At 60.1% G+C, this 57,671-nt stretch carries 53 protein-coding genes (2 of these 53 cut by a window edge); 30 read left to right on the top strand and 23 right to left on the bottom strand.

Features of this window, described 5'->3' with window-relative positions; all coding sequences use genetic code 11:
• Positions 1–763: the 5' portion of a hypothetical protein gene (locus FHT28_RS36160; RefSeq protein WP_246704854.1), read on the bottom strand. The gene continues 188 nt to the left of window position 1, outside the view; 763 of the gene's 951 nt are visible here — the first part of the coding sequence; its start codon is at positions 761–763; its stop codon lies beyond the left edge, outside the window.
• Between the two features lie 163 nt (positions 764–926).
• Between FHT28_RS36160 and FHT28_RS12455 the strand changes: the two genes are divergently transcribed.
• Positions 927–1,364, top strand: coding sequence for a metallopeptidase family protein (locus FHT28_RS12455; RefSeq protein ID WP_034510894.1), 438 nt, complete (start codon positions 927–929; stop codon positions 1,362–1,364).
• Positions 1,365–1,417: 53 nt separating this feature from the next.
• On the opposite strand, the gene FHT28_RS12450 is transcribed toward FHT28_RS12455, so the two are convergent.
• Both FHT28_RS12450 and FHT28_RS12445 read right to left on the bottom strand, forming a co-directional pair.
• The gene (locus FHT28_RS12450; protein ID WP_047559437.1) at positions 1,418–1,624 is read right to left on the bottom strand and encodes a DUF1737 domain-containing protein; all 207 of its coding nucleotides are present in this window, start codon (positions 1,622–1,624) and stop codon (positions 1,418–1,420) included.
• A gap of 28 nt (positions 1,625–1,652) precedes the next feature.
• The gene (locus FHT28_RS12445) at positions 1,653–2,573 is read right to left on the bottom strand and encodes a CoA ester lyase (protein ID WP_168596421.1); all 921 of its coding nucleotides are present in this window, start codon (positions 2,571–2,573) and stop codon (positions 1,653–1,655) included.
• A 111-nt stretch (positions 2,574–2,684) separates the two neighbouring features.
• Here FHT28_RS12445 and FHT28_RS12440 point away from each other — a divergent pair, with 111 nt between their 5' ends.
• The 10 genes from FHT28_RS12440 (at position 2,685) to FHT28_RS12395 (ending at position 11,855) form a co-directional block, all read left to right on the top strand.
• Positions 2,685–2,915: a hypothetical protein gene (locus tag FHT28_RS12440; RefSeq protein ID WP_037195680.1), complete on the top strand. Its 231-nt coding sequence runs from the start codon at positions 2,685–2,687 to the stop codon at positions 2,913–2,915.
• A gap of 194 nt (positions 2,916–3,109) precedes the next feature.
• Positions 3,110–3,718: a 3-isopropylmalate dehydratase small subunit gene (gene leuD, locus FHT28_RS12435; protein ID WP_037195677.1), complete on the top strand. Its 609-nt coding sequence runs from the start codon at positions 3,110–3,112 to the stop codon at positions 3,716–3,718.
• Positions 3,719–3,915: 197 nt separating this feature from the next.
• Positions 3,916–4,734 carry a sugar phosphate isomerase/epimerase family protein gene (locus FHT28_RS12430; RefSeq protein WP_168596420.1) on the top strand — a complete coding sequence of 273 codons (819 nt, stop codon included), beginning with the start codon at positions 3,916–3,918 and terminating at the stop codon, positions 4,732–4,734.
• Between the two features lie 344 nt (positions 4,735–5,078).
• Positions 5,079–6,191, top strand: a complete 1,113-nt coding sequence (gene leuB / locus FHT28_RS12425; RefSeq protein ID WP_047559420.1) for a 3-isopropylmalate dehydrogenase — start codon at positions 5,079–5,081, stop codon at positions 6,189–6,191.
• Between the two features lie 174 nt (positions 6,192–6,365).
• Positions 6,366–7,121, top strand: a complete 756-nt coding sequence (gene lpxE, locus FHT28_RS12420) for a lipid A 1-phosphatase LpxE (protein ID WP_168596419.1) — start codon at positions 6,366–6,368, stop codon at positions 7,119–7,121.
• 222 nt (positions 7,122–7,343) lie between these two features.
• Positions 7,344–7,634, top strand: coding sequence for a helix-turn-helix domain-containing protein (locus tag FHT28_RS12415; RefSeq protein ID WP_051963408.1), 291 nt, complete (start codon positions 7,344–7,346; stop codon positions 7,632–7,634).
• A gap of 151 nt (positions 7,635–7,785) precedes the next feature.
• Positions 7,786–8,535 carry a glucose 1-dehydrogenase gene (locus tag FHT28_RS12410; RefSeq protein ID WP_168596418.1) on the top strand — a complete coding sequence of 250 codons (750 nt, stop codon included), beginning with the start codon at positions 7,786–7,788 and terminating at the stop codon, positions 8,533–8,535.
• A 294-nt stretch (positions 8,536–8,829) separates the two neighbouring features.
• Positions 8,830–9,339 (top strand): DNA starvation/stationary phase protection protein, encoded by a 510-nt coding sequence (locus FHT28_RS12405; protein WP_092573247.1) that lies wholly within the window; start codon positions 8,830–8,832, stop codon positions 9,337–9,339.
• Between the two features lie 371 nt (positions 9,340–9,710).
• Complete coding sequence (locus tag FHT28_RS12400; RefSeq protein WP_037195667.1) at positions 9,711–10,745, top strand: aspartate-semialdehyde dehydrogenase; 1,035 nt, start codon at positions 9,711–9,713, stop codon at positions 10,743–10,745.
• A gap of 288 nt (positions 10,746–11,033) precedes the next feature.
• Entirely contained in the window at positions 11,034–11,855 is an 822-nt protein-coding gene (locus tag FHT28_RS12395; RefSeq protein ID WP_037195665.1) for a lytic murein transglycosylase, read from the top strand.
• A 72-nt stretch (positions 11,856–11,927) separates the two neighbouring features.
• Here FHT28_RS12395 and FHT28_RS12390 read toward each other — a convergent pair whose 3' ends face one another.
• Complete coding sequence (locus FHT28_RS12390) at positions 11,928–12,569, bottom strand: carbonic anhydrase (protein WP_047559410.1); 642 nt, start codon at positions 12,567–12,569, stop codon at positions 11,928–11,930.
• 73 nt (positions 12,570–12,642) lie between these two features.
• Positions 12,643–13,518, bottom strand: a complete 876-nt coding sequence (gene pdxY / locus FHT28_RS12385) for a pyridoxal kinase PdxY (RefSeq protein ID WP_037195661.1) — start codon at positions 13,516–13,518, stop codon at positions 12,643–12,645.
• 292 nt (positions 13,519–13,810) lie between these two features.
• Between pdxY and FHT28_RS12380 the strand changes: the two genes are divergently transcribed.
• A complete protein-coding gene (locus FHT28_RS12380) occupies positions 13,811–18,601 on the top strand; it encodes an NAD-glutamate dehydrogenase (protein WP_168596417.1) in 4,791 nt (1,596 codons plus the stop codon).
• A gap of 50 nt (positions 18,602–18,651) precedes the next feature.
• The gene (locus FHT28_RS12375; protein WP_168596416.1) at positions 18,652–20,040 is read left to right on the top strand and encodes an MFS transporter; all 1,389 of its coding nucleotides are present in this window, start codon (positions 18,652–18,654) and stop codon (positions 20,038–20,040) included.
• Between the two features lie 196 nt (positions 20,041–20,236).
• Here the strand turns inward: FHT28_RS12375 and purH are convergent, their stop codons facing one another.
• The 4 genes from purH to htpX all read right to left on the bottom strand — a co-directional run bounded on the left by purH (position 20,237) and on the right by htpX (position 26,209).
• Positions 20,237–21,853: a bifunctional phosphoribosylaminoimidazolecarboxamide formyltransferase/IMP cyclohydrolase gene (gene purH / locus FHT28_RS12370; RefSeq protein WP_168596415.1), complete on the bottom strand. Its 1,617-nt coding sequence runs from the start codon at positions 21,851–21,853 to the stop codon at positions 20,237–20,239.
• Positions 21,854–22,020: 167 nt separating this feature from the next.
• A complete protein-coding gene (locus FHT28_RS12365) occupies positions 22,021–23,667 on the bottom strand; it encodes a heparinase II/III family protein (RefSeq protein WP_168596414.1) in 1,647 nt (548 codons plus the stop codon).
• A 149-nt stretch (positions 23,668–23,816) separates the two neighbouring features.
• On the bottom strand, positions 23,817–25,226 hold the full coding sequence (locus FHT28_RS12360) for an RsmB/NOP family class I SAM-dependent RNA methyltransferase (protein WP_168596413.1): 1,410 nt from the start codon (positions 25,224–25,226) through the stop codon (positions 23,817–23,819).
• Positions 25,223–26,209: a zinc metalloprotease HtpX gene (htpX, locus tag FHT28_RS12355; protein ID WP_168596412.1), complete on the bottom strand. Its 987-nt coding sequence runs from the start codon at positions 26,207–26,209 to the stop codon at positions 25,223–25,225. The genes FHT28_RS12360 and htpX overlap by 4 nt, the downstream gene beginning before the upstream one ends.
• 108 nt (positions 26,210–26,317) lie before the next feature.
• Between htpX and FHT28_RS12350 the strand changes: the two genes are divergently transcribed.
• Together FHT28_RS12350 and FHT28_RS12345 are read left to right on the top strand one after the other, a co-directional pair.
• Positions 26,318–26,545 (top strand): DUF1674 domain-containing protein, encoded by a 228-nt coding sequence (locus FHT28_RS12350; protein ID WP_047559527.1) that lies wholly within the window; start codon positions 26,318–26,320, stop codon positions 26,543–26,545.
• Between the two features lie 84 nt (positions 26,546–26,629).
• Positions 26,630–27,622, top strand: coding sequence for a hypothetical protein (locus tag FHT28_RS12345; protein WP_168596411.1), 993 nt, complete (start codon positions 26,630–26,632; stop codon positions 27,620–27,622).
• An 80-nt stretch (positions 27,623–27,702) separates the two neighbouring features.
• On the opposite strand, the gene acs is transcribed toward FHT28_RS12345, so the two are convergent.
• Complete coding sequence (acs, locus tag FHT28_RS12340) at positions 27,703–29,661, bottom strand: acetate--CoA ligase (protein ID WP_168596410.1); 1,959 nt, start codon at positions 29,659–29,661, stop codon at positions 27,703–27,705.
• Positions 29,662–29,883: 222 nt separating this feature from the next.
• Here acs and FHT28_RS12335 point away from each other — a divergent pair, with 222 nt between their 5' ends.
• Positions 29,884–30,588: a DUF1013 domain-containing protein gene (locus FHT28_RS12335; protein WP_037195643.1), complete on the top strand. Its 705-nt coding sequence runs from the start codon at positions 29,884–29,886 to the stop codon at positions 30,586–30,588.
• Positions 30,589–30,925: 337 nt separating this feature from the next.
• Here FHT28_RS12335 and FHT28_RS12330 read toward each other — a convergent pair whose 3' ends face one another.
• On the bottom strand, positions 30,926–31,585 hold the full coding sequence (locus FHT28_RS12330) for a YggS family pyridoxal phosphate-dependent enzyme (protein WP_168596409.1): 660 nt from the start codon (positions 31,583–31,585) through the stop codon (positions 30,926–30,928).
• Positions 31,586–31,785: 200 nt separating this feature from the next.
• Between FHT28_RS12330 and leuS the strand changes: the two genes are divergently transcribed.
• From leuS to holA, 3 genes are read left to right on the top strand one after another with little or no spacing between them, the layout of a single operon-like run.
• Positions 31,786–34,416 carry a leucine--tRNA ligase gene (leuS, locus tag FHT28_RS12325; protein WP_037195639.1) on the top strand — a complete coding sequence of 877 codons (2,631 nt, stop codon included), beginning with the start codon at positions 31,786–31,788 and terminating at the stop codon, positions 34,414–34,416.
• Positions 34,406–34,927, top strand: a complete 522-nt coding sequence (gene lptE / locus FHT28_RS12320; protein ID WP_047559388.1) for an LPS assembly lipoprotein LptE — start codon at positions 34,406–34,408, stop codon at positions 34,925–34,927. The genes leuS and lptE overlap by 11 nt, the downstream gene beginning before the upstream one ends.
• Before the next feature lie 13 nt (positions 34,928–34,940).
• The gene (gene holA, locus FHT28_RS12315; RefSeq protein ID WP_047559386.1) at positions 34,941–35,978 is read left to right on the top strand and encodes a DNA polymerase III subunit delta; all 1,038 of its coding nucleotides are present in this window, start codon (positions 34,941–34,943) and stop codon (positions 35,976–35,978) included.
• Between the two features lie 122 nt (positions 35,979–36,100).
• On the opposite strand, the gene FHT28_RS12310 is transcribed toward holA, so the two are convergent.
• The 8 genes from FHT28_RS12310 to hemE form a co-directional block, all read right to left on the bottom strand.
• Positions 36,101–36,985: a ParB/RepB/Spo0J family partition protein gene (locus FHT28_RS12310; RefSeq protein ID WP_037195629.1), complete on the bottom strand. Its 885-nt coding sequence runs from the start codon at positions 36,983–36,985 to the stop codon at positions 36,101–36,103.
• 31 nt (positions 36,986–37,016) lie between these two features.
• Positions 37,017–37,814 (bottom strand): ParA family protein, encoded by a 798-nt coding sequence (locus FHT28_RS12305; RefSeq protein WP_037195627.1) that lies wholly within the window; start codon positions 37,812–37,814, stop codon positions 37,017–37,019.
• 22 nt (positions 37,815–37,836) lie between these two features.
• Positions 37,837–38,454: a 16S rRNA (guanine(527)-N(7))-methyltransferase RsmG gene (rsmG, locus tag FHT28_RS12300; RefSeq protein WP_047559383.1), complete on the bottom strand. Its 618-nt coding sequence runs from the start codon at positions 38,452–38,454 to the stop codon at positions 37,837–37,839.
• 25 nt (positions 38,455–38,479) lie between these two features.
• Positions 38,480–40,360: a tRNA uridine-5-carboxymethylaminomethyl(34) synthesis enzyme MnmG gene (mnmG, locus tag FHT28_RS12295; RefSeq protein WP_168596408.1), complete on the bottom strand. Its 1,881-nt coding sequence runs from the start codon at positions 40,358–40,360 to the stop codon at positions 38,480–38,482.
• 108 nt (positions 40,361–40,468) lie between these two features.
• Complete coding sequence (gene mnmE, locus FHT28_RS12290; protein WP_246704853.1) at positions 40,469–41,806, bottom strand: tRNA uridine-5-carboxymethylaminomethyl(34) synthesis GTPase MnmE; 1,338 nt, start codon at positions 41,804–41,806, stop codon at positions 40,469–40,471.
• 138 nt (positions 41,807–41,944) lie between these two features.
• Positions 41,945–43,210 (bottom strand): transcription termination factor Rho, encoded by a 1,266-nt coding sequence (gene rho, locus FHT28_RS12285; protein WP_092573064.1) that lies wholly within the window; start codon positions 43,208–43,210, stop codon positions 41,945–41,947.
• A 199-nt stretch (positions 43,211–43,409) separates the two neighbouring features.
• Positions 43,410–43,955, bottom strand: coding sequence for a protoporphyrinogen oxidase HemJ (gene hemJ, locus FHT28_RS12280; RefSeq protein ID WP_092573063.1), 546 nt, complete (start codon positions 43,953–43,955; stop codon positions 43,410–43,412).
• The gene (gene hemE, locus FHT28_RS12275; protein WP_168596407.1) at positions 43,955–44,989 is read right to left on the bottom strand and encodes a uroporphyrinogen decarboxylase; all 1,035 of its coding nucleotides are present in this window, start codon (positions 44,987–44,989) and stop codon (positions 43,955–43,957) included. The genes hemJ and hemE overlap by 1 nt, the downstream gene beginning before the upstream one ends.
• A gap of 401 nt (positions 44,990–45,390) precedes the next feature.
• Between hemE and FHT28_RS12270 the strand changes: the two genes are divergently transcribed.
• Genes FHT28_RS12270 through dnaQ form a run of 5 tightly spaced genes read left to right on the top strand, consistent with a single transcriptional unit; the run spans position 45,391 to position 49,030 of the window.
• Complete coding sequence (locus tag FHT28_RS12270) at positions 45,391–46,212, top strand: pyruvate, water dikinase regulatory protein (RefSeq protein ID WP_037195616.1); 822 nt, start codon at positions 45,391–45,393, stop codon at positions 46,210–46,212.
• Positions 46,213–46,245: 33 nt separating this feature from the next.
• Positions 46,246–46,845, top strand: coding sequence for a Maf-like protein (locus FHT28_RS12265; RefSeq protein ID WP_168596406.1), 600 nt, complete (start codon positions 46,246–46,248; stop codon positions 46,843–46,845).
• Entirely contained in the window at positions 46,838–47,698 is an 861-nt protein-coding gene (locus FHT28_RS12260) for a shikimate dehydrogenase (RefSeq protein WP_168596405.1), read from the top strand. The genes FHT28_RS12265 and FHT28_RS12260 overlap by 8 nt, the downstream gene beginning before the upstream one ends.
• On the top strand, positions 47,695–48,312 hold the full coding sequence (gene coaE, locus FHT28_RS12255) for a dephospho-CoA kinase (protein WP_037195607.1): 618 nt from the start codon (positions 47,695–47,697) through the stop codon (positions 48,310–48,312). The genes FHT28_RS12260 and coaE overlap by 4 nt, the downstream gene beginning before the upstream one ends.
• A 1-nt stretch (position 48,313) precedes the next feature.
• On the top strand, positions 48,314–49,030 hold the full coding sequence (dnaQ, locus tag FHT28_RS12250) for a DNA polymerase III subunit epsilon (RefSeq protein WP_168596404.1): 717 nt from the start codon (positions 48,314–48,316) through the stop codon (positions 49,028–49,030).
• A gap of 84 nt (positions 49,031–49,114) precedes the next feature.
• Here dnaQ and secB read toward each other — a convergent pair whose 3' ends face one another.
• Positions 49,115–49,597 carry a protein-export chaperone SecB gene (secB, locus tag FHT28_RS12245; RefSeq protein ID WP_037195603.1) on the bottom strand — a complete coding sequence of 161 codons (483 nt, stop codon included), beginning with the start codon at positions 49,595–49,597 and terminating at the stop codon, positions 49,115–49,117.
• Between the two features lie 93 nt (positions 49,598–49,690).
• Positions 49,691–50,209 (bottom strand): FxsA family protein, encoded by a 519-nt coding sequence (locus tag FHT28_RS12240; RefSeq protein WP_168596403.1) that lies wholly within the window; start codon positions 50,207–50,209, stop codon positions 49,691–49,693.
• A 146-nt stretch (positions 50,210–50,355) separates the two neighbouring features.
• On the opposite strand from FHT28_RS12240, the gene FHT28_RS12235 reads away from it, so the two are divergent.
• The 5 genes from FHT28_RS12235 (at position 50,356) to gyrB (ending at position 55,702) form a co-directional block, all read left to right on the top strand.
• On the top strand, positions 50,356–51,057 hold the full coding sequence (locus FHT28_RS12235; RefSeq protein ID WP_037195599.1) for a Tim44/TimA family putative adaptor protein: 702 nt from the start codon (positions 50,356–50,358) through the stop codon (positions 51,055–51,057).
• The gene (locus FHT28_RS12230) at positions 51,054–52,172 is read left to right on the top strand and encodes a murein transglycosylase A (protein ID WP_168596402.1); all 1,119 of its coding nucleotides are present in this window, start codon (positions 51,054–51,056) and stop codon (positions 52,170–52,172) included. Before FHT28_RS12235 ends, FHT28_RS12230 begins: the two co-directional genes overlap by 4 nt.
• Complete coding sequence (locus tag FHT28_RS12225; RefSeq protein ID WP_168596401.1) at positions 52,172–52,756, top strand: Smr/MutS family protein; 585 nt, start codon at positions 52,172–52,174, stop codon at positions 52,754–52,756. The genes FHT28_RS12230 and FHT28_RS12225 overlap by 1 nt, the downstream gene beginning before the upstream one ends.
• Positions 52,753–53,118 (top strand): helix-turn-helix transcriptional regulator, encoded by a 366-nt coding sequence (locus FHT28_RS12220; RefSeq protein WP_047559359.1) that lies wholly within the window; start codon positions 52,753–52,755, stop codon positions 53,116–53,118. The genes FHT28_RS12225 and FHT28_RS12220 overlap by 4 nt, the downstream gene beginning before the upstream one ends.
• Before the next feature lie 148 nt (positions 53,119–53,266).
• Positions 53,267–55,702, top strand: a complete 2,436-nt coding sequence (gyrB, locus tag FHT28_RS12215) for a DNA topoisomerase (ATP-hydrolyzing) subunit B (RefSeq protein WP_168596400.1) — start codon at positions 53,267–53,269, stop codon at positions 55,700–55,702.
• A gap of 64 nt (positions 55,703–55,766) precedes the next feature.
• Here the strand turns inward: gyrB and FHT28_RS12210 are convergent, their stop codons facing one another.
• A complete protein-coding gene (locus tag FHT28_RS12210) occupies positions 55,767–56,366 on the bottom strand; it encodes a nitroreductase family protein (protein ID WP_037195580.1) in 600 nt (199 codons plus the stop codon).
• Between the two features lie 83 nt (positions 56,367–56,449).
• Positions 56,450–56,749 carry a DUF2218 domain-containing protein gene (locus FHT28_RS12205; protein WP_168596399.1) on the bottom strand — a complete coding sequence of 100 codons (300 nt, stop codon included), beginning with the start codon at positions 56,747–56,749 and terminating at the stop codon, positions 56,450–56,452.
• 160 nt (positions 56,750–56,909) lie between these two features.
• Between FHT28_RS12205 and FHT28_RS12200 the strand changes: the two genes are divergently transcribed.
• Positions 56,910–57,671, top strand: the 5' portion of a protein-coding gene (locus tag FHT28_RS12200; RefSeq protein WP_168596398.1) for a glutathione S-transferase family protein. Its footprint extends 192 nt past the window's final position; 762 of the gene's 954 nt are visible here — the first part of the coding sequence; its start codon is at positions 56,910–56,912; its stop codon lies off the right edge, out of view.

Here is a 57,671-nt window from a genome sequence, read left to right as displayed (position 1 = left end):
CCGGGTTACGGCTCTTTTCCAAGGTCAGACGAAAGGCCGGATGACCGATGCTGCCGCCAAGCACCGATCCGTCCGGCAGGGGCCGCGCCTGCGCCGGCGCGGGTTCGACAGAGAAGCGGAAGAGGGCGCTGCTTGCCTCCTCCTCGCCTCCTTGCCGCAACAGAAACAAGGGCCGCTCCGCCGCCTTGGCCCTCAGCGCCAACCGCCGGCTTTCGGTCAGCCCGAAGCGGGCGGGATTGCCGCGCACCTCCAGGATGACGACCGCAAAGGCGGCGCTGGCAAGTGCTGCCTCCGCCAGCCAGAGCGCATCTTCCAGCTTGCGTGGCGAAGCCTGCAGGAATGCCGCCGGCTCCAGTCCGAAATCCCCGATACCGATGGCATAGGGCAGGCCCGCCTCCATCGTGGCGACCGTATCGCCGATCCATAGAACCGGGGATATGGCAGCGCCTGTGCCGGCAGCTTGCGCATGAAGCCGCGCGGCAAGAGCAAGGGTAAAGCCGCTGGCCGCCCCCGCATCGCGCAGGCCCAGCGAGCGGACCTCGGTCAGACCATCAAGGGGAACACCGCCCTGCATCGCCGCATCGAGGTCGTCGACGCCGGTCGCAAGCAATGGCTGGGCAACACCTGCAGAACCGGGTCTCGCCTTCTCCGCCAGCGTTTCGCGCGCCGCCGCGGCCAGCGCCGGTATAGGCCTGCCTTCAAGTCGGGCAATAGTTTCACGCAGGGCAAAAAACGTTTCCCGCGCCACGGCGGCTTCGGCCATGACGTTATCTCCAGATCATTTATGTTCCTGTTATGTTCTTATGGATTCCAGAGGTCGGAAAAAGAGTCAACACCAATTTATAAGAAAATATTCCTTTGCCTTAATCCGCACTCGTAAAAGCGGCGCAAAGGCTCTATATGACCAGCGAAGGAAGGAAGCATTCATGGCTCGCATTGACCAGAGCGAGGATTGGCGGGACCGCCACGCGCCCTCAATCAGCACATTCGAATCTCTGGCCATGGAGGCTTACAGCCACTTGCCGGACGAATTTCGCTCGCTCACCGGCAACCTCATCATCCTCATCGAGGATTTTCCCGATGACGATGTGTTCGAGGACATGGCGCTGGAAACGCCCTTCGACCTGCTCGGCCTTTTCGAGGGTCGCGGCATATCCGAGCGCTTCACCGCCCAGACCGGCGAGATGCCCAACAAGATCCGCCTCTATCGTCGGCCGATCATCGATTACTGGGCGGAAAACGAGGAAACCCTCGGCGACATCATCACCCATGTCCTGATCCACGAGATCGGCCATCATTTCGGCCTGAGCGACGAGGACATGGAGCGCATTGAGGAAAGCGCGGAAGAAGCGACGGATCGATGACCTCAGACCCCGACCGCAGGACGGTCAGGGGAAGGGCACGAGGTACCCGGTACTTACTGCTCGGAAAGCTTCATCTCAGGATCGTAATCCTTTCCCGCGACTTCCTTGACGACACCCTGGCCGCACTGCATCTGGCCGGTGGCCGCATTGAAGGCGTAGGTCGGCGAGCCCGACAGTTCCCAGCCTTTGTTCAGCGCCGCTGATACCTTGTGGCAGAAGGAAGCGTCGTCAGGCCCGGTGAGGAAGCGGTAGAGTTTCATCAAAGCGTCTTTCGTAGGATATCAGCCCTCACCCTGAGCGTGTCGAAGGGTGATGGCGTGCTGCGATCAGGCGAGCTTTATGAACCAGTCTCTCTGCCTGGACAAGATGCAGCCGCTCCACCATCCGCCCGCCGAGGTCCACGACATTGAGATCAGCAGCGTTCGGCGCGGCAAAGGCGCCGATGATGGCCTCAGCCTCGGCAATGGCTGTTGCATCCGGACCGAAATGCCGGTTGGCGGCTTCGATCTGGCTCGGATGGATCAGCATCTTGCCGAAAAAGCCCATGGCGGCGCCCTGGCCGCATTCGGCGTCGAACGCCTCCATATCCTTGAAATCGTTGAAAACGCTGTCGAGGGCCTCAAGCCCGTAGGCGCTCACGGCCAGCACCACCTGCATCAGCCAGGGAACGAGATAGGCGCGGCCCGGCTGCGGCAACACGCCGGTTTCCTTCCTGAGGTCGTTGAGACCGACGACGAAGCAATCGAGCCTGCTGCCCGACGTGCGCCCGGCCTCGGCGATCGAAGCCGCATTCAGGATGCCGCGTGGCGTCTCGATCATCGCCCAGATGCGCAGGCTCTCCGACGCATCCGCCTCGGCCAGCCTGTCGCTGACATCAATCACGTCCTGCGGCTCGTCCACCTTGGGCAACAGCACCGCATCCGGCTCGAGCGCCTGAACCAGGTCCAGATCGTCGGCACCGAAATTGGAGGAAAGCGCATTGATGCGAATGATCCGCTCCTTGCCTGATAGCGGCGTGGCGGCGAAGAATCTCCGTAAATTATCCCGCGCCTCGGCCTTCTTCTCCGGCGAGACGGAATCTTCGAGATCGAAGATGACGGCATCGCAATCGAGGCTATCAAGCTTTTCCAGGGCGCGCCGGTTGATGGCGGGAACGCTCAACACCGAGCGGCGCAGGCGGGCGGGACGAGAGAAGGATGATTGGCTCATAGTGTCGTTTTGCCGCGCTTTTAATCGGCAGGCAAGCCAACAAAAAGCCATGCTCCTCTTGCAGATGGAAAGGAAGAGGACCACATTGCCGTAAGTAGAGAGGTCTCGACCATGCAGAATATCCGTTCCCTGTTCATTGCTCTTGCCGGTATCACCGTGTTTGCAGCCATGGCGCTGTTTACCGTTTCGCTCACGCTTGCCGTCGGCGGTATCCTGACCGTGCTCATGGCAGCCCGTGCGATTTCGCTCCGCATGAAGCCTGCGCCGGTGCGCGCCAAGACGAACAGCCAGCGCGAAATGCGCATCTGGAACGACGGTCGCGGCACGATTATCGATCTCTGAGGTCGGACACAGGGCAGGGGCAGCCTATTGCCCACTGTCGAATGCGCTCGCACCAATCCCAGGCATGTTCCTGAAGGCGGATTGCGACCAAAGCGCCGGTTTTAGAGCATCTCCAAGATTCTCCTTCATTTCGGGCCGGATTTGCTCTATTGGCAGGATAATTCGTGCTTAGACGAAAATGAAGGCAGGACCCCATGGACAAGTTCGTGAAGTTGACCGGTGTCGCAGCACCGCTCCCGGTCGTCAATGTCGACACCGACATGATCATCCCGAAGGATTATTTGAAGACCATCAAGCGCACCGGTCTCGGTACGGGGTTGTTCGCTGAAGCCCGCTACAACGAAGATGGTTCACCGAATCCGGATTTCGTGCTGAACAAGCCGGCCTATCAGAATGCGAAGATCCTCATCGCCGGCGACAATTTCGGCTGCGGCTCCTCGCGCGAGCACGCTCCTTGGGCGCTGCTCGATTTCGGTATCCGCTGCGTCATCTCGACCAGCTTCGCCGACATCTTCTACAACAACTGCTTCAAGAACGGCATCCTGCCGATCAAGGTCAGCCAGGAAGATCTCGACAAGCTGATGGACGACGCTTCGCGCGGCTCCAACGCCATTCTGACGGTCGATCTGGAAAACCTCGAAATCACCGGCCCGGACGGCGGCTCGCTGAAGTTCGAACTCGATGAATTCAAGCGCCACTGCCTGCTGAACGGCCTCGACGATATCGGCCTGACGCTGGAAAAGGCATCTGCGATCGACAAGTTCGAAAAGTCGAACGCCGCCGCTCATCCCTGGGCCGCCTGATCGATTTCATCATCACATTTACGTGTCGAAGCCGGGCTGAAAAGCCCGGCTTTTTTCTTATGCCGTGGCGCATAAAGGTCATGGGATCCGGCCGGCTGTAATATGCCCGACAAAAACGGGGATCATACAGCCTCTGCGGAACCCCTTCGGGCTCCCTCCGCCCCCCTATTTTCCTCCTCCCCACTGGAGCATTCCCCATGACCTCCCTTCCCATTGTCGGCGCCGCCATGACGCTCTCCGACGTCGAAACTCATCGCAACTGGCTGCTCGAAAAGCCGCGCGATCTGGAACTGCAGAGCTTCGTCGAAGCCGAAGTCCTGAACGGCGATTGGCAGCCGCTGGCCGAGCGCGCCCGCAAGCTGCTTGACGGCCATGAAGGCCGCCTCGGCATCCACGGCCCGTTCTGGGGTTTCGTCATCGCCTCGCAGGATCCGGAGATCCGCGCCGTCGTTTCCAAGCGGCTGCTGCAGGCACTCGACGTCTGCGCCAATATCGGCGCCACGCAGATGGTCATCCATAGCCCCTATACGTCCTGGTCCTACAACAACCTCGACAACAACAAGGGCGAGCGCGAGAAAATCATCGAATATACGCATCTGACGCTCAAGGATGCGGTGAAGCGCGCCGAAGACATCGGACTGACCATGGTCATCGAAAACATCGAGGACAAGGATCCCCATATCCGCGTCGGCCTCGCCGACAGCTTCAATTCGCCCGCCGTCGCCGTTTCGATCGATACCGGCCATGCCCATTATGCCCATGGCTACACCGGCGCGCCGCCGGTCGACTACTATGTCCACGCCGCCGGCAACCGCCTGCAGCACGTCCACCTGCAGGATGCCGATGGCTATGCCGATCGCCACTGGAGCCTCGGCGAAGGCAATATTCACTGGCGTGCCGTCTTTGCCGCCCTTGCCAAGCTAGACAGCAACCCACGCCTGATCATCGAGATCAAGGACAAGTCGAAGATCCCGGCATCAGCTGCCTATCTGGCCTCGCTCGGCCTGGCTGAGTGAGCTTCGAACACCCCCTTCTCCCCTCGGGGAGAAGGGGGCACGAAGGGCGGATGAGGGGGCGGCACGAAGGTGCCGCTATTAAGTTTATCTAAAAGGGAAATTCTCGATAACGCCCCCTCACGCCGCGCGTTCCGCGCGACCCTCTCCCCGCTGGGGCGAGGGTAGATTTTCGATCCGTCAGCGGTCTTGTTCCCGGCCACCATACGGATAAGTGTGGCGACGATAATCTATCTAGCCGGCCCCAAACTCCCGAAAACCGTACCGTTTCGCGCCCTTCCTCGCTTGAAAAGCCGCATTTGCAGGTCTAAGAACCCGCAACCTATTTCTTTCGCGGAGGCTTTCCCATGACAGTGCGCAATCTCTTCCTCCTGCCGGGTGACGGCATCGGCCCCGAAGCCATGGGCGAAGTCCGCAAGATCATCGCCTATATGAACGAGGCGAAGGATGCCGGTTTCGTCACCGACGAAGGCCTTGTCGGCGGCAGCGCCTATGATGCGCACGGTGCGGCGATCTCCGATGCCGATATGGCAAAGGCAATGGCCGCCGATGCCGTTCTCTTCGGCGCCGTCGGTGGTCCGAAGTGGGATGCGGTGCCTTACGAAGTGCGCCCGGAAGCCGGCCTGCTGCGCCTGCGCAAGGATCTCCAGCTTTTCGCCAACCTGCGCCCGGCCATCTGCTATCCGGCGCTGGCATCGGCCTCGTCGCTGAAGCCGGAGCTGGTCGAGGGTCTCGACATCCTGATCGTGCGCGAACTCACCGGCGGCGTCTATTTCGGCGAACCGAAGGAGATCATCGATCTCGGCAACGGCCAGAAGCGCGGCATCGACACCCAGGTCTACGACACCTATGAAATCGAGCGCATCGCCGGCGTCGCCTTCGAACTGGCACGCACCCGCAACAATCGCGTCTGCTCGATGGAAAAGCGCAACGTCATGAAATCAGGCGTGCTCTGGAACCAGGTCGTTACCGCCACGCACAAGGAAAAATATGCCGACGTCCAGCTCGAGCACATGCTCGCCGATGCCGGCGGCATGCAACTCGTTCGCCAGCCGAAGCAGTTCGACGTCATCGTCACCGACAACCTATTCGGTGACATGCTGTCCGACGTCGCCGCCATGCTGACCGGCTCGCTCGGCATGCTGCCTTCAGCCTCGCTCGGCGCTCCCGACGCCAAGACCGGCAAGCGCAAAGCGCTTTACGAGCCGGTACATGGTTCGGCGCCCGATATCGCCGGCAAAGGCATCGCCAACCCGATCGCCATGATCGCCTCCTTCGCCATGTGCCTGCGCTACTCCTTCGGCCTCGTGGCTGATGCCGATGCGCTGGAAAAGGCGATCGCCAACGTGCTTGACAGCGGCATCCGCACCGGCGACATCATGTCGGCAGGCAGCCGCCAGGTCGGCACCGCCGAGATGGGCGACGCCATCCTCGCCGAATTCAAGGCCCTGTCCGCATAAATCGCCTGATATATTTCACGTGAAACACGAAACCCCGCTCTGCTTATGCAGTGCGGGGTTTTTCGTCGAGCCTCCGGGCAGCGCAGCTATGGCCGGCCACCTTAAAAATACTGTTACAAGAGCCTGCTAGGCTTGATCGTTGACTTGGTGGAAGTTCGACGACGGACGGTGGACATGCAGGCGATCTTGACGTCTCTCGACAGACGTTGGCGGCGAAGCGATGCGCGGCTTGCGCCATCCCATTGGAAGATCTGTCTTTTCCTGACGGCCAATATCGTCCTTCTCTCCGCACTGCTGTTCGACTGGCCCGTCGGCGCAACCCTCAAGAACCTGTCGCCATCCATTCGCTTCTTCGGTGGAATGCTGACCGATTTCGGCGATTCCGGCTGGATCATCCTCATCAGCGCCTTCCTGTTCTTCGAAGGCTGGGCCGGCAGCAGGTTGCTTCACTCGCAACGCTGTCGCTGCCAGGCGCTGCGTATCTGCCAGATCGGCGGCTATCTGCTGACCACCATCGTGCTTTCAGGTCTCCTCGCCAATCTGCTGAAGCGCGCCCTCGGCCGCGCCCGCCCGATGCATTTCGCGGATTGGGGGCCGTTCGGCTTCTCGCCGTTCAACGGCCGTGCCAGCTTCGAGAGCTTCCCGTCGGGCCATGCGACCACCATCGGCGCGCTGTTCGTGGCATTTGCCTTCCTCTTCCCACGCTATCGCTATATCTTCGCCGCATGTGCCCTCTGGCTGGCGATCACACGCGTCATGATCGGCGCGCATTATCCAAGCGACGTCATGGCCGGCCTGGCGCTCGGTGGATGGTTCTCCTTCATGACAGCGATCGTCTATTCCCGCTACGGCCTGCTCTTCCGCATCAACAATGCCGGTTGGCCGACACCGAGATGGCCACTGCTGAAGACCAGCAAGCCTTTGATCTGAAATCGATCTGCGGCTATTGCGCCGCCTGCGGCATCTCCGTCGAAACACCGGATCGGTCTCCGCACAGAACAGGCGGAACAGGGCACTCCCTTTCGCCTGAGCGCGCCTTCATGCCTGGCCGCATCCCAAAGGTTGCCAAGGTCATCAGGCATTCATATATCTGGGAGGACAGCCGCCGCGCAAAGCGGTCAACCCGATTTCGTTTCCACTGTGATGAAAACCATGGATGCCGGTCCGATACGTTTGAGCGAAAGGCAGCTGGGATTGATTTCCCGGGCGCTGGCCGAGCCGCGCCGCGTGCAGATCCTGAAGGAAATCGGCAAGCGAACCGAGCCCATGGCCTGCAGCGTCCTCAACCAGTGCCACACCGTCAGCGCCGCGACGATTTCGCACCATCTCAAGGAACTTGAAAACGCCGGTCTCATCGAGATCCGGCGTGAAGGCAAGTTTGCAAACCTTGTGTTGCGACGCGACATCCTGGCCGCCTACATGGCGGAGCTTTCCAGAATCTGACAATTTCGTCTGCGGTCGTCGGCACCTGCCCTTGTATCAGTTAGATGATTATCTAAATATCAAACGGACGATGCCGATCGGTTTTCGGGTCGCATACGCCCAATAGTTCGACAATTGTAAAATCGTCTAACAATTCTCTACAGGAGCTAATATGAGCAAGCTGACAGGCAAGGTCGCGATCGTGACCGGAGCATCCAAGGGCATCGGCGCAGGCATCGCAAAGGCGATGGGCGAGGAAGGCGCGGCCGTCGTGGTCAATTATGCCTCGAGCCGCGAAGGCGCTGACAAGGTGGTGGCAGAAATCACCGCCAAGGGCGGCAAGGCGCTCGCCGTCCACGGCGACGTATCAAAATCCGAAGACGTAAAGCGGCTCTTTGCAGAGACTAAGCAGGCCTTTGGCGGCGTCGACATTCTCGTCAACAATGCCGGCGTCTACAAATTCGCGTCTCTGGAAGAGATCACCGAGGAGGAATTCCATCGTGAATTCAACATCAACGTCCTCGGCACGCTGCTGACGACGCAGGAAGCGGTGAAGTATTTCGGCCCGGAAGGCGGCAATGTCATCAACATCGCCTCGACCGCCGTCACCATGAACCTGCCGACCACCGCGGTCTATACGGCGACCAAGGCGGCCGTGACCTCGATCACTCAGATCCTTGCCAAGGAACTCGGCCCTCGCAACATCCGCGTCAACACCATCTCGCCCGGCGGCGTCGAGACCGAGGGCGTCATCGCGGCCGGCGTCATCGGCAGCGACTTCGAAAAGCAGATGGTTTCGCAGACGCCGCTCGGCCGCCTTGGCCAGCCGACCGACATCGCCCCGATCGCGGTCTTCCTTGCCTCGAAGGATTCGAACTGGTTGACGGGGGAAACCCTCTATGCCGGCGGCGGCCTGAAATAGGCTTCACGGCGAAGCCGCTCTCCAGGAGGAGGGCGGCTTTATACGGCCGGCTGTGGCGCCGAGCCAATATGTTAGCGAACGATTGCAAAACGACCCCGTTTTCCTATTTACTGCAAATGTTCGGGTTTTCCGCACAGCATCGCAGTCGACCGTGCCGCGAAGCGACATCTCGTCCGCGAAACCTCAAAATAGATCCTGTCTGCAATGCGATCCCACGCAACAGCGAATGTCATCGAATTCCTTCAAGATCCGCCGGCGATCACTGTCGCGAACATCAAAACGGAGGACGACTTTATGAATACCGCTAACACCAAATCGAAACTGGGTACCCGCACCAATCTCAGTGAAGAAGCGACACGCGATATTTCCGCAGCGCTGAACGCGCTGCTGGCGGATGTCTTTGCCCTCTATTTGAAAACCAAGAATTTCCATTGGCATATGAGCGGCCCGCATTTTCGCGACTATCACTTGCTTCTGGACGAACAGGGCGATCAGATCTTCGCCATGACCGACCCGATGGCAGAGCGAGCCAGGAAGATCGGCGGAACGACGTTGCGGTCGATCGGCAATATTGCCAGGCTGCAGCGCATCCCCGACAACGACGCCGAATATGTCGATCCCCAGGACATGCTCGCCGAATTGGCGGATAACAACCTCAAGCTTGCTGCCGAAATCCGCGCGGCCCATGACGTCTGCGACGAATATGGCGATATCGCCACCGCCAGCCTTCTTGAGAACTGGCTGGACGAGACGGAACGCCGCACCTGGTTCCTGTTCGAATCCACGCGCAACACCAACCGCTAACCGCGGCACTGCCCGCCTTCGGACATAACGACCGCGATGGATGCCATAATCTCGATTTCCTCGCTCCCGCTTCTGCGGAAACGAGGAAATCCTTGACTCCTGTGGAAAACCTCTTAGAACCGGCGACGGAAAAGGAAGACTTCCATGGTTCGCTTCGAGCAGATCGACGGCTTCAGTCACCTGGCGGAATATGCCGGGCTGGATGTCTATTTTCCGGTTTCTTCCAAAACCAAGGCCAAAACGACGACGAAAACCGTCTGACGTCTCTGGCCTGCCGCTCTCTCCCCGGCTCGGTCGGGGACAGGAACCGGTCGTCATGGCCGCAGTTCCCCCCTCGCCAAAGAGGAGAGAAGAGAAAGAGAGCTTGAGAAATGGGTTTCAAAGTTGCAGTAGCGGGCGCGACCGGGAATGTCGGCCGCGAAATGCTCAATATCCTGTCCGAACGCGGTTTTCCGGCCGATGAGGTCGTGGCGCTCGCGTCGGCCCGCTCGCAGGGAACCGAAGTTTCCTTCGGCGACCGGACGCTGAAGGTTTCCAACCTGGAGAACTACGATTTCTCCAACACCGACATTTGCCTTATGTCGGCCGGAGGCGATGTCTCGAAGAAGTACTCGCCGAAGATCGGCGCCCAGGGCTGCGTCGTCATCGACAACTCGTCCGCATGGCGCTACGACGCCGACGTGCCGCTGATCGTGCCGGAAGTGAACCCGGATGCCATCACGCAGTTCACCAAGCGCAACATCATCGCTAATCCGAACTGCTCGACCGCGCAGCTCGTCGTTGCGCTGAAGCCGCTGCATGATTTCGCCAAGATCAAGCGCGTCGTGGTCTCGACCTACCAGTCCGTTTCCGGCGCCGGCAAGGACGGCATGGACGAGCTGTTCAACCAGACCCGCGCCGTCTTCGTCGCCGACCCGATCGAGAACAAGAAGTTCACCAAGCGCATCGCCTTCAACGTCATTCCGCACATCGACGTCTTCATGGAAGACGGCTACACCAAGGAAGAATGGAAGGTGCTGGCCGAAACCAAGAAGATGCTCGATCCGAAGATCAAGGTCACCTGCACAGCTGTCCGGGTGCCGGTTTTCATCGGTCATTCTGAATCGGTCAATATCGAGTTCGAAAACGAGATATCAGCCGATCAGGCTCGCGATATCCTGCGCGAGGCGCCAGGTTGCCTCGTCATCGACAAGCACGAAAACGGTGGCTATATCACGCCTTACGAGTGCGCCGGCGAAGACGCGACCTATATTTCGCGCATCCGCGAGGATGCCACCGTCGAAAACGGCCTCAACATCTGGGTCGTTTCCGACAACCTGCGCAAGGGTGCGGCACTGAACGCCATTCAGATTGCCGAACTGCTCATCAACCGCGGCCTGATCAAGCCACGTAAGCAGGCTGCATAAGCATTCCTAAACCAATTTACGGTTTATAAATCTTCGCCAGCTAAGCAGGATTAAAATGGAAGCCTCGCCATTTCGGACCGAAAGGCGGGGCTTTTGCAAATGCCTTTGGCGGCGATGCTTCCCGTGAAGCGAAAACATCGGTCGCTAAAATGTGATAATGACAGGACGGTCGGATGCTGGCATGGTCCAGTGAAGACTAGACCGCGCACGAGCCCGGATTGGAGGGCTTATGCGCCATTCAAAAACGGTTACCGCGTTTGCGGCGCGGTAAGAATTCGGGGAAACTGAATGCGCATCACAAAGTCTGGAATGGCAACTCTCGTGGCGGGCGGGTTGTTGCTGGCGACGCCGATTGCCGCGAATGCGGCATCCTGTGGCAACACTTCCGCCGGCTTCGAGAACTGGGTGCAGGAATTCAAGCGGGAAGCGCAAGGACAGGGCGTCAGCCCGTCGGTCCTCGATCGGGCCTTCGCCAACGTCCATTACAATCAGCCCACCATCCGGGCCGATCGCGGCCAGAAGAGCTTCAAGCTTTCCTTCGAGGAATTCATGAAGAAGCGCGGCGGCCAGTCGATCATCAATCGCGGCAAGAGCATGAAGCAGGCCAATGCCGCGCTCTTCTCCAAGATCGAGAAGCGCTTCGGCGTGCCCCCAGGCCCGATTATCGCCATCTGGGGTATGGAAACCGGCTTCGGCGGCTTCATGGGCGATCAGCATACGCTCTCGGCCGTCTCGACCCTTGCCTATGATTGCCGCCGTTCCGCATTCTTCACCGAGCAGCTCTACTCTGCCCTCAAGCTTGTCGGCGAGGGCTACCTCAGCCCGTCGGCCCGTGGCGCTGCCCACGGCGAAATCGGTCAGACGCAGTTCATGCCGAAAAACGTCGTTGCCTTCGGCGTCGATGAAGATGGCGATGGCAGGGTCGACCTTGTGGGATCGCGCGCAGACGCGCTTGCTTCGACGGCGAACTTCCTGCGCGGTCATGGCTGGCAACCCGGCGCCGGCTACCAGCCTGGCGAACCGAACTTCTCAGCCATTGCCGGCTGGAACGACGCAAAGGTCTATCAGCAGGCAATCGCCTATATTGGTCAGCAGATCGACGGCAGATAAGCTGGATCAAAACGAAAAAAGCGCTGCGACCGGATGGTTCACAGCGCTTTTTATTTGAGCTAATTTCAGCTCCTAGACATCAGGCCGGATGAAATCCCGGGTTTCAGGGTCCATGACCCACAATTCCCCTGTGGAAATATCGAACCATGCGCCATGCAGGCGCAGCTTGCCTTCTTCTTCCCGCGCCTTGATCTCCGGAAAGCTGCGCAGATTGTCGAGCGAATTGCGGATCGAGATGCGCTCCAGCGCCGTCTGACGCTCCGCCGGCGTCATGATGTCGTTGCTCTGGATCTGTTCGGCGGCCGGCTTCAGCAGCCCCATCCACCTACCGATGAAATCACCGGGCGAAAGCGGCTCGGCGTTCGGATCCAGTGCCGCGCGAATACCGCCGCAACGGCCGTGACCCATCACGACGATATCGGAGACTTTGAGCGACAGAACCGCGAATTCGAGCGCCGACGAGGTCGAATGGAAATTACCATCAGGCTCATAGGGCGGCACCATGTTGGCGACGTTGCGGATGACGAAGAGTTCTCCCGGGCCGGCATCGAAGATGATCTCCGGTGCCGAGCGGGAGTCGCAACAGGCAATCACAAGCGTCGACGGGTTCTGGCCGAGATCGGCGAGCGTGCGATAGCGCTCGCGCTCATCGACGTAACGCCCACTCATGAAATTGCGATAGCCGTTCAAAAGGGTGTCGGGAAAGCTTTGCATGGATATTGAATTACAGCGCACATCGGCCGATGGCAACTATTGCGCTGCAAAAAGCGCCCGGCATTCCCGGCTGCTATTTTTTCCGCCGCTGCGCCGGATGCATGAGGTGCCGCAGCTGTACCATCGCCATCGGCGTCGATAGGCTGGCCGCATCCGCGGCGAGCGTCAACTCGTCGCTGCCGCGCTTGACGGCGCGCGCCAGCACTTCATAAACGCTGGCCGTGGCAAGCTGCAGCGCCCGTTCCTCGTCCATCCCGGACACAAGGCGGGACAAGAACAAGGCGGACAGCAGGTCGCCGAGCCCGTTCGGAGCATTCTCGATGCTGCGATGCTCTGCAAGCAAGGCGCTGCGGCCGCTAAGATAGAGATTTCCGATACCGCCAGCCATCATCGGCACCGCCGACGTCACCAGCATGCGCGACGGCCCGAGGGCGAGTGCGGCCTCCATGATGGCATTGTTGTCTTCGAGCGGCGCGCCGGCGAGCCAGGCAAGCTCGTAGCGGTTTGGCGTTGCCAGCGACGCCAGCGGGATCAGATGATCGCGGATCGCCTCCGCCGTCGCTTCGGGCACATAGAGCCCGCCGGCATCGCCGATGACCGGATCGCAGGCATAGAGGAGATCGGGGTTCTTCTCCCGCAAGGCCGCCACCAGCCGGGCAACGGAATGCACCTGCGCTGCATTGCCGAAATATCCCGACAGGACAGCCTTCACCTCAGGCAGCCACGGCGCGGCGATCAGATCGTCGATCGCACGGTCGAAATCCGCCTCGTTGAAGGTCAATCGCGTCGAACGACCGTGGCCCGGATGCCATGGCAGGACGATGGTCGGCAGCGCCCAGACCGGATGGCCGAGCGTTTCCAGCGCAAAGACCGCGGCACGATTGCCGACGGAACCTCTGACGACATGGCTGGAGATGACGATAACGGCGCCGGCCGATATTTGCGACATGATAATAACTTCCAGTTCAGGGCTTCAAACTGCAATGGCGCCGTTGATGATCCCTTTCGCGCCACTCTGTCAACCGCGCTTCACAAACTCATGAAAACCTCTGTTGAATAGCCGGGTTCGGCAATTTCACGTCAACGCCATCTGCTTTGGAGCGAGATCCACCTTTCGGCAAGATTTCTAAAAATTCGCGGCCAAATCGGTCGAAAAGCAATCTAATTTGCATTCATTTTGCCAGTTTTTTCGCTAAACCTTCTGCTACTGTGGTCAAATTTCGAAAATCGGGAGGAATTTCATGGCGTCCAGGACCAATCCGAAACGGGAAAAGCAGCTCGAAGCGGTACGCAAGATCGCGGCCACGACGGGCAAGGCGCATCTCGATCCCGAAATCCTGTTCGGCCGGGCAAGCAATGACGACATGGAGCATTACAGTCCGGAAATGCTGGCCCATGCTGCGGTGCACGCCGCGCGAGAGTTGGCAGCTTGGAACGGCACGTCTCCGCGCGTCAACATCGAACAGGTCGCCAATATCGAGCCTGATGGCGTCGCGGTGTCGATCCTCTCGATCACCGACCACAACATGCCCTTCCTCTACGAATCGATCATGGGCGAGGTGAGCAGCACCTACCGCGATCTCTACATGGCCGTGCACCCGATCCTGGTCATCGAGGAGGGCAAGCAGCCCAGTCTCTATTCCGCCGATCAGTTAAGCAATCCCGCCCATCGCGTCAGCCATATCCAGCTTCATCTGTCGCCATTGACGGCAGCGCAGGCAACGGATCTCATCAAGCGGCTGCAGGCCGTGCTCGATCAGACGCATCTCACCGTTTCCGACTGGAAGCCGATGCTGGCGCGCCTCGATATCGTCATTTCGGAACTCTCCACATATGAGGCCGCGGGACGCCGCAAGGGCGATCGCGACGAGGCTCTTGCCTTCCTTGCCTGGTTGCGCGACGGCAATTTCACCTTCCTCGGCATGCGCGAATATGTCTATTCCGGCAAGGGCGCCGACGCCAAGGTCGAGCGCGATCGCGGCGCCGGCCTCGGCATTCTTTCCAATCCGGATGTCCGCGTGCTGCGCCAGGGTAAGGACGCCGTCACCACGACGCCGGAAATCCTCGCCTTCCTCGACGGGCCGGATTTCCTGATCGTCACCAAGGCCAACGTCAAGTCGGTCGTCCATCGCCGCGCCTATATGGACTATGTCGGCGTCAAGCGCTTCGACAGCGACGGCAATGTCACCGGCGAGCTGCGTATCGTCGGCCTTTACACCTCGACGGCCTACACCAGCGCTGCCACCGAAGTGCCGCTGCTGCGCTCGAAGGTGCAGAAGGTCAAGGATCATTTCGGCTTCGACCCCACAAGCCATTCCGGCCGCATGCTGGAAAATACGCTGGAATCCTATCCTCGCGACGACCTCTTCCAGATCGATACGACGCTGCTCGCAAGCTTCGCCGAACAGATCAACGATCTGGCCGACCGGCCGCGCGTGCGGGCGCTGCCACGCATCGACCATTTCGATCGGTTCGTCTCCGTCATCGTCTATGTGCCGCGCGAAGAATATGATTCCGTCGTCCGTGAAAAGATCGGCAATTATCTGAAAACCGTCTATGACGGCCGCGTCTCTGCCTATTACCCGGCCTTCCCGGAAGGCGGCGTGGCGCGCGTGCATTTCATCATCGGCCGCAGCGCCGGCAAGACGCCGCATATTCCGCAAGCCAAGCTGGAAGAAGCGATCCGCGCCATAACCGCCCGCTGGGACGAGCGTTTCGTCATGCTCGCCGGCCCGAAAGCGCCGCGCATATCCGTCAGCCAGGCTTTCCAGGAAGCCTTCTCGCCGGAAGACGCCTTTGCTGATCTGCCCAATATTACGGCAACGGCCGGCGCCGAGCCGATCCGCATCGGCTTCTATGTCCGCAAGGACGAGGCAGGCGACATCCTTTCGCTGAAGATCTTCCACGGGCGAGGCAATCTGGCGCTGTCGCGCCGCGTGCCGCTGTTGGAAAATCTCGGTTTCAACGTCATCAGCGAGCGGACCTTCGATATCTATGTCACGGCCAAGGATGGCGGGGCGGGTCATGTCGTGCTTCATGACATGGAACTCGAGGCTCGTGGTGGCCTGACGATCGATCTCGCCCGCCATGGTGCCGCGCTGGAGGAAGCCTTCCTCGCCGCCTTCAGCGGCACGATCGACAATGACGCCTTCAACCGGCTGATCGTTTCGGCCGATCTCTCCGCTCGCGAAACCAATGTGCTGCGGGCTTACTCGCGCTACCTTCGCCAGGCCGGCATCGCCTATTCGCAGGACTATATCGCCGCGACGCTGGACAAGTATCCGCGCATTGCAGGATCGCTCTTCCGCCTGTTCCACGACACGCTCGATCCGAAGCTCAACGATAAGAGCCGTACGAAGAAGCTTGTCGAGCTGCACGCCGCCATCGAAACCGAGCTCGCCGACGTTCCAAGCCTCGATGACGACCGGATTCTCCGCCGCTACGTCAACGCCATCGATGCGACGCTGCGCACCAACTATTTCCAGAGGAGTGCCGACGGTACGCCGAAGGCGATGCTCGCCTTCAAGCTCGATCCGAAGCTTCTCGACGGCCTGCCCGAGCCGCGTCCCTTCCGCGAAATCTTCGTCTACGGCGTCGAGGTGGAAGGTGTGCATCTGCGCTTCGGCAAAGTGGCGCGTGGCGGCCTGCGCTGGTCCGATCGCGCCGAGGACTATCGCACCGAAGTGCTCGGCCTGGTGAAGGCGCAGCAGGTCAAGAACGCCGTCATCGTGCCCGTCGGCGCCAAGGGCGGCTTCTATCCGAAGAAACTCCCCGTCGGCGGCAGCCGCGACGAGATCTTCAATACCGGCCGCGAAGCCTACAAGACCTACATCCGCACGCTGCTGTCGATCACCGACAATATCTCCGGCGCCGATATCGTACCGCCGGCCGATACCGTGCGGCTCGATGGCGATGATCCTTATTTCGTCGTTGCCGCCGACAAGGGCACGGCCACTTTCTCCGACACTGCCAATGCACTGGCGCAGGAAGCCGGCTTCTGGCTGGACGACGCCTTCGCTTCCGGCGGCTCGGCCGGCTACGACCACAAGAAGATGGGCATCACCGCCCGCGGCGCCTGGGAAACCGTGAAGCGGCATTTCCGCGAGATGGATATCGATATCCAGACGACGCCCTTTAACGTCGTCGGCGTCGGCGACATGTCCGGCGACGTCTTCGGCAATGGCATGCTGCTCTCGCCGAAGATCCGCCTTCTGGCCGCCTTCGACCATCGCGACATCTTCATCGATCCCGATCCGGACATGGAAAGGACGCTTGCCGAACGTCAGCGCCTCTTCGACCTGCCGCGCTCCAGCTGGCAGGATTTCGACAAGTCGGTCCTGTCGAAGGGTGCGATGATCATTTCGCGCTTGGCAAAGTCGGTGACGCTGACGCCGGAAGCAGTCGCTGCCATCGGCATCGACAAATCGGTCGCCACGCCCTTCGAGATCATGACGGCGATCCTTAGGGCTCCCGTCGACCTGCTTTGGTTCGGCGGCATCGGCACCTATGTCAAGGCGCCGTCGGAAACGGATTCGGATGTCGGCGACCGTGCCAACGATCCGATCCGCATCACCGCCGAAGAGGTTCGCGCCAGGGTGATCGGCGAGGGCGCCAATCTCGGCGTCACCCAGAAGGGTCGCATCGCCTATGGCCTCAAGGGCGGACGCTGCAACTCCGACGCCATCGACAATTCGGCCGGCGTCAACACCTCGGACGTCGAGGTCAACATTAAGATCGCGCTCGCCAATGCCATGCATGACGGCCGCCTGACGCGTGCCAAACGCGATATCCTGCTGGCATCGATGACCGACGAAGTCGGGACTCTGGTATTGCGGAACAACTATCTGCAATCCCTGGCGATCTCGCTGACGGAGCGCAAGGGCACCGGCAACGGCCTGGAACTCAGCCGCTTTATGAGCGTGCTGGAAACGGCCAAGCAGCTCAACCGCAAGGTCGAGACGCTGCCCGACGATCAGACCTTCGCCGAGCGTTATGCCAACGGGCGTCCGCTGACGCGCGCTGAAATCGGCGTGCTGCTCTCCTATGCCAAGATCGTCCTCTTCGACGCGCTTATTGCCAGCAATCTGCCTGACGATCCCTATTTCGCCGCGACCCTCAGCCGCTATTTCCCAGCCAAGATGCAGCGTTCGAACGCCACCGATATCGACAGCCACCGGCTGCGCCGCGAGATCATCGCGACGGCGCTCGCCAACGAGGCGATCAATCGCGGCGGTCCGGGCTTTGCTGTGAGCATGATGGACGCGACGGCGGCATCGGCAGCCGAAGTCGTCAAAGCGGCCGTGGTCGCCCGCGACGGCTTCGATCTCGATCGCCTCTGGAACGAGACGGACGCGCTTGACGGCAAGGTTGGTGGCCAGATGCAGAACCGCGTCTATGGCGAGATCACCGAGGTCTATACGGTGCTCACCCGCCTGCTTCTGAAAACCGGCGCAGCCAAGGGCGACATCGAGGAGACGGTTAGCCGGCTTCAAGCAACGCTGAAAAAGCTGCGGCCGGTCTTCCTCAGCCATATCCCGGCCGATTTCGCAGCCGAGATTGCCGCCCGCGAGGCGGAATACCAGGCTGCCGGCCTGCCGGAAAAGCTGGCTTCGGAAATCGCCACGATTTATGCGCTCGTCCTCGTTCCGGAGATCATGCAGATCGCCGAGCGCACCGGTGACACGCTGAACCGCGCCGCCGAAAGCTACTTCACCGTGTCGCAGACCTTCCGCGTCGGCCGCCTGCTGCTTGCCGGCAGCCGGATCGTCACGGGCGATCACTATGAAAGCCTTGCCCTGGCCCGCAGCCTCGACCAGATCGCCGGCGCCCGTCGCGATATCGTCATCTCGGCCCTGGCAAACCATCCGAAGGACAAACAGCCGATCCAGGCGTGGCATGCGGAAGATCGCATCCGCATCAACCGCATCGCCGAAGAGCTTGGCAGCCTGAGCGAAAGCGGTGATCCCAACCTCGCGCGAATCACCGTTGCCGCAGGCCTGCTGAGCGATCTTGCGAACGGCCGGGCAAGGTGACACAGTCCGCCCCGACCCCGGCAGGCGGGTGAAGGAATCAGGGGCTGGATTTGGTGACGACCGGGATTGGCGACGACGTGCCGGCAAAAGTGCCGGCACGCGGCATTTGGGGCTGGATGTTCTTCGACTGGGCGGCACAGCCGTTCTTCACCGTCGTCACCACCTTCATCTTCGGCCCCTATTTCGTCGCGCGGCTGACGGCCGATCCGGTCTCGGCGCAGACGACATGGAGCAATATGGCGACGATCTCCTCGGTGATCATCGCCCTCCTGTCGCCGGTCCTCGGTTCGATCGCCGATCAATCGGGCGCGCGCAAACCCTGGATCGCCTTCTTCGCCGTCATCAAGATCGCCAGCCTCTTCTGTCTCTGGGGTGCAGCACCGGGCTCGCCGGTGATCTATCCCGTCATCTTCATGATCCTCGCCTCGATCTCGGCCGAATTCTCGATCGTCTTCAACGATTCGATGATGCCGAGGCTGGTCGGCAAGGACGATATCGGCAAGCTGTCGAATGCCGCCTGGGGTCTCGGCTATCTCGGCGGCATGATCGTGCTGATCACCGTCGTCGCCCTGCTCGCCGGCAATCCGCAAACCGGCAAGACCATCTTAGGCCTGATGCCGCTCTTCGGCCTCGACGCAACGCTCGGCGAGGATGCGCGCATCACCGGTCCGATTTCCGCCGTGTGGTACTTCCTCTTCATCCTGCCGATGTTCTTCTTCACGCCCGATGCCGCACGCGGCCTGCCGCTTCGAACCGCAGTTCGCTCGGGCCTGCGGGAACTCAGAACGACGCTCGGCGAGTTGAAGCGCCGGCGCGGCATCAGCCTCTTCCTCGTCGCCCGCATGGTCTATCAGGATGGCGTCAACGGCCTGCTGATCCTCGGCGGCACCTTTGCGGCCGGCATGTTCGGCTGGGCGACGATCGAGATCGGCATCTACGGTATCATCCTCAACGTCATCGCCATTTTCGGCTGCTTTGCGGCCAGCTATGTGGACCGCTGGCTGGGCTCGAAAACGACTGTCGTCATCAGCCTGACGCTGCTGCTCGTCGCGACCTTCGGCATCATTTCGACCGGGCCTGGCTTCACGCTCTTCGGTCTCGTTCCGCTCTCGACCGTCAGCACCAGCAGCCTGTTCGGCACGGCGGCGGAAAAGGCCTATATCGGCTATGGCCTGCTCATCGGCATCGCCTTCGGCCCGGTGCAGGCCTCGTCACGCTCCTATCTGGCGCGCAGCGTCAGCCTTGCCGAGGCCGGCCGCTATTTCGGCATCTACGCGCTCTCAGGCCGCGCCACCAGCTTCATGGCGACGCTGTTCTTCTCTCTGGTGACCTATTGGAGCGGCTCGGCGCGACTCGGCATGGCGACGCTGGTCATCTTCCTCGCCGGCGGCCTGCTGCTTCTGCTGCCGACGCCCTATCCGGCTGACAAGGCAAAATAGGGATATTCCTATTTCGCTGAAGGATATGCTCATCCCCTTCTCCCCAGCGGGGAGAAGGTGCCCGAAGGGCGGATGAGGGGGGCCTCGGCGTATTCGGAACCAGCCTATATCGTTGCGAACGATATATAACTTCCGGTAACGCCCCTCACCCCGCGCTGCGCGCGACCCTCTCCCCGCTGGGGCGAGGGTAAAGCCATCAATGGCGGAAATGGCGGATGCCGGTGAAGACCATCGCGACATTGTGCTCGTTGGCGGCGTCGATGACTTCCTGATCGCGCATCGAGCCGCCCGGCTGGATGACGGCGGTGGCGCCGGCGGCAATCGCCGACAGCAGGCCGTCGGCAAATGGCAGGAAGGCTTCGGAGGCCACGGCGGAACCGCGCGTCAGCGGTTCGGCTAGCCCCATCGCCTTGGCCGCTTCTTCCGCCTTGATCGCGGCAATGCGGGCGGAGTCGACGCGGCTCATCTGTCCCGCGCCGATACCGGCCGTCTGGCCGTCCTTGGCGTAAACGACGGCATTCGACTTCACGTGCTTGGCGACACGGAAGGCGAATTTCATGTCCTCAAGCTCCTGTGCCGTCGGCGCACGCTTGGTGACCACCTTCAGCTCCATGTCCTCGACCAAGGCGTTGTCGCGGTTCTGGACCAGGAGGCCGCCGGAGACGGTCTTGGCGGTCAGGCCGGCTGCGCGCGGATCGGGCAGAGCGCCGACCGACAGCAGGCGGAGGTTGGGCTTGCGGGCGATGATCGCCTTGGCTTCCTCGCTGACCTCAGGCGCGATAATGACCTCGGTGAAGAGCTTGACGATCTCTTCCGCCGTTTCCGCATCGAGCAGGCTGTTCAACGCGATGATGCCGCCGAAGGCCGAAACGGAATCACAGGCGAGAGCCCGCTTATAGGCTTCGACCAGGCTCGGGCCGGTGGCGACGCCGCAGGGATTGGCATGCTTGATGATCGCGCAGGCCGGACCTTTTTCCGGCAGGAACTCGGCCACAAGTTCGTAGGCGGCATCGGTGTCGTTGATATTGTTGTAGGAAAGCTGCTTGCCCTGGAGCAGCGTTGCCGTGGAAACGCCGGGACGGTTTTCGCCGGTGACGTAGAAGGCCGCCTTCTGATGCGGGTTCTCGCCATAGCGCATTTCCTCGCGCAGCACGCCGCCGATGACGCGGTGGCGCGGCGTGGCGATATCGAGCGCTTCGGCAAACCAATTGGAGATCATCGCGTCATAGGCGGCAGTGCGGGCAAAAGCCTTGGCGGCCATGCGCTTGCGGAAATCATAGGTGGTCTGGCCGGCATCGGCGGAAAGCTGCGCCAGCAGCTCGGCATAATCGGCCGGATCGGTCAGTGTCGTCACATAGGCGTGGTTCTTGGCCGAGGCGCGGATCATCGCCGGGCCGCCGATGTCGATATTCTCCACCGTCGTCGGATAGTCGCCGCCAGCCTTGCGCACGTCCTCGAAGGGATAGAGATTGATGACGGCAAGGTCGATGCCCTCGATGCCGTGCTCCTTCATCGCAGCCTGGTGCTCGGCATCGTCACGGATGGCGAGCAGGCCGCCATGCACCTTCGGATGCAGCGTCTTGACGCGGCCGTCCATGATTTCCGGAAACTCCGTGACCTCCGAGACATCGGTGACGGCAAGGCCTGCCGCGGCAATCGCCTTGTGCGTGCCACCGGTCGACAGCAGCCGCACGCCCTGTTCGCTGAGCGCGCGGGCCAGCTCGACGATGCCGGTCTTGTCGAAGACGGACAGAAGCGCGGTCTTCACCTTCACTTTGTCAGGGGCAGGGATTTTCTTGGAAACGACGGCCATGGGCTTTCTCCGGTCTGAAGCAATTCCAGGAAAAGGGCGCAGCGGTTTTCCGTCCGGAATTGCGAGATAACAAAAACAGAGCGAAAACGCTCTGGCATGAGGAGATGTCCGGCGGAAAGGGCGCGGGACGATAATGCCGCCCCGTTAGCATAGCTGACACGGTTAGCCTATGGCCGATGGGATAAAAACCAGCGGATTTCCGGCTTTTCGGTGATCTGGAAAACGATCTCGAGCTGATCGGAGGAGCGCATGCCGGAAGGGTCGGCGAAAAAGATATCCTCCGCCACCAGCACCTCGTTACCCGGCGAGGAGAAGACCCAGGTCTCGCCGTCAGGCGCGATCAGCAGCGCGCTATCCGTCTCGGTCTGCAAAAGGCTGATCGAGGGATGGATATGGAAGCGGGCCGACGCGATACCTTCGCCTTTCGGCGCCTGTTTCCTGCCTTCCGGCACGAGGAACCGGTCCCTCCCGGCCAGGATCGTGCCTGTGGCGTTGAGGCTCAGCTCGCGCTCGTGAACATAGCCGAAGGTGGAGAGATAGCCGTCATGCGCAGCCCGGACATAATCGCGCCCATCTTCCGTCTCGGCGCGCTCGACGATGACCTTCTTCACGCCGCCGACCATGATCGGCCCCAGCGATTTCGACTTGGAGAACAGGCTCGACGAGGTATCGTTGAGGGTGACGGTCGAATGCGCAGCGGTCGCCCGCGCGGCCTGTGCGTAGCGCTCGCCGGCGAATTCCGGCGAACCGGAATTGATGATGAAGCGGCTCTTGCCCGACGACATTTCGAAGGAGAGGCAGCCCGCATGCGCCGTGCGGCTGAGATCGACCGATGCGGGAGCGCCGACATCGACGATGACGACGGCCTGGCCGGCTGCCAGCCGATGATATTTCGTGTGCGGCAGCGCCTTGAACGCCTGACCCGCCGTCTCGTCATAGCGCAGGACCGACATCAGTTCGTTGGCAAGCGTCGACGTCGCTCCGTTGAAGAGCGCCAGATCGCCGTCCTGATGGCGAAAGAAGCGAAGCGCCGGATACATGCGGTCTATGCCGGGAATGAGCCGGATCGGCACGTCATGGCCGAGATTCACATAGGTCTGGCGCAACGGCAGCAAATCGAGCAGCAGCTCCAGCGACACCCGCGGATTGCGGGAGATATGACCGCCATCGGGCAGGATCTGCCGGTCGATCTCGCGATCGAGCGCCTGACCGGCGCGCTTCAGCGCAAGGGCGCTATGGGGCATGGCAACAGAGGACATGGCCAGCGCGATGCGCACACGAAACCGCGTCGTGCCGTCCCTTGCCGTCGACGCCATTCGGCGCAGATAGCGCACGTGGAAGACGAGCATGCGCATGAAGCGGCGGTAGAAGCCGCTATCCGTCCCATGCAGGAGCACGGGCGAATGCGACAACAGGGCGATCAGCCGCTGCGCCGCGATGTCGGGCGACCAGGCAAGGCCATGCAGCCGGCGGCCGTGAACGGCGATCCAATCGCTCAGAATGGAACGCGCTAAAGCCGAAGCCTGGTCGCTCTTCTCTGCCCGCAAATGCCGCAGCCAGCGGAAATTGTGCAGACGCGCGGCGAAGGCCCGCGACGGCAGCTCCAGGGAAAAGGGCGAGGCGCCCTGCAGTTCGAGAACCCGGCCGGCGAGCAGGATGCGGCCGTTCAGAAGTTCTTCGACAAAAAACGGATCGACGCTGCGCAGGTCGGTCGGCGCCACGATCAGGCGTTCCGGCACACGCATGGTGTGGCGGGTGAGACGCAATCGCGTCAACGCCGCGCGGCGCGACATCCGCCGCCATGCTTCCCGCATGTATGAACTCACAAAACCCTGCCGCAGACCTGCATATTCGCTTCTGCTTACTCTCGTTACCCGTAGTTAAAAAGAGGTTACACATATACCAATTAAGGACATGTTACCGGATTCTTAACTGATGCGCGAAAGATGCGATAAGAGTGCGACTAACGCGTGCGTCGCAGCATGGCGGCGAAAAATCCGTCGAGACCGGAGGCAAAGCCGCCGGTCAGCGGCAGCATGTCCGGCGTGGTACGGAAAGCGCCGAGAGGTGAGATCGCTGCTTCGAGGCCGGGCCAGTCGCCGGGCGTGATCGGAACGCGCTCGACACTATCAGTATCGGCGAGAAGACGGGCAACCAGATCCTCGCCTTCTTCGGGATCGAGCGAACAATTGGAGAAGACCACCAGGCCGCCGGGCTTGACCAACGTCAGGGCATGGCGAAGCAGGCGCTCCTGCAAGGCGGCAAGCTTGGCGATATCCTCCGGGCCCTTGGTCCAGAGCACGTCGGGATGACGGCGGGTGGTTCCCGTCGAGGAGCAGGGGGCATCGAGAAGGGCGGCATCGAAAAGCGCGTCGGGCTGATATTTGCTCATATCGGCAACGACGGTCTCCGCCTCCAGCCCGAGACGCGCCAGATTGGCCGACAGCCTCTTCAAACGATTGGCGGATTGATCGAGAGCCGTGACCTTGCCGCCGGCAAGGATCAACTGCGCCGTCTTGCCGCCGGGCGCGGCACAGAGATCGACGATCCGCTTGCCGGCGAGCGAGCCGAACAATTTCGCCGGAATACTGGCGGCGGCATCCTGCACCCACCATTCGCCCTCATCGAAGCCCTCAAGCGAGGGAATCGACCCTTCGAAAGCGGCGAGCCGCACGCCGCCGGTCGGCAGCACCACGCCATTGAGGCGTTTCGCCCAGCCTTCGGCATCGGATTTCACCGTAAGATCGATCGCCGCCGGCTCAAGCTGCGTGTCCGAAATTTTGAGTGCAGCCTGCGCCCCGTAGGCTGATTCCAGGCGGGAGAGAAACCAGGCCGGCATCGCCGGCACGCTTGCGACCTGTTCTAGAATGACCTGCTTCTCCCGCCCGATGCGCCGGAGAATGGCGTTGACCAGCTTGGCAAAGCGGCGATTGCGGGGATCGCGATTGGCCTGCTCGACGGCAAGATCGACGGCGGAATGATCCGGCACATCGAGATAGAGCATCTGCGCAGCACCGACCACCAGCACGTGATGCAGGGCGCGAGCGCCTTCCGGCAGCGGCGCATCGAGCAGAGACGATATCGCCGCTTCGATGCGCGGCAAATGCCGCAGCGCGCTGTTCAGGATGGCGCGCACCAGCGCCCGATCGCTATCGCCGAGCGCCTTGTAGGCAGGATTGCCGCCCTCCGCATCCAGCATGCCGTCGAGCGGTGTCTTGCGGTCGATGACGGCAGCCAGAATCTTCGTTGCGGCCGCGCGCGCGGCAAAGCCCGGCTTTGCAGGCGCCGAATCATGCTGGCGAGCCTCAGCCGGCCCCTTGCCCGATCCTCTTCCGTCCTTGTTGAAGGCTTTGTTTTTCTTGTCAGAACTCAAGACCAGGGTCCCTTCGGCGGTTGCGAACCACCGCGACCCGTATTCGGTACGGAGCGCGATTTGCGTTCCGGATTAGCAGTCAAGACCAGTCCCGTCGAGCCAAAGCCGGACGGCGCCCTGGCCGAAGGGCCGCCGCCGCCGCCATAGCGCGCCATTTCATGCAATGCGGCGATGCGGTTTTCCGTGTTCGGATGCGTCGAGAACAGATTGTCCATGCGCTCGCCCGACAGAGGATTGATGATGAACATATGCGCCGTCGCCGGATGGCCTTCGGCCGCTTCGTTCGGGATATGCTCCGCCCCACGGGCGATCTTGCCAAGCGCCGAGGCCAGCGATAGTGGATTGCCGCAGATTTCGGCGCCACGGCGATCGGCCGAATATTCGCGTGTGCGGCTGATCGCCATCTGCACCAGCATTGCCGCCAGAGGGGCGACGATCATCGCCAACAGGACGCCGATCATGCCGAGCGGATTGTTGTTGTCGCGGCGGCCGCCGAAGAAGAAGGCGAAGTTGCCAAGCATGGAAATGGCGCCGGCAAGCGTCGCCGTGATCGTCATGGTCAGCGTGTCGCGGTTCTGCACATGCGCAAGCTCATGCGCCATCACGCCGGCCACTTCGTCCGGCGTCAGCGCATGCAGCAGGCCGGTCGAGGCGGCAACGGCGGCGTTTTCCGGGTTGCGGCCGGTGGCGAAAGCATTCGGCTGCGGACTGTCGTAAAGATAGACCTTCGGCATCGGCAGGCCGGCATTGCGGGCGAGATCCCGGATGATCCGGTAGAATTCCGGGGCGCTGCGCTCATCCACTTCCTGCGCATTATAGGTGGAAAGCACCATGCGGTCGGAATTCCAATAGGAAAAGAAGTTCATGCCGGCGGCAACGACAAATGCGATCAGCATGCCCGATTGACCGCCGATCAGATAGCCGACGCCCATGAACAGGGCGGTCATGAAGGCAAGCAGCATGGCGGTACGCATGAGATTCATCGAGGGGTCTCCAACACATCTGTCGTCCAAACCTTTTTCTTTGCAGCCGGACGCACTATGATTTGGCTATTCATCCGCCTATTTCAACGGTTCCGGACCGATCGCCTCATGCAGACAGCAGATAACGACAATAAATTAGACACCGAAGCCGGTGAAATCACCCGCAAGCCGCTCTCGCCCGCCGCCAGGCGCGCGTTGGCAGAAGCGGAAGAGCGCCGCAAGGCGCAGGAAGCTCAGGCGCAGGCCGAACTCCCCCCCGAAATCGGCGGCCGCGGCGGCGCCGATCCCGCCCGCTTCGGCGATTGGGAGATCAATGGGCGGGCTATCGATTTTTGAGACACATTGCTCATCACCATGATGAGAAGGAGCCACTACGCCCAATAGCCGATACTGCTATCGTTGGGAAACAGAGGGGAAATGATGCCTGTAGGTTTCTCCCAGGGACTGTCCTTCGATCAGAGCCGAACAAATTGGGATGGTACAGGCCCCCGGCCACTCGCTTGGTCTGTTTGGTACCCGGCCGACGATGAAGCGATAGAGACGCCACCATTGGCGCCATCATGGTTTAAGCAGGAAGCCGTCGCGTACGATGCGCCGATCAAGCTGACGTCCGATCCGCTGCCGGTCGTCATGTTGTCCCACGGCTCGGGCGGCGTCGCGGGCGGCTTGAGCTGGCTTGGGCATCGTCTGGCGCAATCCGGCTTTGTTGCCCTGGCGATAAACCATCATGGTCACACGGGCTCCGAGCCCTATAGGCCCGAAGGCTTCCTGTGTCTCTGGGAACGGGCCAGCGATTTAAGCGCATTGTTCGACGCCGATGATTGGAAAGAGGTTCTGGGAGCGACATTCGGGAACCGCGCCCACGTCGCCGGCTTCTCCGCCGGTGCTTATACGACGCTGCTGCTCTTGGGAGCACGCGTGGCATACTCCCAGTTTGAACCTGATAATCCTCGAAAGAGCCCAGTGCGAGGCCCAAGGGAATTCCCTGATTTGGCCAAGCATATCCCTTCACTTCTACATGACAGAATTTTTCTGGAGTCGTGGAATCGGCGAAGGGAAAACTTCAAGGACGAAAGATTTGTGAACGGGCTGGCGATTGCGCCTGGCCGCTCGGTTCTCGGCTTTGCCGAGGACAGCCTCGAACAAATAAATGCGCCGGTTCAAATTATAGGAGGCGATGCGGATACCATCGCTCCCGCGAACGAATGCTGCGTTTGGCTTCACGAAAAGATCCGACCCAGTTCCCTTGAGATCCTCCAGGGAGGAGTAGGTCATTACACCTTTTTACCAGAACCCACGCCGCAAGGCATAAAGACGTCGCCGGAGATATTTTATGACTCCGGTTTGCAGCGAAGAAGCGTACACGATCATGTCGCTCGCTCCGCGATTACCTTTTTCAGAGCTTCCGGATGAGCCTTGAAAATTAGACGAGGATTTAGCCTCGTCTAATCCTGAGGCATTCTCCCTACCAGCCGAAGCAGCGCGGGGTTCACCTAAGCCGCATCGGCCTTGTTCTGTCTATTGGCGATCAAATCATCAACGACAGCCGGATCGGCCAGTGTCGACGTATCCCCAAGCGCGCCGAAATCGTCCTCGGCAATCTTGCGCAGGATGCGGCGCATGATCTTGCCGGAGCGGGTTTTCGGCAGGCCGGGGGTGAACTGGATCTTGTCCGGCGAGGCGATCGGGCCGATTTCGGTGCGAACGTGCTTCACCAGCTCCTGCCGCAGCGCGTCCGAACCTTCCTGGCCGACCATCAGCGTCACGTAACAGTAGATGCCCTGGCCCTTGATCGAATGCGGATAGCCGACGACAGCCGCCTCCGAAACATGCTTGTGCGATACCAGTGCCGATTCGACCTCGGCCGTGCCGAGGCGATGGCCTGAGACGTTGAGCACGTCATCGACGCGGCCGGTGATCCAGTAATAGCCGTCCTCGTCGCGCCGGCAGCCGTCACCCGTGAAGTACTTACCCTTGTAAGTCGAAAAATAGGTCTGGATGAAGCGCTCGTGGTCGCCATAAACAGTGCGCATCTGGCCGGGCCAGCTGTCGGCGATGACGAGATTGCCGTCGGCCGCACCTTCCAGCACATTGCCTTCGCTATCGACCAGCTCCGGCTGGACGCCGAAAAAGGGCAGGGTGGCCGAACCGGGCTTCAGGTCCGTCGCGCCCGGAAGCGGCGTGATCATATGGCCGCCGGTTTCCGTCTGCCACCAGGTATCGACGATCGGGCTGCGGCTGTCGCCGACCACCTTGTAGTACCATTCCCATGCTTCCGGATTGATGGGCTCACCCACCGTGCCGAGCAGGCGCAGGCTGGAGCGCGACGAACGCTTGACGAAATGATCGCCGGCACCCATCAGCGAGCGGATCGCCGTCGGTGCGGTGTAGAAGATATTGACCTTGTGCTTGTCGATGACATCCCAGAAGCGGCCCTGGTCGGGATAATTCGGTACGCCTTCGAACATCAGCGAGGTCGCCCCGTTGGCGAGCGGCCCATAGACGATGTAGGAATGGCCGGTCACCCAGCCGACATCGGCCGTGCACCAGTAGATATCGCCGGGGTGATAGTCGAACGTATATTCATGCGTCATCGCCGCATAGACGAGATAGCCGCCCGTCGTGTGCAGCACGCCCTTCGGCTTGCCGGTGGAACCCGACGTATAGAGAATAAAGAGCGGATCTTCCGCCTTCATCTTCGCAGGCGGACAATCCGCCTTCACCTTGGCGATAGCCTCGTGATACCAGAGATCGCGGTCGGCCTCCCAGGCAACCTTGCCGCCGGTGCGGCGGACGACCAGAACATTCTTGACCGCAACCTCCTGCTTGGCCGCGATCTGGATCGCCTTATCGGTGTTTTCCTTGAGCGGGATGGATTTGCCGCCGCGAACGCCTTCGTCGCAGGTAATGACAAAGGTCGATTCGCAATCGACGATACGACCGCCCAGCGCCTCGGGCGAAAAGCCGCCGAAGACGACCGAATGCACCGCGCCGATGCGGGCGCAGGCGAGCATGGCGTAAGCCGCTTCCGGGATCATCGGCATATAGATGGTGACGCGATCGCCCTTCTTGACGCCGTGCTTCTTCAAGACGTTCGCCAGTCGGCAGACCTGCTCGTAGAGCTCGTTATAGGTGACCTTCTTGTCGATATAGGGATTGTCGCCTTCCCAGATGAAAGCGACGCGGTCCCCGTGCTTCTTCAGGTGCCGGTCGATGCAATTGTAGGAGACGTTGGTCACGCCGTCCTCGAACCATTTGATCGAGACCTTGCCGGTAAACGACGTATTCTTGACCTTGGTATAAGGCTTGAACCAGTCGAGGCGCTTGCCATGCTTGCCCCAGAATTTGTCGGGATCCTCGACGCTCTGCTGATACCATTTCTGGTATTTCGCCTTATCGATCAAAGCACGCGCCTTGACCGGTTTCGTCACCGGGTGAATCTTTTCCGACATTCTCTCCTCCTCGAATTCCGGCACCCCTGTCGCAATTATGGGTGCTCTTTCCGCCCAATCAATAGCAGGTCAAACTACGACAGCAATTGGACAAAGTGCATTTCATACTCAAAGAATTGCAATTCCGCGACACTACCGTTATATAGGGCAATATTTCCCGGACAATGTGGTGTTACACCCCGGACCGCGACACCGGCGCGGACTGACAGAAGGACTATATCTATGGCTCAACAATTGCTCATGCCGAAGGCAACTGCCATCTGGCTTGTCGACAATACAGCCTTGTCATTCGACCAGATCGCGCAGTTCTGCAAGCTGCATCCGCTCGAAGTGAAAGCCATTGCCGACGGCGAAGCCGCACAGGGCATCAAGGGCCAGGACCCGATCTCGACCGGCCAGCTTTCGCGCGAGGAAATCGCCCGCGCCGAAGCCAATCCGAACCACAAGCTGAAGCTCTCCGAGCCGAAGGTCCGCGTGCCCGAATCGAAGCGCCGCGGCCCGCGTTACACGCCCGTTTCCAAGCGCCAGGATCGCCCGAATGCCATTCTCTGGCTGGTGCGCAACCATCCGGAACTGAAGGATGCGCAGATTTCCCGCCTCGTCGGCACCACCAAGTCGACCATCGAGCAGATCCGCGAGCGCACCCACTGGAATTCGGCCAACCTGGCACCGATGGATCCGGTGACGCTCGGCCTCTGCAGCCAGATCGACCTCGACATGGAAGTCGAAAAGGCCTCCAAGGGCCGTCCGCTGCCGACCGCCGCCGAACTCGGCGCGACACTGCAGCCCGCCCAGGAAACCGAAAAGCTCGGCTTCAGCTATGAGCGTGACGAACCTAAGGAAAAGGAAATCGACGCCGACGCCGTCTTCGCCAAGCTGAAATCGCTGAAGTCGACCACCCGCGACGACGACGACGATCAGTTCTGAGATCCGGCATTATCGGTTGCAAATACGAAGCCCCGGTCGAAATCCGGGGCTTTTTGTTGCTGGGCAGGCGCGCGCCATCCTCGCCCTTCGAGGCTTCAGCCTCTTCCACAGGCTCGGGGGCTTCGCACCTCAGGGTGAGGATGGATTGAGCACCGCTCTCGATAGAACCCGGTTCTATACAACGACCGTGCGTAGAAGGTTAGCACCTCATGGTGAGGTGCGTAGGCTCCTGAGCTTGTCGAAGGGGCCGGAGCCTCGAACCACGAGGGCGAATGGTGGACGACCACACGCATGTCCGCCCGACCCATGACGGCGTTGCTTTTGTTTTCGATTGGATCTACCGCGCCCCGAAAATCGCTGAGCCGACGCGAACGCTTGTCGCGCCAAATGCGACGGCAATTTCATAATCGCTTGACATGCCCATGGAGAGCTTTTCCACGCCTGCTTTTTTGGCAAGCTTTGCGAGCAAGGCAAAATGCGGCCCCGGATTCTCGTCCGCCGGCGGAATGCACATCAGGCCTTCGATCGAAAGTCCGAGCTCCTTGCTGCAGAGATCGACAAAGGCGGCGGTATCGTCAGGTGCGATCCCCGCCTTTTGCGGCTCCAGACCGGTATTGACCTGCACATAGAGCCTGACGGTCTTGCCTTGCCGTTTCATTTCATCGGCGATCGCACGGGCGATCTTTTCCCGATCGATCGTTTCGATGACATCGAACAGCGCCACGGCATCGACGGCCTTGTTCGATTGCAGCGGCCCGATCAGGTGCAGCTCGATCCCAGGCGTCTCGGCCTTCAGCTCCGGCCATTTGCCCTGGCTTTCCTGCACGCGGTTCTCGCCGAACACGCGCTGACCGGCCGAAATTGCCGGCCGGATCGCAGCGGCATCGAACGTTTTGGAAACGGCAACGAGCTGCACAGCACCATCAGGCCGGCCGGCCTGACGCTCTGCCGCCGCGATGTGGGAACGAACTTCGTTCAGGCGCTCTTGAAGTTCCATCTTTTCGCCTCGATATTCACGCTTGCTTCTCAGACTTTGCAGTAATGAGGCGAGCGGCCTTTGCCAAGGGCGAATGCGCCGGAATCCAGCTTTGCTTTGCAAGATAAGGCACTTGCCGCGCCTGCTAAACTTGACGCTTGGGTGGTTTCGTGGTGAAGGTCACGCCTTAATCCCCATGATTTTCCGGAATACAAAATCAGATGACGACCGAACGTTATAATCCGCGCGACGCCGAGCCTCGCTGGCAGCAGAAATGGAACGAGGACGAGGTCTTCGTGACCGACAACGCCGATCCGCGGGAGAAATACTACGTTCTAGAGATGTTTCCCTATCCGTCGGGCCGCATCCACATGGGTCATGTGCGCAACTACGCCATGGGCGATGTTGTTGCCCGCTACAAGCGGGCGCGCGGCTATAACGTGCTGCACCCCATGGGCTGGGATGCCTTCGGCATGCCGGCGGAAAACGCCGCCCGCGACAACAAGGTGCATCCGAAGGAATGGACCTACCAGAACATCGCCTCGATGCGCACACAGCTGAAAGCCATGGGCCTGTCGCTGGACTGGAGCCGCGAATTCGCCACCTGCGACGTCGACTACTATCATCGCCAGCAGATGCTCTTCATCGACATGATGGAGAAGGGTCTGGTCTATCGCAAGAAATCCAAGGTCAATTGGGACCCGGTCGACAACACCGTTCTTGCCAATGAGCAGGTCATCGACGGGCGCGGCTGGCGCTCCGGCGCCCTGGTCGAGCAGCGCGAGCTGACGCAGTGGTTTTTCAAGATCACCGAATTCAGCCAGGAGCTGCTTGATGCCCTGGACACGCTCGACCATTGGCCCGAAAAAGTACGGTTGATGCAGAAGAACTGGATCGGCCGCTCCGAAGGCCTGTCCATCCGCTGGGAGATCGTGCCGGAAACCGCGCCCAATGCCGATCGCGAGATCACGGTCTACACGACGCGTCCCGACACGCTGTTTGGCGCGTCCTTCCTGGCGATATCGGCAGATCATCCGCTGGCCAAGGAAGCCGCTGCGAAGGACCCGGCCATCGAAGCCTTCTGCGAGGAGTGCCGCCGCGCCGGCACCTCGCTGGCAGCACTCGAAACCGCCGAGAAGAAGGGCATGGACACCGGCATCCGCGTCCGTCATCCCTTCGACCCCTCCTGGGAATTGCCGGTCTATATCGCCAATTTCGTGCTGATGGATTATGGCACGGGCGCCATCTTCGGCTGCCCGTCGGGCGACCAGCGCGATCTGGATTTCGCCCGCAAATACGATCTGCCCGTTGTGCCTGTTGTCATGCCCGCTGATGGCGATGCTGCGAGCTTTACCGTCGGCGACGTCGCCTATGACGGCGACGGCGTGATGATCAATTCGCGCTTCCTTGACGGCATGAGCACCGAGGAAGCCTTCCAGACGGTGGCGACGAAGCTCTCTGAGACGAGCCTCGGCAACACGCCGCAGGCGGAACGCAAGGTGAATTTCCGCCTGCGCGACTGGGGCATCTCCCGTCAGCGTTACTGGGGCTGCCCGATCCCGGTCATCCATTGCGATGATTGCGGCGTGCTGCCGGTGCCGAAGAAGGATCTGCCGGTCAAGCTGCCTGACGACGTGACTTTCGACCAGCCCGGCAATCCGCTCGACCGGCACGCCAGCTGGCGGCACGTCGCCTGCCCGCAATGCGGCAAGGATGCCCGTCGGGAAACCGATACGATGGATACCTTCGTCGATTCGAGCTGGTATTTCGTCCGCTTCACCGCACCTTGGGAAAACCAGCCGACCGACCAGTCAGCAGCCAACCGCTGGCTGCCGGTCGATCAATATATTGGCGGCATCGAGCATGCGATCCTGCATCTGCTCTATTCGCGCTTCTTCACCCGCGCCATGCGCGAAACCGGCCATCTTGACGTCAAAGAGCCCTTCAAGGGCCTGTTCACGCAGGGCATGGTGGTGCACGAAACCTACAGCCGCGGCCAAGGCCTGACGCGCGAATGGGTATCGCCGGCCGATATCAGCATCGAGGAAGTGGACGGGCAGCGCCGGGCAACGCTGCTGTCGACCGGCGAGAACATCGCCATCGGCTCCATCGAGAAGATGTCGAAGTCTAAGAAGAACGTCGTCGATCCCGATGACATCATCGCGTCCTACGGTGCCGATACCGCGCGCTTCTTCGTGCTTTCCGATTCGCCTCCCGATCGCGACGTCATCTGGTCCGAAGCGGGCGTCGAAGGCGCCCACCGTTTCACGCAGCGCATGTGGCGCCTGGTCTCCGAAGCGGCCGAGGCTCTGAAGTCCGTCGAGCCGACTCCGGCTAAGGAGGGCGAGGCGCTTGCGGTTTCACAGATCGCGCACCGCACGCTGAAGTCCGTTCAGGGCGATTACGACAAGCTCGCCTTCAACAAGGCCGTGGCGCGCATCTACGAATTCGTCAACGCGCTGGCTGCGCCGCTGGGCAAGGTTGCGGCTGGCCAGGCCGACGCCGCCTACTGCTCCGCCGTTCGTGAAGCCGTCGAGATCCTGATTGCGCTGGTTGCGCCGATTACGCCGCATCTGGCCGAGGAATGCTCGGCAGCACTCGGCAATAGCCACATGATCGCGACCAGCCCCTGGCCGACTTATGACGAGGTGCTCGTCGTCGAAAACGAGATCATCTATCCCGTTCAGATCAACGGCAAGAAACGCGCTGAATTGACAATCGCGCGCGATGCAGATCAGAATGCCGTCCAGCAGGCCGTGCTTGGCCTGGATGCCGTCAAAAGCGCGTTGAATGATCAGGCGCCAAAGAAGATCATCGTCGTTCCACAGAGGATCGTAAACATTGTCGTCTGATACTCTTTTCAAGTTCGCCCGCATTGCCGGCGTAGCATCTCTGATGGCCGCTGCCGGCCTTCTGTCCTCCTGCCAGGTCAAGCCGCTCTATGCCGTCAGCACCGGCGTGACGCAGAAGCTGTCCGAGGTCTCTTTCTCAGACGCCACTTCGCGCGTCGGCCAGCAAGTCCGCAACCAGCTGATCTTCATCGCCGGGCGCGGCGCCGGCGAGACCAAGACACCGAAATACACCGTCGATCTGGGCGTCAGCTCGGGCACGGGCGGCGTTATCTACCTGCCGTCCTCCGATACGTCAGGAGCTGGCCGTACGACCGTCACCGCATCCTTCACGCTGAAGGATGCCAGCAACGGCAAGGTACTGAAGTCCGGCAGCCGTTCGGTCACGTCGCTGGTGGATTTCCCGTCGCAGGAATTCGCCAAGCAGCGTGCGATCCGCGATTCGGAAGATCGCGCTGCCCGCGAGGTCGCCGAAATGGTGGCTGCCGACATCGCTGCCGCGCTCAGCCGCTGATCAAGGGCGCGGCATGGCGGAAATCAAGTCTCACGAATTTGACGGATTCCTCCAAAATGCCGCGCGGAACTACCGGATTTTCGTCGTTTATGGCCCGGATCGCGGCCTGGTTTCCGAACGCGCGGCCCAAATCGCGGCCAAGACCGGCGTCGATCTGAAAGATCCTTTCTCCGTTATCAAGCTCGATGTTACCGACCTGCAGAGCGATGCAGGCCGCTTGCTCGACGAAGTCAATGCCATCGGCCTCTTCGGTGGCGAGAAGCTCGTCTGGATTCGCGGCGCCGCCAACGAAAAAGGCCTCATCGATTCGTTACAGATTATCGCTGATAACCCGCCGGATGCGAGTTTTGTCATTATCGAGGCAGGCGATCTCAAGAAGGGGTCGGGGTTGCGCAAGGTAGCCGAACCGTCTCGCGCGGTCGCGACAATTCCCTGCTACGCAGACGACATTCGCGCGCTCAACGGTCTCATCGATACTGAGCTGGCAAATGAAAATCTCCGCATCACGCCCGCGGCCCGCCAGGTGCTGTTGGAGCTTCTCGGCGGCGATCGTATTGCCTCGCGCAACGAAGTCCGCAAGCTGGCGCTCTATTGCCGCGGGCAGGGTATGATCGAGGAAGGGCATGTTACCGATATCATCGGCGATGCCAGCGCGATCTCCACGGACGACGCCGTCGACGCCATTCTGAAGGGCGATTCGGAAGCGTTCCTGCATGCCATGCAGAAGATCGCCACCTCGAAAACGCCGATGTTTCTCGTGCTACAGGGCTGCCTGAGGCAATTTCAATTGCTCGATACGATGCGGGCCGAAATGGACGAAAAGCGACTGGCGCCAGCGCAGGTCATGCAGACACTTGGGCGCCACCTGCATTTTCGCCGCAAGCCGATTATCGAGCAGGCACTCAAGAGCTGGACAGCGCCAGCCATTGCCCGCGAGATGAACAGGCTGCAATCCGCCATCCTGCAGACGCGCCAGCGCGCCAGCCTGGAGGATACGATCGCCACCCAGACCCTGCTGGCAACAACACTGCAATCCGCCCGCAAGGGCTGATGTTTCACGGGAAACATGTTTCCGCGCACATCAGCGCTTCATGGGATCGCTTATGCGGGCTAACCTATTGTTTTTATGCAATTCAAGACGAAAAACCGTTGCGGACTTTTCCCGCAACCGCTCTAGCGCCGTTCCAGCAGCCGGCAAATCTCTTCCAGTTGCTCGAGGGTCTTGTAGGATATCTTTACCTGACCGCCATTGCCGCGATGGTTGATCGCGACATCCAGCCCGAGCGCATCGGACAGGGTACGCTCGAGCGCCAGCGTATCGGAATCCTTCTCGTCCTTGCGGGTTCCGGCGGGACGGGGATCGTTCTGGGCCTTGATGTCATTCTGCGCCAGACGCTCGGCATCTCGGACCGACATGCCCTTGGAAACGATCGTGCGGGCAAGGGTCGCGGGGTCGGAGGTCGACACCAGCGCGCGCGCATGACCAGCGGAAAGGCTACCGGCAGCGAGCATATCGCGCACTTGATCGGGAAGCTTCAGAAGACGCAGGGAATTGGCGACATGGCTGCGGCTTTTGCCGATGATCTCGCCGAGATCATTCTGGGTATATCCGTGCTCGGCAATCAGCTGCTCATAGCCCAGCGCTTCTTCGAGCGGATTGAGATCCGCACGCTGAACGTTTTCGACGATGGCAATTTCCAGCGCGGTCTTGTCGTCAACATCACGAACGATGACCGGGATCTCAACTAGACCGGCCAGCTGTGCCGCGCGCCAACGTCTTTCGCCGGCTATTATTTCATAACGATCGGTCGAAACGGGGCGAACGACGACCGGCTGCACAATACCGTGCTGGCGAATGGAGCTGGCGAGATCATGCAGCTCGGTTTCGTCGAAATAACGACGGGGATTTCGCGGGTTGCGGGCGATGAATTCGATCGGCACCATACGATCCGGATTGACCGGCGGTCTTCCAACATCCACCGGCGTCGGCTGGTCCATCTCTCCGATAAGAGCCGCCAATCCGCGCCCAAGACGCCGTTTCGAAAGATCATCATTCATCGCCGATACTCACCCTGGAACAAATATTATATCAGGCTGCAGCCTTACGCTGCCTCTCCCTTTGAATCACTTCCGACGCCAACTGCAAATAAGCTTGGCTGCCCGCGCATTTCAGGTCGTAGAGAATTGCCGGCTTGCCATAAGAAGGGGCCTCGGACACGCGAACGTTGCGCGGAATCAACGTATGGTAGACCTTTTCACCCAAATGCGTGCGAACGTCGTTCACGACCTGCTGCGCGAGATTGTTGCGGGAATCGAACATTGTCAACACGATACCCTGAATGTCGAGCGATGGATTAACGGTACGCCGAACCTGATCCACCGTCTCAAGCAATTGACTAAGGCCTTCAAGAGCGAAGAACTCGCACTGCAGCGGTACCAACACCGAGTGCGCGGCCGCCATGGCATTCATGGTTAACAAATTAAAAGAGGGCGGGCAATCGACCAATATATAAGAGAAGGCGAGGGCGTCCGAACCGGACAATGCACGTCGAAGCCGAAAGACGCGATCCGGCTGTTGCGCAATTTCCATCTCGACGCCAAGCAAGTCCATTGTCGATGGCACGATAAAGAGATTCGGTACAGCAGTCTCCAGGACGGTTTCCAGGATCGTATGCGTACCGGTCAAAATATCATAGGATGAAAGCTTCCGATTTCGTCGCTCGATGCCCAGGCCGGTGCTGGCATTGCCTTGCGGATCGAGATCAACGATCAACACGCGCTCGCCGATCGCGGCGAGGGCCGTGGCCAGATTGATCGCGGTCGTCGTCTTGCCAACGCCGCCCTTCTGATTTGCGATGGTAATAATCCGATTTCGCTCGCCGATCATCTGCCGCACATCCAATTTATGGTTAAATCAGGCGCCGAAGGCGGCTTAACTCCAGAATAACAGAATCCCGCTCAACGACACTCTGGTGTTTTAACAGATCGAATCCCCAACGACCACGGGCTTTCTGAAGCTCGCGCTCGTAATCCCGGCCTTTATGGAGCAAGAGACGTATATTCTCGTTGCGCTCCACCCACGGGGCGGCGTAGTCCAGCAACATGTCCAGTTCCGCAAGGGCGCGCGCGGAGATCACATCGCAGTTCTGAATAGTCGCTGGAGCCTCTTCGATTCGGACGGCATGAACTGTGCCACGAGCGCCGCATTCACGTAGACAAACCCTGAGAAAGGCCGCTTTTTTCTGGTTGCTTTCGACCAGATCGACATGGCCTTCACCCTGCTCGGCGAGCAGAATCGCGGTAATGACGCCCGGAAACCCGCCCCCGCTGCCCAGGTCGACCCAGTGAGCGGGTTTTGGATGTAGTTGGAAGATCTGCGCGCTATCGGCAATATGTCGTCGCCAGAGGTCATCGACCGTCGACGGCGCAACCAGATTGATCGTCTTAGCCCATTTTTGAAAGAGTTCCGCAAAATGCTGCAGACGTTCCTGTGTTTCACGTGAAACACGTACACCGTTTAATTCCATAATTGGACTCTCAAACCTTGCAGGATCAGGAAACGAGCTTCCGCTCGTCAACACTGCCCAGCTTTCTCAAATGAGCCAGCAACAACGAAATTGCCGCCGGCGTCATTCCGTCAATGCGCGAGGCCTGGGCGATGTTCTTCGGTCGGGCCAGGCTCAGCTTCTGCTTCAGCTCATTGGACAAGCCGGACAGAACGGCGAAATCAAACTCCGCGGGGATAAGGCGTTCTTCCTCGCGCCGCGTCTGAACGATATCAGCGGTCTGCCGGTCCATGTAGACGGCGTAAGCGGCCTCGATTTCCACGGCCTCGACAACAGCTCGCTCAATCGAACGCAGTTGCGGCCAAAGCTTGGACAGCGATTCGATGGATTGACCGGGATAAGAAAGAAGCTCGTAAGCTGAGCGCCGATGGCCGTCCTTGTTCAGATGCAGCCCCGCCTTCTCGGCCTCACTCGGCGTCACATTCAATTGCTTCAACCGGTTACGAGCCTGCCCCAGCTTTTCCAGATAGGCGTTGAACCGCACGCCACGCGCAGCGGTCACACATCCGATCGATAGGCCAACCGGCGTCAGGCGCACGTCAGCATTGTCCGCCCGCAGCGACAGACGGTATTCCGCGCGCGACGTGAACATGCGATAGGGCTCGGCGACACCGCGCGATGTAAGATCATCGATCATCACACCGATATAGGATTCAGTGCGGCTGAGCTCGATTGCTTGACCACCAGAGGCAAAACGCGCGGCATTCAGGCCCGCAACCAGGCCCTGCGCGCCGGCTTCCTCATATCCAGTTGTGCCGTTAATCTGGCCGGCGAGGAAAAGACCGGGAATCTTTTCCACTTCCAGGGACAGTTTCAGCTCGCGAGGATCGACGTGATCATACTCGATGGCGTAGCCGCATTGTAGAATCCGAACTCGTTCCAGACCCGGAATGGTTCTGATGAAGCTTTCCTGTACATCCTCGGGGAGCGACGTCGATATACCGTTGGGATAGATCGTCGTGTCATCCAGCCCTTCGGGCTCAAGAAAGATCTGGTGGCCATCACGTTCCCCGAACTTGACGATCTTGTCCTCGATCGACGGGCAATAGCGCGGTCCAACTCCTTCGATCTGACCGGAATACATGGCCGAGCGCTTCAGATTGTCGGCAATGATCTTGTGCGTCGCCGGCGTCGTGCGGGTGACACCACATTCGATCTGTGGATTCACGATGGAATCCGTCATGAAGGAAAAAGGCGTCGGATCTTCATCCGCACCCTGGCGGCCGACCGAATCCCAATCGATCGTCGTGCCATCCAGGCGTGCCGGTGTGCCGGTCTTCAGACGACCAAGCGCCAAGCCATGACGCAGCAAAGTGCCGGATAGCCCGATCGACGGTTCTTCCCCGACCCTGCCAGCTGGAATTTTCTTGTCACCGATATGGATCAAGCCGCGAAGAAAAGTCCCCGTCGTCAGCACCACGGCGCCGCAGGGGATCACTCTGCCATCCTTCAAGGTGACTGCGGAAACTCGCCCATGCTCGATGGCGAGATCGAATGCATCACCTTCGATGATATCGAGATTCTCGATCACGGCGATCTCCGCCTGCATAGCCAGGCGATAGAGCTTACGATCAGCTTGCGTTCGCGGACCGCGGACGGCTGGCCCCTTCTTCCGGTTCAGCATGCGAAACTGAATGCCGGCCGCGTCAGCCACTCGCCCCATCAGGCCATCAAGCGCGTCGATCTCGCGGACCAGATGACCTTTTCCAAGGCCGCCGATCGCCGGGTTGCACGACATCACACCTATTGTACTACGCTTGTGGGTGATGAGCGCCGTACGCGCGCCCAAACGCGCAGCAGCAGCGGCAGCTTCGCTGCCCGCATGGCCGCCGCCCACGACGATCACATCATATGTTCTGTCGAGCATTATCAAAGTCCTCGTAATGCCGCTTGTTTGGCACAGCGATTTCAGGAGTCAAGAAGGTTTCACGTGAAACGTTATCTCTGGTGTGCCGATCGCGCTGTTTCACGTGAATCATTTGCCGATACAGAATTCCGAGAAGATGACATCCAGCAAATCCTCAACATCCACGCGGCCCGTAATCCGGCCGAGACTATTTGCGCTCCGTCGAAGATACTCTGCCCGTATATCAAGGCCGGCCGAAATGGAGGCGACCGCTGCCGTCAGCGCCTCTAAGCTATCCGAAAGAAGCGTACGATGACGCGTTCTGCTCGGCAAAGCCAGAGAGAGGGAACTGGAGCGGCCTCGCAGATCCTCCAGCAGCAATGCATGCAACTCGGCAAGACCAGCTCCCGTGGCGGACGAGATGCGCAGTTCATAGTCGCCGTCAGCTTCATCGGGATAAATGTCGGATTTGGTACCGATCCTGACGACTCTGCCGGTAAATCCCGGAAACTCCAGTTGAGCCCGTTCACCGATCTCCGCCAGCGAAAGGACAATATCGGCATCAGCGGCCGTCCTCAGCGCACGCCGAATGCCCTCACGCTCCACGACTTCGTCCGTATCGCGCAGACCCGCAGTATCGTAGAGCTTAACGGCGTAGCCATCGATATTGAGATCGACATGCAGAACGTCACGGGTCGTCCCGGCAATTTCGGTAACGATCGCCACCTCGCGGCGCGCCAGCACATTCATCAGGCTCGACTTGCCGGCATTCGGCGCACCGGCAATCACCACCTTCAATCCGTCCCGAAGGATCTCGCCGAAATCCGCTCCCGCAAGATGATCCGCCAGTTCCAAGCGGAGCTTGGCCATGTCGCTCCAGACCAGATCCGAAACCGAGCCCGGCACATCTTCTTCGTCGGCAAAATCCAGTTCCGCCTCGATCAACGCGCGGGCGCGCGTCAGGCGATCCGCCCATCCGTCATAGAGCTGCGACAGACCACCGGCCGCATGTTCCATCGCCAGGCGCCGCTGCATCTCCGTCTCAGCGCTGATGAGATCTGCTAGACCCTCGACCTCGACAAGATCCATCTTGCCGTTTTCCAGCGCCCGGCGAGAGAATTCACCATGTTCCGCAAGGCGGCATTGATCGAACGTCGCAAGCTCAGCCAGCAGCGCGGCAACGACAGCTTTACCGCCGTGAACATGAATCTCCGCACAATCCTCGCCCGTAAACGAGTTCGGCCCGGGAAAAATAAGCACCAATCCGCGATCAAGAATAAGACCGTTACGAGTCCGAATCGTTTTCAAAACGGCCTGTCGCGCGGGCGGCAACGATCCGGCAAGTGATTCTGTGACTTCCAGAGCCTTTGCACCACTCATGCGGATCACGGCGACGCCGGAGGGAAGGCCGCCGCTGGAGAGTGCGTAGATCGTGTCGCTGGTCACCTGCATGGATTTGGTCCGCATCCGAATCGATTCCGAGTGGAGGCTCATTATCCTTCTCTGGGGTACGGCCTCAAAAGAAATCGGGCCGCCCAAGGCGACCCGATGATATCACATTGTGGGCGCCACCATAATGGCGCCGCCGATGAATCCGGCTAATGATTATGTGTTCATCGACTCGAAGAAATCCGGATTGTTCTTCGTCTGCTTCAGCTTGTCGATCAGGAACTCGATCGCATCGGTGGTACCCATCGGGGCCAGAATACGGCGGAGGACAAAGATCTTCTGGAGATCCTGGCGCGGAACCAGCAGGTCTTCCTTGCGCGTACCGGACTTGAGGATATCCATGGCCGGGAAGATGCGCTTGTCGGCGACCTTGCGGTCGAGAACGATTTCCGAGTTACCGGTGCCCTTGAATTCTTCGAAGATGACTTCGTCCATGCGGCTGCCGGTATCGATCAGCGCGGTCGCGATGATGGTCAGCGAGCCGCCTTCTTCGATATTACGCGCGGCACCGAAGAAGCGCTTCGGGCGCTGCAGTGCGTTGGCGTCGACACCGCCCGTCAGGACCTTGCCGGAAGAGGGAACAACCGTGTTGTAGGCGCGGCCGAGGCGGGTGATGGAATCGAGCAGGATGACGACGTCCCGGCCGTGCTCGACAAGCCGCTTGGCCTTCTCGATCACCATTTCGGCGACCTGGACGTGACGGACGGCCGGCTCATCGAAGGTCGACGAAATCACTTCGCCGCGCACGGAGCGCTGCATGTCGGTGACTTCTTCCGGACGTTCGTCGATCAAAAGGACGATCAGGTAGCAATCCGGGTGATTGGCGGTGATCGAATGGGCGATGTTCTGCAACAGAACAGTCTTACCGGTCCGCGGCGGAGCGACGATCAGGCCGCGCTGGCCCTTGCCGAGCGGCGCCACGAGATCGATGACGCGCGGCGAAAGATCCTTCGTTGTGGGAACGTCGAGTTCCATACGGAAACGATCGTTCGGATAGAGCGGCGTCAGATTGTCGAAGTGGACCTTGTGACGGATCTTTTCCGGATCGTCGAAATTGATCGTGTTGACCTTCAGCAACGCGAAATAGCGCTCGCCTTCCTTCGGGCCACGGATCGGCCCCTCGACCGTATCGCCCGTCTTCAGCGAGAAGCGGCGGATCTGGGAAGGGGAGATGTAGATGTCGTCCGGGCCGGGAAGATAGTTGGCATTCGCGGAGCGAAGGAAACCGAAGCCGTCCTGCAGAACCTCGACGACGCCCTCGCCGATGATTTCCACGTCCTGGCTTGCGAGCACCTTCAGGATCGCAAACATCAGTTCCTGTTTGCGCATCGTGCTGGCGTTTTCGACCTCGAGCGACTCGGCAAAGGCCAGGAGATCGGTCGGGGATTTGTTTTTCAGTTCTTGAAGCTTCATTTCAGCCATGAAGGGAATTACTCGTTTTTTTATGAGGGGAAAGGCAATGTTGTTCGAATTCAGAACCGCGATAGGGGCGTTCGCGGGAGACAGAATGGATACATGCCACGAAGAAGAGATGGCGGGAAAATAGCGATTCAGTCTATGGCCCGCAAGGGGGGCAGGCAAAATGAAGGAAATTTAACTCCGCCGCTAAAAAAGACCCATCTCACGCAAAGGGTTTCACGACGACAAGTATGACGATCAGGATCATCAACAGCGTCGGCGCCTCGTTCATGAGACGCCAATAACGCGCCGAATGCTTGTTCTCATCGCGAGCAAAGGCGCGCGCCGCGCTGCTGAAGTGACCATGAACAGCTGATAGCACGACAACCAGCCCTATCTTCGCATGTAGCCAGCCGCCCTGGAAATCATAAACCGACCAGGCAAGATAGAGCCCGAAAATCCAGGTCAAAATCATCGCCGGCGTTATGATGTAGCGCAACAGGCGCTGTTCCATCACCTTGAACGTCTCGGATTGCTGCGAACCAGGTTCGGCATCGGTATGATAGACGAAAAGCCGCGGCAGGTAGAACATGCCGGCCATCCATGAGATCACCGCGATAATGTGAAGGGCCTTGATCCAGAGATAGAGATCGGCCGGATGCCAGGCGAAGAGCCCGATCGCCAGGGCTGCGAAGATCAGGATCATGAAATAGGCACGTCGCCCGGCTCTCCGGCCCGGAGCTTTGTCCGTCTGCTTCTCCGTCGTCATCAGCCTCTCCATCCCCGCACGCGCTCGACGAGTGCGGCGACATTGGCCGGGTCCGCCTGCGGCGTTATCCCGTGCCCGAGATTGAAAATCAGCGGACCGTTCCCGAGATGCTGCAGGATATCATCGATCCCTTCCTCCAAAGCCCTGCCGCCGGCAACGACGCGCATCGGATCGAGATTGCCCTGCACCGGGCCCTCCTGCTGCAGCTCTCGGGCGAAAGCCAGAGGCACCGACCAGTCCAGACCGATCGCATCCGCACCGGTCTTCTGCCGGTAGGTCTTCAATTGATAGCCCGCACCCTTGGCGAATGCGATGATCCCCGCCTGCGGCCGGCGTGCCTTGACCGACGCGATCATCCTTGCGACCGGCCTGACGGCGAAGGCCTCGAATTCCTTCTCGCCGAGTACACCAGCCCACGAATCGAAAATCTGCACGGCATCGGCACCAGCATCGATCTGCGCCACGAGATAGTCGGCGGATATGTCGGCGAGCAGCATCAGAAGATGTTCGAACGCCTTCGGGTGACGATAGGCGAACAATCGGGCGGGGGCCTGATCCGGCGTGCCGTGACCGGCGATCATATAGGTCGCAACGGTCCAAGGCGCGCCACAGAAGCCGAGAAGCGTCGTTTCGGGGGGGAGGTCCCGCCGCAACCGCCGCACCGTCTCCATGACCGGCGCAAGATGGGCAATCACGCCTTCCGGCTTCAAAGCCAGGATGCCTGCCTCGTCGATCGGATCCATCTCGGGGCCATGTCCCTCGGTAAAGCGGACATTGCGCTTCAATGCGTCAGGAATGACAAGGATGTCGGAAAACAGGATGGCGGCGTCGAAACCGTAGCGGCGTATTGGCTGCAGCGTCACTTCCACAGCATAATCGGGCGTATAACAGAGATCGAGAAAGCTTCCGGCCTTGGCGCGCGTCTCGCGATATTCTGGCAGATAACGACCGGCCTGTCGCATCAGCCATAGAGGGGGAGGGCTCACCGTTTCTCCACCCAGCACCCTTATAATCTTCCGACGTTCACCGGTCAAAGACATCATCCCATATAAAATCAAATATATATCTTAAGGTTTCTATTTCTTAGAGTCGGTGACTATCAAGGATTAAAGTTCATTCATCGCCTATCCAATTTGTCGCGCCTCGCCAGCAACTTTTCAGGAATTTACACGAGGCTATGGGGATATGTGGAAAGCAAAGAAGATCTTCTAATCTTTTGAGTAGGTTGCCGCGAATTCCACTCTCAAGCCTTCTGGGGATAAGTTGGGGAGAGGCGCGGAACTTCCCACCTTGTCCACATTGCCCACAAGCAACGCGGAAGCGACCGGACGAAAAACCCAAATGTGGAAAACTCGGCAGTTTTCCCCTTGCCCAGGACAGGCCGCTTCTCGTACCTCTTTTTTTCCCGGGATATTAACAGGCGATGGAAAGTAGCGTGGAAAACCGAACAAGCTTCTTTCATCTTCACCTGATTTCTGACTCAACGGGAGAGACTCTCATCTCGGCCGGTCGGGCCGCATCCGTTCAATTCCATGCCACGCAGCCGATTGAGCACGTCTATCCGCTGATTCGGAATCGCAAGCAGCTTCTGCCTGTACTCGAAGCAATCGATCACAGTCCCGGCATTGTCCTCTATACGATCGTCGATCGCGAGCTTGCCGACTTCATCGACGAGCGTTGCCGGGAGATGGGCGTGCCCTGCGTCAATGTTCTCGAGCCGGTCATGAATGTCTTTCAGACCTATCTCGGCACGGCATCGCGTCGCCGGGTCGGGGCGCAGCATGTGATGAATGCCGACTACTTCGCGCGCATCGAAGCGCTGAACTTCACCATGGATCATGACGACGGGCAGATGCCCGATGATTATGACGATGCCGACGTCGTCATTATTGGCATCAGCCGCACCTCGAAGACGCCGACCAGCATCTATCTTGCAAACCGCGGTATCAAGACCGCCAATATTCCGATCGTGGCGGGCATGCCTTTGCCGGAAAGCCTGGCCAGGGCGACGAAGCCGCTGATCGTAGGCCTGGTGGCAACAACGGATCGGATTTCGCAGGTGCGCGAAAACCGCATTCTCGGCACGACGCCCGGCTTCGATCGTGGCGACTACACGGATCGCGCCGCCATCTCCGAAGAGCTGAAATATGCCCGCTCGCTCTGCGCGCGGCACAATTGGCCGATCATCGACGTCACGCGTCGGTCGATCGAAGAGACTGCGGCCGCCATTGTTGCCCTGCGCCCCAAGCTGCGCTAAGCGCTGCACATCGCTATTTCAAAGGCAGCCGCCATGACTGTGCCCCTTATCCTTGCATCGTCCAGCCCGTTCCGGCGGATGTTGATGGAAAATGCCGGATTGCATTTTCAAGCCATCGCCGCCGATATCGACGAGCGCGCAATCGAAGCGCCGTTGGAACGCGATGGCGCCGGTCCGGATGCCGTAGCCCTGGTGCTGGCCAAGGCGAAGGCGAAAGAGGTGAGCGATCGCTTTCCCGGTTCGTTCGTCATCGGCTCGGATCAGACCATGTCGCTCGGCAGCCGGGTCTTCCACAAGCCGAAGACCATCGCGGATGCCGAAGAGCATCTGCGGATCTTGTCGGGCCAGACACACCGGCTCAACAGCGCCATCGCTCTGGCGCGCAACGGCGATATCATTTGGGAACATGTGTCACACGCCAACTTGACGATGCGTGAGCTATCGGCCGATTTCATCCATCGGCATCTCACCCGTGTCGGCGAGAAGGCGTTGTCGAGCGTCGGTGCCTATCAGCTCGAGGGGGAGGGCATCCAACTCTTCTCCAAGATCGACGGCGACTATTTTACCATAGTGGGATTGCCGATGCTGCCGCTTCTCCAGCAGCTGCGTGAATTGGGAGCGATCGATGGATGATTCACGTGAAACACAATCTCCGAAAGCCTTCGTCACGGGCTATCCGGTCAGGCATTCCCGCTCGCCGCTGATCCACGGCTATTGGCTGCGCCAGCTCGGCCTTGCCGGCAGCTACCGTGCGCATGAAGTCTCCGCGGAAGACTTTCCGGCGTTCATCGTTTCGCTCAAGGAGCGCTCCGGCGGTTTTGTCGGCGGCAACGTGACGATCCCGCACAAGGAGGCGGCTTTCAAATTGGCGGACCGGCCGGACGAATTGTCTGAGGAGCTTGGCGCTTCCAATACGCTATGGCTTGAGGAGGGGCTGCTTCACGCGACCAACACCGATGGTCGCGGCTTCACGGCAAATCTCGATGAACGCCATCCGGGCTGGGATCGCAGCGCGCGCGCCGTGATCCTCGGAGCGGGCGGTGCCAGCCGCGCCGTCATACAGGCCGTGCGCGATCGCGGCTTCACGGAGATCCACGTCGTCAACCGCACCGTCGAGCGGGCACAGGAATTGGCGGATCGCTTCGGCGACCGGGTTCACGCGCATCCTATCGCCGCACTTTGCGAAGTCATGCAGAACGCAGGCCTGTTCATCAACACCACGTCGCTCGGCATGGATGGCGAGGCTGCCCCGCGGATCGATTTCTCGCCCCTTGCGGATGGGGCTGTCGTGACGGACATTGTCTATGTGCCGCTGAAGACGCCGCTTCTGACCCAGGCGGAAGATCAGGGCTTTGCCATTGTCGACGGTCTTGGCATGCTGTTGCATCAAGCGGTGCCGGGCTTTGAAAAATGGTTCGGAAAACGCCCGGTGGTCGATGAGGCTCTAAGGGCTTTGATCATCGCCGACATGGACAGGCACACATGATCAGAATCGGCCTCACGGGATCGATCGGGATGGGAAAGTCGACCTCGGCGAAACTGTTCGCCGAAGCCGGTATTCCGGTGAACGACTCCGATGCCGTAGTGCATGATCTCTACAGCAACGAGGCGGTTCCGTTGGTCGAGGCTGCTTTCCCCGGTTCGACCAGGGATGGGATGGTCGATCGGCAGGAGCTTGGCCGCCAGCTTTCGGGTGATCCCTCCGGCTTCAAGCGACTGGAGGCCATCGTCCATCCGCTGGTGCGCGAGCGCGAGCGCCTGTTCCTCAAGCGCCAACGGCAAGCCGGCGTCGATATGGTGGTGCTCGATATCCCGCTGCTGTTCGAAACCGGGGCGGACAAAAGGGTGGATAAGATCGTCGTCGTCAGCTGCGATCCACAGATTCAAAGGCAAAGGGTGCTTGCCCGGCCGGGCATGACAGAGGAAAAATTCGATATGATTCTCTCCCGCCAGACGCCGGACGCGGAAAAGCGGGCGCGCGCCGATTATGTCATCGATACCGGCCGGAGCATCGATGCGGCGCGCGAACAAGTAAAAGAGATCATAGCGGACCTGCGGCAAAAGCCGCCGACTGACGAATCAAAAGGCGGAGAGCCCTGATATGCGCGAGATCATTTTCGATACGGAAACCACCGGGCTCGACAACAGGGCGGACCGTATCATCGAAATCGGCGGCATCGAGCTCATCAACCATTTCCCGACCGGTAACACGCTGCACCTCTTCATCAATCCAGGCGATCGCAAGGTTCATCCGGACGCACTCGCCGTGCATGGCATCACCGACGAGTCCCTGAAGGACAAGCCGCCCTTCGCCGATGTCGCCGATCAGATCCTCGAATTCTTCGCCGGCGCCAAATGGATCGCACACAACGCCACCTTCGACATGGGCTTCGTCAATGCCGAATTCGCCCGGCTCGGCCGGCCGCCGATCCTGCCTGATATGGTGATCGACACCCTGGCCATGGCGCGCCGCAAGCATCCCATGGGGCCGAACTCGCTGGATGCGCTCTGCCGGCGCTACGGCATCGACAACTCACATCGCACTCAACACGGAGCTCTCCTCGACTCCGAGCTGCTTGCCGAAGTCTATATCGAGATGATCGGTGGCCGGCAGACCGCTCTCGGCCTCGGCAGCAGCAACGGTTCATCGGCGCGCTCCCGTCAGAATGACGAGGGGGAGGAGATTGTTGTCGATGTCTTCGCGCGGCCCGAACCTTTGCCGGGCAGGGTGAGCGAAGAAGAACTGTCCGCCCATGCGGCGCTGATTGCCAAGCTCGGCGCGAAGGGGATCTGGTCCAAATATCGCGCTTCCGAATAGAAGCGCATTTCGAGGCACCAAAAGAAAATGCCCGGACATTGATCCGGGCATTTTCTTTTCTATCAATGATAGGCGGGTGAAGGCTTAGTTCGGAACGGCCGAAACCTGGGCGCGGGCCTGCTCTTCGGCCATACGCTGCGTGAACATCTGCGCGAAATCGATCGGGTCGATCATCAGCGGCGGGAAGCCGCCGTTGCGGGTGATATCGGCGATGATCTGACGCGCGAAGGGGAACAGCAGGCGCGGGCACTCGATGAAGAGCAGCGGCAGCATGTGTTCCTGCGGGAAGCCGGTGACGCGGAAGACGCCGCCATAGACCAGCTCGGTATGGAAGAGAACGCGCTCGCCATCCTTGGCTTCGGCATTCAGCGTCAATACGACGTCGAAATCCGAATCAGACAGCGGATTGGCGTTGACGTTGACATTGATATTGATGTCGGGAGCATTTTCCCGGGCCTGAAGCGAGCGCGGAGCACCCGGATTTTCGAAGGAAAGATCCTTGGTGTACTGAGCAAGGATGCTAAGGCTCGGGCTGGCTGCGCCGTTGCCGCTGGTCTCGTTGGCCATGGGGGTGTCCTCTCACGTCAATAGGTGTCGCCATCTAGCATTTCAAATTGGGGCTTACAACCCTTATGCCCCGGCGCTTTTTGGACCGCTGTTCTAGTCCTCGAGCCGCTTCTGATCGGACCAGGGCGAGTTGCGCTTAGGCTCGCGATGGAAATCGGTTTCGTCGAGATCGACGATCGTTCCGGGTTTGCTTGGCTGAGCCTGCGGACCGGCGCCCGGTCCTTGACCGCGACGAAAGGCGCGGGAATTGCCGACGACGACGATACGGTTGCGCAGGATCCTCCAGGCGAGATCGCGCACGGCCGGAATGAAAAGCAGCAGGCCGATGATATCGGAGATGAAGCCCGGCAGCATCAGGAAGAAGGCCGCGATAACGATCATGGCGCCATGCACCATCTCGCGGCCGGGATCGCCGCCGTTGCGGCTCTCGGTCGAGATGCGCTGGAGAATGCCGATCCCTTGAATTCTCAAGAGCGCCGCACCGAGCAGGGCGCTGAGGATCACCAGCCCCAGCGTCGCCCAGACGCCAACCATCTTTCCGACGACGATGAAGCCGGCGATTTCCGCGAGCGGCATCAGAAAAACGAAGATAGGTAGAAGCGATAGGCGCATGTTATCCTGGTCCTGAACGCGGGTTTCTCGGCATAAGCGTTAGTTGATCGCGCATAATAAAGAAACTGGTCCGCTATTTGAATGATAGATGGATGCGGACTATATGGGGATTGAAACTTTAATTTTAACGGTGGTTCCGATACGAGATGGGTGCAAACGACTTTGTGACGATCTTTTTCCTGGTGGCAGCGGTGCTGATCTTCTTTCAGTTGCGCAGTGTCCTTGGCCGCCGCACGGGGAATGAGAAGCCGCCGCGCGATCTCTATGGTTCCGCCGATCCGGTGAATGGCCCGACGCCGCCGGATGCCGGCAAGGTGGTGACCTTGCCGCGTCGCGACACGGCGGAAGAGGAAGATCGCTTCGCCGCCGTCGACGCCTTCACCCCGGCCGGCACGCCGCTCAATGATTCTCTGCGCGAAGTGAGCAAGACCGATCCCGCCTTCAATCCGAAGGAATTCGTCAATGGCGCCCGCATGGCCTATGAGATGATCGTCATGGCTTTTGCAGATGGCGATCGCAAGGCCTTGAAGGGATTGCTTTCGCGCGAGGTCTATGACGGCTTCGATGCAGCAATCGCCGATCGCGAGGCCAAGGGTGAAAAGGTCAAATCGACCTTCGTCGGCATCGACAAGGCCGATATTCTCAGCGCCGAGATCAAGGGAACCGAAGCCTTGGTCACCATGCGCATCGTCAGCCAGATGATTTCGGCGACCTACGACAAGGCCGGCACGCTGATCGACGGCGACGCCGAGGCCGTGGCCGAGGTCAGCGACCTCTGGACTTTCGCCCGCGACACCCGTTCCCGCGATCCGAACTGGAAACTTGTGGCGACCGAATCTGAACAATGACGAGCCCATTGCAGGATTTCAGACTGGAACCGGCAACCTTCGCCGATCTGAAGGGCTGGAAGGACGACGATCCTTCCAGCCTTTTTCGCGCCATGAAGGACTGTCGAACCCATATCCGCGACGTAAAGCCCTACCGTACCGGCGCTGCCGGCCTGACCGCCGATGAACTTCTGGTTGTGCTCGATGCCGCCGAAGATTGGGAACCACGCGATGCGGTCGAGGCACGTGCCTTCTTCGAAGAGCATTGCCGGCCCTTCTTCATTCGCCGTGGCGATGGCGCCAAAGGGTTCGTAACCGCATTCTTTGAGCCGGAGATCGAGGTTTCGGCCACGCCGGACGAAACCTATCGCTATCCCTTCTACCGGCGACCAGATGATCTGATCGACCTGGACGACGGCAATCGGCCTGCGGATCTCGACCCGTCCTATATGTTCGGACGCCTCCGCGACGGTGCGATTTCAGCCTATCCCGATCGCGGCGAGATCGATCGCGGTTATCTTGAGGGCAAGGGGCTGGAGATCGCCTGGGCGAAATCCAAGGTCGACGTCTTCTTCGTGCATGTGCAGGGGGCTGCTCGCCTGCGCTATCCGGATGGGCGCATGGGCCGCATCACCTATGCCGCCAAGGCCGGGCATCCCTTCTCGGCGGTCGGGCGCCTGCTCATCGAGCGGGGTATGCTCGACCGCGCGACGATATCCATGCAGACGATCCGCGACTGGCTTTATGCCCACCCACGGGAGGTCGACGAGGTTCTCTGGCACAATCGGTCCTATATCTTCTTCCGCGAGGCCGATGTCAGCGACCCCACGCTCGGTCCGATTGCCGCCGCCAAGGTGCCTCTGCTTGCCGGCCGGTCCCTTGCGGTGGATCGCCTGATCCATACCTTCGGCTTTCCCTTCTTCATCCGCTCGGAAAGTCTCACTCATCTTGATGCCGGCAAGCCTTTCGCGCGGCTGATGCTGGCGCTGGATACAGGCTCCGCCATCGTCGGGCCGGCGCGCGGCGATATATTTACCGGTTCGGGCTATGATGCCGGGGAGCTCGCCGGCACAGTGCGCAATGACGCCGATTTTTATATATTCATTCCAAAGGCGGCGGCGCGAAGGTTCGGCTGATGGCCTCGGAACGAAAGAACAAGGAGCATAAGCTCAGCGCGGAGGACCGCATCCTCTGGGGCAGGGTAGCCAAGAGCACCCGGCCCATGGCCGGCCGAATGGCCGATATGGAGGCTTTCGAAGCAGCACTGGCAGCCGAAGCGGAGAGCGAGGAAAAGGCCCGCGCCGCAAAGGCGGGAACGGCTCCGATGCCAACCGACCCGCAAAATGTGCCGACGCCCGCCAAACAGCCTTCCGGCCGCCACCACCAGCTCGAACGTCCGGTCAAGCGCAAGATCGCCAAGGGGCGGCTGGCGCTGGAGGCCCGGATCGATCTTCACGGCCTCATCCAGAGCGAGGCGCATGGCATGCTTCTGGATTTCCTCCTGCGCGCCCATGGCCGCGGGCTTCGCCATGTGCTTGTCATAACAGGCAAGGGCAGCTCCATGGGCAGCGAAGGGGCGCTCAAGCGCGCGGTACCGCTCTGGTTTTCCAAGCCGGAATTCCGATTTCTGATCTCTTCCTACGAGACGGCGGCGCAACATCATGGTGGCGACGGCGCGCTCTATATCCGCCTGTCGCGCCTGAAGGGGGACAAGCCTTGACCCCCTTCGGCGAAGCGGTGAGAAAGCTCAGGCTGCGCAAGGGCGTCTCGCAAAAGGAAATGGCGGCCGCGCTGAATGTGACGCCGGCTTATTTATCCGCCTTAGAACACGGAAAGCGCGGGACACCGACCTTTGATCTGCTGCAGCGCATCGCCGGATATTTCAACATCATCTGGGACGAAGCCGAGGAATTGTTCCTGTTGGCGCGCTTTTCCGACCCCCGCGTCGTCGTCGACACGTCGGGGCTTGCACCCGAATATACGGCCTTCGTCAACCACTTGGCCGGCAAGATTCGCAATCTTGACGCAGCAACGATACAAGAGCTATCTCGAGTTCTCGAAAATGGCGGCAAATCAGGCTGAAAAGCGCCTCAATCCCCTGTTTTATACCTGATTTAGGGGCCTTCCGTTTGGAAGTTCGGGGTGAAACATCCTATATTCAGGGAAAGAAAAACCGCTGATTCGTCAGTGATCGGCGAGATTCTCTAAACACTGGAAAGACTTCAATAAAATGACCGATATATCCGTAACCGAAAACGGCGGTAACGCCGAGTATGGCGCAGACAGCATCAAGGTTCTGAAGGGCCTTGATGCCGTGCGCAAGCGACCCGGGATGTATATCGGTGACACGGATGACGGTTCGGGCCTGCATCACATGGTCTACGAAGTCGTCGACAACGCCATCGACGAGGCGTTGGGCGGCTATGCCGACATCGTCACGGTCACCCTCAATCCCGATGGATCGGTGACGGTAACCGATAACGGCCGCGGCATCCCGACGGATATCCATACCGGCGAAGGTGTTTCTGCGGCCGAAGTCATCATGACCCAGCTTCATGCCGGCGGTAAGTTCGACCAGAATTCCTACAAGGTCTCCGGCGGCTTGCACGGCGTCGGCGTTTCCGTCGTCAACGCACTGTCCGTCTGGTTGAAGCTGAAGATCCGCCGCCAGGGCAAGATCAACGAAATGAGCTTCACCCACGGCGTGGCCGATGCGCCGCTCAAGGAAACCGGCGATGCCGGCAATGAGACCGGCACCGAAGTCAGCTTCATGCCGAGCTCTGACACCTTCACTATGACGGAATTCGATTACGGCACGCTGGAGCATCGCCTCCGCGAGCTTGCTTTCCTGAATTCCGGCGTGCGCATCCTTTTGACCGACAAGCGTCATTCCGACATCAGGCAGGAAGAGATGCTCTATGACGGCGGCTTGGAAGCCTTCGTCGCCTATCTCGACCGCGCCAAGAAGCCGCTGGTCCAAAAGCCGGTGTCGATCCGCAGCGAGAAGGACGGCATCACTGTCGAAGTCGCCATGTGGTGGAACGACAGCTACCATGAAAACGTGCTCTGCTTCACCAACAACATCCCGCAGCGCGATGGCGGCACGCATATGGCCGGCTTCCGCGCCGCGCTGACGCGCCAGATCACCTCCTACGGCGAGTCATCCGGCATCACCAAGAAGGAAAAGGTGACGCTGACGGGTGACGATTGCCGCGAAGGCTTGACGGCTGTGCTGTCGGTCAAGGTTCCCGATCCGAAATTCTCCTCGCAGACCAAGGACAAGCTGGTTTCCTCGGAAGTCCGCCCGGTGGTCGAAAGCCTCGTAAACGAAGCGCTCGGCACCTGGCTCGAAGAGCATCCGTCCGATGCAAAGGTACTGGTCGGCAAGGTTGTCGAAGCCGCTGCCGCCCGCGAGGCCGCCCGCAAGGCGCGCGAGCTGACCCGGCGCAAGGGCGCTCTCGATATTGCCTCGCTGCCCGGCAAGCTCGCCGACTGCTCGGAACGCGATCCCGCCAAGTCCGAAGTCTTCCTCGTCGAGGGCGATTCGGCAGGCGGTTCGGCCAAACAGGGCCGTTCGCGCGAAAATCAGGCGATCCTGCCGCTGCGCGGCAAGATTCTCAACGTCGAGCGCGCCCGCTTCGACAAGATGCTCTCGAGCCAGGAAATCGGCACGCTGATCACCGCACTCGGTACCGGCATCGGCAAGGACGAATTCAACGCCGACAAGCTGCGCTATCACAAGATCATCATCATGACGGATGCCGACGTCGACGGCGCCCATATCCGTACCCTGCTGTTGACTTTCTTCTTCCGGCAGATGCCCGATCTCATCGAACGCGGCCATCTCTATATTGCCCAGCCGCCGCTCTATAAGGTGACGCGCGGCAAATCGGTGCAATATCTGAAGGATGAGAAGGCGCTGGAAGAATATCTGATCGCGCAGGGTCTTGACGATGCGAGCCTCAGGCTTGGCAATGGCGAGGTGCGCGCAGGACAGGATCTGCGCGAGGTTATCTTCGATGCGCTGCGCCTGCGCACGCTGCTCGACAATCTGCATTCGCGCTATAACCGCGATGTCGTCGAACAGGCGGCGATTGCCGGCGCGCTCAATGCCGAACTGGTCAGCGATCGGGCGCGGGCCGCGGTGCTCGTTGATGACGTCGCCAAGCGGCTCGATATCATCGCCGAGGAAACCGAACGCGGCTGGACCGGCCTCGTGACGGATGAAGGCGGTTTGCGGTTCGAGCGCATGGTGCGCGGCGTCAAGGAAGTCGTGCTTCTCGACATGGCGCTGATCGGTTCGCAGGATGCACGCCTCATCGACCAGCTCGGCGTCCGGCTCAAGGAAACCTACGTCGTGCCGCCGAAGCTCGTGCGCCGCGATGGCGAAACCGAGATTTCCGGCCCGCGCAAACTGTTGGAAACGATCTTCACCGCCGGCCGCAAGGGTCTTACCATGCAGCGCTATAAGGGCCTTGGCGAAATGAATGCCGAGCAGCTCTGGGAAACGACACTGGATCCGAATGCGCGCTCGTTGTTGCAGGTCAGGGTCGCGGATGCGAATGATGCCGACGGCTTGTTTGCCCGACTTATGGGCGATGAGGTCGAGCCCCGGCGCGAGTTTATTCAGGAAAATGCGCTAAGCGTCGCCAATCTCGACATCTGATCCCTGTCACGAGAAACAAAAAGGCCCGCCAGAACATCTGGCGGGCCTTTTCCATTGATATCAATTACTTGGCGATAAACGTGCCATTGAAGGCAACCTCGGAAAGCGGATTGCGATGGTTCGGCACCTCGCGCTCCCTCAGCTTTTCCGGTAGCTGGTTTTTGTCGCCGATCTTGCCGATCGCAACAGCGGTCTCGACGCGGAACCCTTCAGGAATACCGAGAACCTCGTAGGACTTCTCGACATGAAAGCCGCCCATGCCGTGGGCTGCATAGCCGGCTAGATGTGCCTGCATCGCCAGAAAGCCCCAGGCAGTGCCAGCATCGAAGGAGTGGCTGTAGCTGGGCTTCTGCTCGGCGGAACCGAGTTCGCCGCTATGGGTGCGCGAGATGACGAAGAGCAGCGCCGCAGCGGATTTCGCCCAGCCCTGGTTGAATTCGATCAGAAGATCGAGGAACTTGTCCCAGTTCTCCGAACCGCGCAGGGCATAGACGAAGCGCCAGGGCTGCAGGTTCGAAGCGGATGGCGCCCAATGGGCAGCCTCCAGAATGGTCAGCAGATCCTTTTCCGGCATGGTCTCGTTGGAATAGGCGCGCGGCGACCAGCGATCGAGGAAGATCTTATCGATCGGATACTGCGATTCGCGATTGTTGCTTGATGTCATTGGGGCTTCTTTCCATCAGTGGGAACCAGTTGCAGGTCTTTTTGCAGAGATTTCGTGGTTGGCCATCAACATATGAGGCGTGTCTATATTCGGCTCTCGTCGGCAGTCCAGATCACATCGAGCTCTTCGCGAAATGCAAAACGCTTGAGGTGATCGGCAACAACTGCCTGCATGCGTTCGAGATCCTCGGGCTTTTCAACACTCAGCGTCATGATCAGGTTGGTGGGATTGGCCACCAGCCCAAGATAGGCTTCGGCGCTGAAAGGCACCTTCCCGGCCGTTTCATTGAATTCCACCTCAAATCGGTGGCTCCAGTGCTTGCAGAGCTGCTGCAGATAGCGACTGGCATGCTCTGTTTTCACTGACGAGACGGATGCGGGCATGGGATGCTCCAGTAAACTTGAACAGAAGACACGTGTTTCCATACATAGATCCTTCCGCATTCGCCAGGTAGACAGACTGTTTCAAGTTTGCGTTATTTCGGCGAAATCCTGTTTCGCTATGCTGTCGCGGAAGAGAACACTCGCGACTGGAGACGCAACCTTGCTGGTGAACGGGAAATGGACTGAGGATTGGCAGCCGGTCCAGGCCAAGGATGAAAAGGGCGGCTTCGTCCGCCAGACCTCGAGTTTCCGCAGCTGGGTAACACCCGACGGCCGACCGGGACCGACGGGCGAGCGCGGATTCAAGGCGGAGGCCGGCCGCTACCATCTTTATGTCGCGTTGATCTGTCCCTGGGCGTCACGTACCCTGATTGGCCGCAAGCTGAAGGGGCTTGAGGATGTCATTTCCGTCTCGGTGGTCGAACCGGCGCTGACCAAGCAGGGCTGGCGTTTCGGAGATTATCCCGGCGCGACAGACGACCCTGTCAACGGCGCCACCTATATGCATGAGATCTACACCAAGGCCGATCCGCTCTTCACGGGCCGCGCCACCGTGCCGGTGCTTTGGGACAAGCGGACCGGCACGATCGTCAACAACGAGTCATCAGACATCCTGCGCATGCTGAATGACGGTTTCGGCGATCTTGCCCAGAACGGCATCGATCTTTATCCGGCCGGCGGGCGCGAGGATATAGACCGCTTCAACGCGCGGATCTATCCGGCCCTCAATAACGGCGTCTATCGCGCCGGCTTCGCGACGACGCAGGTCGCCTATGAGGAAGCCTTCCATGGCGTGTTCGAATGTCTCGATCAGGTTGAGGCCGAGCTGGAGGGCAGGGACTACCTCTTTACCTACTATCCGACCGAAAGCGATATCAGGCTGTTCGTCACCCTCGTCCGTTTCGATGTCGCCTATCACGGC

This window comes from Rhizobium sp. SG570 (assembly GCF_012275345.1).
Lineage (GTDB): Bacteria > Pseudomonadota > Alphaproteobacteria > Rhizobiales > Rhizobiaceae > Rhizobium > Rhizobium lusitanum.
This window is presented reverse-complemented; position numbering and strand designations above follow the sequence as displayed.

Coding starts and splice junctions, on each gene's coding strand:
- FHT28_RS12225 (WP_168596401.1), top strand. CDS start 52,172: ATGGCCTCGGAACGAAAGAACAAGGAGCATAAGCTCAGCGCGGAGGAC.
- FHT28_RS12440 (WP_037195680.1), top strand. CDS start 2,685: ATGCAGAATATCCGTTCCCTGTTCATTGCTCTTGCCGGTATCACCGTG.
- FHT28_RS12395 (WP_037195665.1), top strand. CDS start 11,034: ATGCGCATCACAAAGTCTGGAATGGCAACTCTCGTGGCGGGCGGGTTG.
- FHT28_RS12235 (WP_037195599.1), top strand. CDS start 50,356: ATGGGTGCAAACGACTTTGTGACGATCTTTTTCCTGGTGGCAGCGGTG.
- gyrB (WP_168596400.1), top strand. CDS start 53,267: ATGACCGATATATCCGTAACCGAAAACGGCGGTAACGCCGAGTATGGC.
- acs (WP_168596410.1), bottom strand. CDS start 29,661: ATGTCGGAAAAGATTCACCCGGTGACGAAACCGGTCAAGGCGCGTGCT.
- FHT28_RS12350 (WP_047559527.1), top strand. CDS start 26,318: ATGCAGACAGCAGATAACGACAATAAATTAGACACCGAAGCCGGTGAA.
- FHT28_RS12400 (WP_037195667.1), top strand. CDS start 9,711: ATGGGTTTCAAAGTTGCAGTAGCGGGCGCGACCGGGAATGTCGGCCGC.
- FHT28_RS12415 (WP_051963408.1), top strand. CDS start 7,344: ATGGATGCCGGTCCGATACGTTTGAGCGAAAGGCAGCTGGGATTGATT.
- FHT28_RS12305 (WP_037195627.1), bottom strand. CDS start 37,814: ATGATCGGCGAGCGAAATCGGATTATTACCATCGCAAATCAGAAGGGC.
- hemJ (WP_092573063.1), bottom strand. CDS start 43,955: ATGACGACGGAGAAGCAGACGGACAAAGCTCCGGGCCGGAGAGCCGGG.
- FHT28_RS12310 (WP_037195629.1), bottom strand. CDS start 36,985: ATGAATGATGATCTTTCGAAACGGCGTCTTGGGCGCGGATTGGCGGCT.
- purH (WP_168596415.1), bottom strand. CDS start 21,853: ATGGCCGTCGTTTCCAAGAAAATCCCTGCCCCTGACAAAGTGAAGGTG.
- leuB (WP_047559420.1), top strand. CDS start 5,079: ATGACAGTGCGCAATCTCTTCCTCCTGCCGGGTGACGGCATCGGCCCC.
- dnaQ (WP_168596404.1), top strand. CDS start 48,314: ATGCGCGAGATCATTTTCGATACGGAAACCACCGGGCTCGACAACAGG.
- FHT28_RS12210 (WP_037195580.1), bottom strand. CDS start 56,366: ATGACATCAAGCAACAATCGCGAATCGCAGTATCCGATCGATAAGATC.
- holA (WP_047559386.1), top strand. CDS start 34,941: ATGGCGGAAATCAAGTCTCACGAATTTGACGGATTCCTCCAAAATGCC.
- lpxE (WP_168596419.1), top strand. CDS start 6,366: ATGCAGGCGATCTTGACGTCTCTCGACAGACGTTGGCGGCGAAGCGAT.
- mnmG (WP_168596408.1), bottom strand. CDS start 40,360: ATGCTCGACAGAACATATGATGTGATCGTCGTGGGCGGCGGCCATGCG.
- leuD (WP_037195677.1), top strand. CDS start 3,110: ATGGACAAGTTCGTGAAGTTGACCGGTGTCGCAGCACCGCTCCCGGTC.
- FHT28_RS12345 (WP_168596411.1), top strand. CDS start 26,630: ATGCCTGTAGGTTTCTCCCAGGGACTGTCCTTCGATCAGAGCCGAACA.
- FHT28_RS12335 (WP_037195643.1), top strand. CDS start 29,884: ATGGCTCAACAATTGCTCATGCCGAAGGCAACTGCCATCTGGCTTGTC.
- FHT28_RS12455 (WP_034510894.1), top strand. CDS start 927: ATGGCTCGCATTGACCAGAGCGAGGATTGGCGGGACCGCCACGCGCCC.
- FHT28_RS12230 (WP_168596402.1), top strand. CDS start 51,054: ATGACGAGCCCATTGCAGGATTTCAGACTGGAACCGGCAACCTTCGCC.
- FHT28_RS12430 (WP_168596420.1), top strand. CDS start 3,916: ATGACCTCCCTTCCCATTGTCGGCGCCGCCATGACGCTCTCCGACGTC.
- coaE (WP_037195607.1), top strand. CDS start 47,695: ATGATCAGAATCGGCCTCACGGGATCGATCGGGATGGGAAAGTCGACC.
- FHT28_RS12260 (WP_168596405.1), top strand. CDS start 46,838: ATGGATGATTCACGTGAAACACAATCTCCGAAAGCCTTCGTCACGGGC.
- FHT28_RS12205 (WP_168596399.1), bottom strand. CDS start 56,749: ATGCCCGCATCCGTCTCGTCAGTGAAAACAGAGCATGCCAGTCGCTAT.
- FHT28_RS12330 (WP_168596409.1), bottom strand. CDS start 31,585: ATGGAACTTCAAGAGCGCCTGAACGAAGTTCGTTCCCACATCGCGGCG.
- FHT28_RS12265 (WP_168596406.1), top strand. CDS start 46,246: ATGACTGTGCCCCTTATCCTTGCATCGTCCAGCCCGTTCCGGCGGATG.
- htpX (WP_168596412.1), bottom strand. CDS start 26,209: ATGAATCTCATGCGTACCGCCATGCTGCTTGCCTTCATGACCGCCCTG.
- FHT28_RS12410 (WP_168596418.1), top strand. CDS start 7,786: ATGAGCAAGCTGACAGGCAAGGTCGCGATCGTGACCGGAGCATCCAAG.
- FHT28_RS12380 (WP_168596417.1), top strand. CDS start 13,811: ATGGCGTCCAGGACCAATCCGAAACGGGAAAAGCAGCTCGAAGCGGTA.
- FHT28_RS12445 (WP_168596421.1), bottom strand. CDS start 2,573: ATGAGCCAATCATCCTTCTCTCGTCCCGCCCGCCTGCGCCGCTCGGTG.
- secB (WP_037195603.1), bottom strand. CDS start 49,597: ATGGCCAACGAGACCAGCGGCAACGGCGCAGCCAGCCCGAGCCTTAGC.
- FHT28_RS12390 (WP_047559410.1), bottom strand. CDS start 12,569: ATGCAAAGCTTTCCCGACACCCTTTTGAACGGCTATCGCAATTTCATG.
- FHT28_RS12450 (WP_047559437.1), bottom strand. CDS start 1,624: ATGAAACTCTACCGCTTCCTCACCGGGCCTGACGACGCTTCCTTCTGC.
- FHT28_RS12405 (WP_092573247.1), top strand. CDS start 8,830: ATGAATACCGCTAACACCAAATCGAAACTGGGTACCCGCACCAATCTC.
- mnmE (WP_246704853.1), bottom strand. CDS start 41,806: ATGCGGACCAAATCCATGCAGGTGACCAGCGACACGATCTACGCACTC.
- FHT28_RS12365 (WP_168596414.1), bottom strand. CDS start 23,667: ATGCGGGAAGCATGGCGGCGGATGTCGCGCCGCGCGGCGTTGACGCGA.
- rsmG (WP_047559383.1), bottom strand. CDS start 38,454: ATGGAATTAAACGGTGTACGTGTTTCACGTGAAACACAGGAACGTCTG.
- FHT28_RS12240 (WP_168596403.1), bottom strand. CDS start 50,209: ATGCGCCTATCGCTTCTACCTATCTTCGTTTTTCTGATGCCGCTCGCG.
- leuS (WP_037195639.1), top strand. CDS start 31,786: ATGACGACCGAACGTTATAATCCGCGCGACGCCGAGCCTCGCTGGCAG.
- rho (WP_092573064.1), bottom strand. CDS start 43,210: ATGGCTGAAATGAAGCTTCAAGAACTGAAAAACAAATCCCCGACCGAT.
- pdxY (WP_037195661.1), bottom strand. CDS start 13,518: ATGTCGCAAATATCGGCCGGCGCCGTTATCGTCATCTCCAGCCATGTC.